Genomic DNA, 55042 nt, shown 5'->3' with positions numbered 1-55042 from the left:
ATGGCCGCCGCCCGCAGTGAAGACCCGCGCCTCTTGGAGATGGGCGCGGTGTTCATGGCGATGCGCGACACGCCGGCAATCGGGATGGAGCGGCGCCTCACCTCTGCGGACCTGATCAAGCTCGCCTGCGAGAAGGAGACGCGCATGTTGGGTGAGGGCGACTATCGCGACAAGCCAGAGCAGACCTGGCGCCATCCTGATCTCCGGGAGGCGCTGCTCGCCGTGGCAGGCAGTAGCGGCGCCATCGACGGCCGCCGGCTCGGCAAATGGCTCAGCAGCCATAAGGGCAGGATCGTTAGCGGGGTGCGTCTGGAGAGTGAGACAGGGGGCCGAACGGCCACATGGTGGCTCTCATCTGCGGTTTGAGCGGTTTGAGCGGTTGATTTCAATCCCACGCACAGGAATTGCAGCATTTTTATATGAAGGACTTGGAAACAACCGCGCAAACCGCGCAAACCGCAAATCGGCTTTCAGAAGGAAAACGCTGACCAATGCTGACCAAGCTCCCCCTCGGCCCGACGCGCGCGGCGGTCAATGTGCGGCGCCAGCGGTTCGCCATCGCCTATGCTGGTCACGGCATCGGCAAGGACGCTGCCGTCACGGCAGGCTACTCGCCCCACACGGCGCGGGCTCAGGCGCATCGACTGCTTAAAGACCCTACGGTTATCGCGGCCATCGATCTGGAGCGTGAGGAGCGAGCGGCGCGCCTCCGGGTCGACGAGGACAGGATTACCAACGCCTATGCGGCCATCGCCTTTGGCGACACGCGCGACGTGGTGAAGTGGGATGCCGATGGCGTCGCCGTCGTCGGTGCGAGCGCTGACCTGAGCGACGATGCGGCCTTGTTGGTCCAAAGCGTCACGGTGAAAGAGCGCTTCGGCAAGGACGGCGCTCGAACCGTCACCACTGAGGTAAAACTTGCCGATCGGATGGGAGCCTTGGCCGCGCTCGCGCGCATCAGGGGCATGAACAAGGACAAGCTCGATGTCACTGGCATCGACGGCTTCGCCGCGAAGCTGCGCGAGCGCGTGGCCGCATGCAGGGAAAGGATGCGGTCTTGACCTGGCTTGGCGACATAGGTGCGGCGTTGAGCCTGGTCGGGTATGTGGCGATCGTCGTCTCGTTTCGGCGGCGTAGGCGATGATCGCGCCAGCCCTGTGCGGCCGGCCCGCAACCGATGATGCGTTCGCCGCTGAGATCGGCTGGCACAAGCTGCGGGCCTCGCCGGAGGTGACGCTCCGACTTGCCACGGATGCCGACTGTATCGCCTTGGCTGCGACCTTGCGCGCCGTCGACGTTGCGCAGATCGCGGCGACTGGCGAGGCCACGCCTCTTGAAGCGATGCGCCGGTCGCTGGCGGGCAGTAGCCATGCTGTGACCGCGCTCACCTCGGACGGCCGCGTGATCTGCATATTTGGGGTGGGAGGTGCAGGCTTCCTATCTCTTGCCGCGTGCCCTTGGCTGTTCGGCTCCGATTTGATCGACGCGAGGTGGCGGCTGTTTGCGCGCCTATCTCGGAAGTATCTCGTTGCGATGCTCGATCTCTATCCTTGGCTGTCGGGCTACGTCGCGGCGCAGCACTGGTCAGCTATCCGGTGGCTTGAGTGGCTGGGCTTCCATGTCGGACGCGCTCAACCCATCGGTCGCAACGGCAAAACGCTACGTCCCTTCAACTTAAGGAAATAAACCATGTCCGCTATCACCACCGCGACCGTTCTCGCTGGCGTGTCCCTCGCTGCCACCGCCGCCGGCACGGCCATGTCTGCCATGGCGGCGTCCCGGCAGGCGCAAGCGCAATCCGACGCAGCCAACTATCAAGCCCAGGTGGCGCGCAATAATCAGAAGATCGCGGACTGGAAGGCCGCCGACGATCTCGCCCGCGGGCGGGTGGCGGAGGACCAACGCCGCATGAAGACCGCGCTCCAGATTGCGACCCAGCGCGCCGCCATGGCCGGCAACGGTAGCGACGTGAACAGCGGTTCGGCTATCGACATCGTGGGCGACACGGCGGCGGCCGGTGAGTTCGACGCCCTCACGATCCGCAACAATGCGGAGCGCGCGGCTTACGGCGACAAGGTCCAGGCCGGCAACTTCGGCGCCGACGCCACGCTCAAGCAACAGCAGGTGGCATACGCCGACGGCATGGCGGGGCTCGGCGTCGGCGCGAACCTCCTGGCCGGCGCGTCGACGGTGGCCGACAAGTGGGCGGCCTATAAGGATAAGATTATGAAGTGACGACGCGGGCCGCTGCAGGTTGTACTTGACGCCGCGACTCCCGTGCCGGCCTGATGCACGGCAGAGTGGGGGGAGAAATGAAAACCATCTTTGTAGGCTCAGCGCGCTTTTTGGCGCGCGAGTGGAAAGCGGTCACCATGATCGCGCTTGCGCTTTACGTGGCAGTTCCGTTGGTGGAATTTCTGGAGAAGGACAGCCACAGCTTGGACGTATCGGTTTCGACGAACATCTACCATCCGCTTCGGTTTGACGGTGTAGTTAGGGTCGGACGATGAATCGGACATGGCTCGCCGCTTTGTCGTTGTTCGCTTTTTCTTTTCCTGCCTTGGCCCAGACCGTGACTGACGGCGACACGATCAAGCTCGACGGCAAGACGTACCGTCTTTTGGGCATCGACGCACTGGAGACGCATCAAGCCCGTGGCGATGGGTGGCGCGGCGGCGAGGTCGCAACGGCCTACCTGCGCGGACTGATGCGCGGGCGCGCGATCACTTGCACACCCAAGGTGAAAGATCGCTACGGCCGCACGGTTGCCGTCTGCTATTCCGATGGGCGCGACTTAGGGGCCGATATGGTCAGTGCCGGAATGGCTTACGCGTTCGTTCGCTACAGTCGAGACTATGTCGAGCAGGAGGCTTCAGCCCTGGCCGCCGGGCTCAGCGTACACGGCCATCGATGTGGTACGCCATGGGAGTGGCGTGCGCGACGGCGGGGCGACGAATGAAGAAGCCTCGCAAGCGCCCCAAGCCGCTTCCGTCGCGGGAGGTCTTTCGACGCGTCAAACGGATGGTGAAGCTGGTCGATCGTGAGGTGAGAGTCGGGTTGGAAGTCCGAGCTTCTCTTGAAGCGGCAAACACCATAATCCGCTCGCAACCCGGCATCTACTACGACGCTGCAAGCTGCGTAAGCTCGATACAAGGTAGCCAAGCGATGTTTCTTTCGCTGGCACTGGCCAAGCTATTTGAATTGCCGCATCGCTCCCGCGGGGAGACGCATGCGCGCCGGTATAACCGGAGCGACGTTGCATCCATCCCCTTGCTTGTCCGGTTGCTCAAGCAAGAGCGCACCCGACAGCATTTGGTGCGGAAGGCCCGGCGCTGGACGCCGATGCTGAAGCACTCCGGAGACAAGAACGCTAAGGACTGCGGCGACGCCATTGCCGCGGCAATCGGCGCGTATGATGCCTTCCGCAAAAGCAAGGCCGGGCGGTCGGCAATGCGCCGCCTGCAGTTATTCCGCAACAAGCTCTTGGCTCATCTGCTCGTGACTCCGCCACTCCGCGTAAGGTCGACCTACGGAGAACTGTTCCGGTTGATGGACCTAGCCCGTGAGGTGGTCGCGCCCGCGAGACTCGCGATCGATGGAATGAACCTCGACCTCCCAACCTATGAGAAAGAGCGCGTCCGGGTCGCGAATGTGTTCTGGCGCCCGGCGCTAAAGGCAGCGATGTCGAAGGAAGCGCAATGACGCGCACAAAGTACCAGCGCTCGCCGCGGCGCACGGGGCCGCCGCACCGTTCGATCTGGCGCCAATAGAGGCATCGCTTGCTCTCAACAATGCGACGGCCGGTGGAGTGGAAGGGCAAGCCATACGGGCAAGGCGCGCCAGTGAGTTCAACCTGAGGAGGATAGCATGCCGGATATCAAGATGGAGCTTCGCGACGTTGTGCGTGCAGGGATGCTGCGTGGGATGACGGCGCCCGTTGATCTGGAGCGCGCCGAACAAGCGGGCATCACTTTGGCCGGTCTCACCTGTGTAAGATTCGTCGGGTCGGAGAATGGGTTTACATTTGATTTGCGAGTGATAGTCGACGTTGGAGATCGAAGCGTTGAAGAGACCATTGAAGCGGTCCGCCAGCGGGTAACGATGTCAAAGATACGAGTAGAGTAGAAACCCCGGCCGGGTTGAACAGGTAGCCGCTCGCCTTCAACCAACGAAGGCGCTAGGAGTCGCGTCCGCGGCACGTGGGGCGCCGCTGTCGTCAACCCGGTGGAGGAGAGCCGCCGCGCCTTGGGAGCGCGCGCATATGCCTACGCCGATGAAGAGCAGCAACAACCTGCACGCGATCTACGTCTACGGCCAGCCGCTCGGCGTCGAGTGCAAGGGCTGCGGCCGTCGCGCGCTCGACTTCGCTGATCGCGATCTCGACGGCTTCAGGGCAGACATGCGCGAACTGCGCACCCTGCGCTTTGTCTGCTCGAAATGCGGTTCGCGGGAGTGGGCCGGCTGGCTGTTCATCAACGCGACAGAGCGCGACGCTTGGATCGAGGGACTGATCGTGTCGCCGGTCGACCGAAGCCGTCCGGCTTTTTGACCTCCGGCGGCATCAGCGCTTGCGAGGCCTCGGCGCCTTCGGTTCCGGTGCGGCCTGCCAGTTCACGCCCTCCATGGTCTTGAGGACCGCCTTGGCCGCCGCTGGCGTAGCATCACGCTCGCCCAGCCAAGTCGACCAAGCATTGTCTTCCAAAATCGCCGGCATGCGCGGGTCCGTCTCCAATGACTTGACCGTGCGGCGTATCAACTCGTTCGCCGGCGCCGTCACCATGATGCACGCCAGCATCGGCGCCGGCAGGTCGGGAATCTCGAACCGCTGCCAGACGAAGGCGAAGCCGCGCGGTTGGCCGTCGCGCGGGTCGATCGTCCATTGCCGGGTCTCGGTCCGGCCGAATGGCTTAGTGATCTCCTCGCCTTCGTTGAACGTGCGGAATACGACAATGCCGCGCTGCCCACCGGAGAAGGGCTTCCGAAACGGGTCCTTCGCCTCGATAGTCTCCGCGCGCCCGTGGATCGGCCTCGGCCGCCGCCAGTCTCTCGGATCAGGAAAGCCCCAGCGCATCTTGACCACTCGCCGTTGGGCCGCCTCAGCGTCCCAGACGATAACCGGCAGCGGTCCGCCGACACGAAAGGTGACGATCTCGTCGTTGCTACCTTCGCCGGGCCCATCGCCACCGCCGCCTTCGGTAAGCGGCTGCGAGAACGCGACGACCTCAGCCCAAGATGCCAGTGCCGTGAACTTGCCGCACATGGCGGTACGGTAACATGGCCATTAGGGCCTGGGCGGCCGGTGGCTTCAGCGTGGTCCCCGCGGTCGTGGTCGTGCCCCTTCCCAGTCGTTCCGCGCGGCGCCTGGTGCGAAACGAAAAGGGCCTTCGGGGTTACCCAGAAGGTTACCCGAAGGCCCATTAAACTCCGCAGGTACTGGACTCTTTACATCTTGCCCTGGTAGATGCCGATGATCTTGTCGAGCATGTCGAGCGCTTCGGCGCGCGGCCGCTGGAAGGTGTTGCGGCCGATGATCGAGCCGTTGGCGCCGCCGTCGCGCAGGGCCCTGATCTCGGCGAACAGGCCCTCGAGATCCTTCGCCTCGCCGCCCGAGAAGACGACGATGCGGCGGCCGTTGAACGACGCCTGCATGACGTGGGCGATCCGCTTGTCGAGCGTCGAGATGTCGATCTTGGCCTTCTCGTAGGCGGCCTTGGCCTCGGGCTGCCACAGCACGTCGGAGGGCGGCTTGACCTTGATGACGTGGGCGCCGAGCAGGGCGGCCATGTGGGCGGCGTAGCAGCACACGTCCATCGCCGTCTCGCCGGCCTTGTCGAGCTTGCCGCCGCGCGGATAGGACCACATCACGACGGCGAGGCCGACCGACTTGGCCTCGAGCGCCAGCTCGCGGATCTCCTCCATCATCTCGTACTGGTCTTCCGAGCCCGGATAGATCGTGAAGCCGATCGCCGAGCAGCCCAGCCGCAGCGCGTCGTCGACCGAGGCGGTGACCGCCTGGTCCTTGTTGGTCGAGAGGCTGTTGGCCGAGTTGAGCTTGAGGATGGTCGGGATCGCCCCGGCGAAGGTGTCGGCGCCGGCCTCGAGCGGGCCCAGAGGGGCGGCGTAGGCGTTCAGCCCGGCGTCGATCGCGAGCTGGTAGTGGTAGTGCGGATCGTAGGCGTCGGGGTTCGGCGCGAACGAGCGGTCGGGGCCGTGCTCGAAGCCCTGGTCGACCGGCAGGATCACCATCTTGCCCGAGCCGCCCAGCTTGCCGTGCATCAGGATGCGGGCGAGGTTGGCCTTGGTGCCGGGACAATCGCTCTCGTAGTTGTCGAGGATCTTCTTGACGGTGCGGCTGATCTTCACGGCATGTCTCCCTTCCGGCGTCCGGTGATAGCGGCGGCCGGCGCTCCATTCAAGCCCCGCGCAGCGGAACGCTCCTGATGACGCGTCACGAAATTGCCTCCGCCGAGCGGGCGGGATAGTGCAGTCGGCCATGATCCAGCATCCCGTCCTGGTGCGGCTCGCCGAGCGCCTGCCGTTCTTCTACGGCTGGGTCATCATCGCCGTCGCCTTCATGACGATGGCGCTCAGCGTCTCCGCCCGCACCGCGTTCTCTCTGATGTTCCCGCCGATCGTCGACGAGTTCGGCTGGGACCGCGGTCTGGCCGCCAGCGCCTTCTCGTTCGGCTTCCTGGTCTCGGCGGCGATCAGCCCGGTGCTCGGCCGGCTGGTCGATCGCCGGGGCCCGCGCTTCGTGATCGAGATCGGCACGCTGATCGCCGCCGCGGGCCTCGCCGGCGCGACGCTGATCGCCAGCCCCTGGCAGCTCTACGCCACGCTCGGCCTGCTGGTCGGCATCGGCGCCAACTGCATGAGCTACTCGGTGCATTCGCAGTTCCTGCCGAACTGGTTCGTCGCCAACCGCGCGCTGGCGATCGGCATCGCCTTCTCGGGTGTCGGCGTCGGCGCGATCCTGATCCTGCCCTGGCTGCAGGCGCTGATCCTGCACGAGGGCTGGCGCACGGCGTGCTGGAAGCTCGGGCTGATCGCGCTGGTCGTGCTGGTGCCGATCAACCTGCTGGTCGCCAAGAGCCCGGAGAGCCTCGGCCTGCTGCCCGACGGCGAGCGCACCGTGCCGGGCGGGGCGGCGAAGAAGCGCCCGTCGAACGTCGTCGACACCCAGTGGGCGGCGACCGACTGGACGGTGCCGCGCGCCATCCGCACCGGCCGCTTCTGGTGGCTGGCGGTGAGCTTCTTCGCCGGCGGCTGGATCTGGTACTCCGTCCAGATCCACCAGACCAAGTACCTGGTCGAGATCGGCTTCGACCCGATGCTCGCGGCGTGGTCGCTCGGCGTCGTGGCGATGGCGGGCATCCCCGGCCAGATCGTGCTCGGCGCCTTGAGCGACCGGGTCGGCCGCGAGATCGTCTGGATGATGAGTTGCGCGGGCTACGCGATCTGCTACGGGGCGCTGTTGCTGCTGGCCGGGACGCCGTCGCAGCCGCTGCTCTGGACGATGGTGCTGAGCCAGGGGCTGCTGGGCTATGCGATCGCCGCGGTGATGGGGCCGATCGTCGCCGAGATCTTCGAGGGCCCGCGCTTCGGCTCGATCTTCAGCCTGCTGATGGTGGCGCTGATCGGCGGCGGCGCGGTCGGGCCGTTCGTCACCGGCCTGCTGCACGACTGGACCGGCACCTACACCGCAGCCTTCGCGCTCGGCATCGCCTTCAGCGTCGTCTGCGCCGTCACCGTGTGGATCGCCGCGCCGCGCAAGGTCCGCGTGGTCGCCGGCAGTCTCCGCTAGCCCGCAATGGCCTCCCACGGCCGACGCGGGCTGCGCCGTCTTCTGCTCGGCAGCCAGACCTCCGAGGTCCTTGTCAGCAGTGCGGTTCCCGTTCTGGTGGTCAAATAATGCCGATGTTCCGGATCGGCAATTGACGATCCGGCGGTCGGATCCTACGATTCCCGATGCACTGCGACGACCGATGGAGGTCCGAGATGGTGCAGCACAGGCTTCCCTTCGAGAATCGCTGGACCACTGGCGATCGGGCTTGGCACTGGCATTGCCAGCTCGAACGCATCGGCATCGACACCGTGCGCACGATGTATGCCGACCATGAGTGCCATCATCCCGCAGACCAGTTGGTGGTGGCCGATGTGCCGCCGCAATTCGTGCGCGACTGGCTCGCCTTCCATGATCGCCACGCGGCGCGCCGGCAGATGCTGTGGCGATCCGCCGTGATCGTGCTGGTCGCCGTCGGTGCGGGCGCGTCGCTGTACTCGGCCCTTTGGTAGAACGCGCTGCCGCTTGCGCTGGTCTTTCGCTGGGGGCGCGCCACGGAAGGGGCGCGTCATGCTCTTCCGGACCGCGAGCGTCCCGCTCGCTCATGCTCATGAGCGCGCCAGAGGCGCGCGGTCCATAAGAGCATGAGAAGACGCGCCCCTTCCGTAGCGCGCCCCCAGCAGAAGACCCCGGCCCAGACCGTCCCATCATCGGGACGGGCCGGATGCCGATGGCATCGGCATCCGAAGGGTGCCGGTCCCGGAATTTCGGAGACCCCCGGACGCCATCCCGACGTTTTTCATTAGTACACTTGACGTTCATCATAAGTAACCTATATAGGCGAACAGATGACGAACGCAAGTCTTTCCATCCTCAGCGCCGCCGAGCTGCTGGCGGTCGACCTCGCGCCGCGCCGCGACCTGCTGGCGCCGCTGCTGGCGAGCGACGGCGCCGCGCTGGTCTACGGCCCGGCCGGCATCGGCAAGAGCTTCTTTGCCCTGTCGCTCGCCTGGGCGGTGGCGAGCGGCGGCAGCTTCCTCGGCTGGAAGAGCCCGCGGCCGCATCGCGTGCTCTATGTCGACGGCGAGATGGGCGCCGCCACTTTGCGCGAGCGGCTGGCGCTGTTCGGCCCCGCGCCGGCCGGCCTCGCGATCTCGGCGCACGGTCTCAGCAGCGGCCCGCTGCTCGACCTCTCGGAGAATGCCGGCCTGCTGCGCCTGATGCGCGCGTGGGACGGGCCCGAGCTGCTGGTGCTCGACACGCTCTCCAGCCTGGTCGGCCTGCGCCGCGGCGATGCCGAGCACTGGGACCGGGTGCAGCGCTTCCTGCTGCACCAGCGCAAGCACGGGCGCGCCGTCCTGCTGGTGCACCACGCCAACAAGGAGGGCGCCATGCGCGGCAGCACGCGCCGCGAGGACGTGCTCGACCTGGTGCTGGCGCTGCGCCGTCCCGACGCCGGGCCGCCGGCGGGCAGCGCCCGCTTCGAGATCCATTTCGAGAAGGTCCGCCGCGTCGGCGCGCCGCTGGTGCCGATCGTCGCCGCGCTCGAAACCGATGCCGACGGCCGCGCGCAGTGGCGCTGGGCTCCGGCCGACGGCGCCCGCCTCGAGCGCGCGGCGGCGCTGCTCAACCGCGGCCTCAGCGCGCGCGAGGTCTGGGAGGCGCTGGGCATTTCCCGCACCACGCTGTTCCGCCTCAAGGCCGAGGCGCGCGCCCGCGGACTGTTGAACGAAGGAAGCACGCCATGACCGCCAGCACGCAACGCCGGAGCGAGCCGGAGGTCTTCGACCTTCCCGACACGGTCGACCTCGCGGCGGTGAATGCCGCCGAGATCGAGATCATCCGGCTCGCCGCCCAGCGCCGCATGACGCCGCTGCAGGCGCTGCGCTTCAGCCGACTGCTCGACCATCGCCGGCGGGCGATCGCCGACCGCGACCTCGAGGAGCAGATGGAGAAGCTCGAGCGCGACACCAACGGTGGCAACCCGTGATCTGGAAGCCGCGCATCAAAGCGCGCCTCGGCCGCGTGAAGGCGCGTCGTGCGGTGCGCCCGCCCGCGACCGCGGCATCGAGCCCCCACGAGGGCCTGCTGCAGGCCGCGCAAAGCGGGCAGTTCGAGGCTCTGGTCCGCGAGGCGCGGCCGGTAGAGCCGGTCGCGATGGTGACCCCGGAGGAACGCGAGGCCGAGTTGCGCGCCTCGGGGCAATGGCCGGCGGAGAAGCGCGAGCCCTCGGCCGCGCCGTCGTCCGAGTCCGAAGCGCCGCCCGAGCCGCCGCCCGAGTTGACGCCGAACGAGCAGTACATCGCCGAGCACTGCCACTGGCGTCGCCGCGGGCTGAACGACTATCGCGAGCGCCATCGGCCCGGCCGCTGCCTCACCGAATACGACGTCCTGGCCGACGCCGACGAGGGCTACGACTTCGGCGACGGAGACGACGACGAATGGTGACCTCTTCCACCTCCCCCGTCAGACGGGGGAGGCAGGGAGGGGGAGGGCCGCACGACGTACGCGTGGCTTTCCCCCTCCTCGATCCTCCCCCGTCTGACGGGGGAGGAGGAAAGCCATGACCGAGACCGACCTCCTGCGCGCCTGGAAGCGCGACCCGCTGCGCTTCGTGCGCGAGGTGTTCGGCGTGACGCCCGATCCGTGGCAGGATGAGGTGCTGGCGGCGTTCCCGCGCAACCAGCGGCTGGCGATGAAGGCCTGCAAGGGGCCGGGCAAGACGGCGGTGCTGGCCTGGCTCGCCTGGAACTTCCTCGCCGTCAACGAGGACGCCAAGGTCGCCGCCACCAGCGTCAGCGCCGACAATCTGGCCGACAATCTGTGGACCGAGATGGCGAAGTGGCGGGCGAAGTCGCCGCTGCTCAGCGCCGGCTTCACCTGGACGAAGAACCGCATCTTCAACAACCGCCGGCGCGAGACCTGGTGGATGAGCGCGCGGTCGTGGGCCAAGGCGGCCGATCCGGCGAGCCTCGGCCAGGCGCTGGCCGGCCTGCACAGCGACTACATCCTGTTCCTGCTCGACGAATCGGGCGGCATCCCCGACGCGGTGATGGTGGCCGCGGAAGCGGCGCTCTCCTCCTGCGTCGAGGGCCACATCGTGCAGGCCGGCAACCCGACCCATCTCGAAGGCCCGCTCCATCGTGCCTGCACCGGCGAGCGCCGGTTTTGGCACCTGGTCGAGATCACCGCCGATCCCGACGACCCGAAGCGCTCGACCCGCGTCTCGGCCGACTGGGCGCGCCAGCAGATCGAGAAGTACGGCCGCGACAATCCGTGGGTGCTGGTCAACGTGTTCGGCCGCTTCCCGCCGCATTCGCTCGACACCCTGATCGGCCCCGACGAATGCGCGGAGGCGACCAAGCGCGCCTGGAGCGCCGACGACATCGCGACGGCGCCGCGCGTGCTCGGCGTCGACGTGGCGCGGTTCGGCGACGATGCGTCGGTGATCTTCCCGCGTCAGGGACTGGTCGCCTTCCCGCCGATGAAGCACCGCCACATCGACGGCACGCAGGGCGCCGGGCTGGTGGCGCGCAAGTGGGCTGACTGGCAGGCCGACGCCTGCTTCATCGACGACACCGGCGGCTTCGGCTCGAGCTGGATCGACAACCTGCGGCGGCTCGGCCGCGAGCCGATCGGCATCGCCTTCTCCGGCCGCGCCTCGGAGCCGCGCTACGACAACAAGCGGACGGAGATGTACTTCCAAGTGGTCGACTGGATCCGCCGCGGCGGCGCCCTGCCACCCGGCCCGGCGAGCCTGGAGCTGATCGCGGCGCTCAGTCGGACGACCTACAGCTTTCGCGGCGACCGCCTGCTGCTGGAGCCGAAGGACCAGGTGAAGGCGCGGCTGGGGTACTCGCCGGACGATGCCGATGCGTTCGCGCTGACGTTTGCGCAGCCGGTGGCGATGCGGGAGCGGTTCTACGATCGGACGGAGGAGGGGCTGGCGCTGCGCAGGCGATCGCGGCAGGGACGGTGCATCACGGAGTATGATCCGCTGGAGGGATGGTAGCTGTCCATAGTGCGATTACAGACAGTCCACTCCGTGCCGTCGCTAGAGCAAGAAATCATCGGCCACTTTCTCCGTAAGGCTCGAAAATAACGGTATTGGGAGTGGGCAAGTGCTCCTTGTCCATGCGGTCTAAGTCTTCCTTCGCCGATGCCCTAGCCTCCGCGTAGCCACGCTTGGCCAAGCGCGACAGTTCGTCGTCGGAATATGGGGTCGCGAAATTGGAGGAGGAGAACAGAGCCTCTATCGACGCGCTCACTGAAAAGCTAACGAACGATTTCGCTCGCACTTTGGCGAGGTTCTTCCTCATTCCGGAAATCACGCTGTCCGCGGCGTGTTTCGGCATGCCGGATCGGAGGAGCTTTGTTCGGATCGACTCAAACTGCCCAACTGCGATGTCCACCTCGTCACCAAGCCATTCACGCCTGACTTTCAGATACTCCTCCTGTGTTCTAGCCATTTCGTGCGGCTTTGGCCCCTTCATCAGAACATCCTTTAGAGCTTCCCAGTACGATCGACGCCCTTTGTCATGTTCGTCTGTATCGAACACGTTCATTGCGAAGTGTCCCTGGGGCGGCGAGCTTGCAATGGTAACGTGGATGTCAATCTCATCCACCACCTTTGCCTTTTCATTCGACTGTGCAGACGCTTGACCATCCACTCCAGCACCTAGCCATAGCATCAACGCCACGCCGAGCAGTTTGCTGTTCATGCTTCCTCCGCAATCTATTGGTGAAATTGTAGCAGGAAGTACAGCTACGGTGGAAGGGCATTGGCAACAACGACTAGGCAAGTGGGAGGATTGCAGGCCGACGCCTGGCTTCATCGATGACACCGGCGGCTTCGGCTCGAGCTGGATCGACAACCTGCGACGGCTCGGCCGCGATCCGATCGGCATCGTTTTCTCCGGCCGCTCCGCCGACCCGCGCTACGACAACAAGCGGACGGAGATGTATTTCGAGGCGGCCGACTGGATCCGCCGCGGCGGCGCCCTGCCGCCGGCCCGGCCAGCCAGGAGCTGATCGCGGCGCCCAGCCGGACGACCTACAGCTTTCGCGGCGACCGGCTGCTGCTGGAGCCGAAGGACCAGGTGAAGGCGCGGCTGGGGTATTCGCCGGACGATGCGGATGCGTTCGTACTGGCGGGCGATTGACTTCCCATTCGGGAGAGAGGCCGCACCCGCCGCGCGCCTTCCAGGAGGCGCGACCTGGGTGAAGCAGTGCGGGGTTCCCGGGGTTCGTCTCCCATAGAAGACATTTTTCCCTTGCGCATCTGTCGCCTATGGACTACATAAGCTCGACATGATCGAGGTTCGCTACTCGGCGGAGTTCGGCAAGTGGCTCAATCGTCTGCGGGACGCGAATGCCCATGCCAGGATCGTGCAGCGCATTCGCCGGCTGGAACGAGGCAACCGCGGCGACGTCAAGTCGGTCGGCGGTGGTTTGCACGAGCTGCGAATAGATTACGGACCGGGCTATCGGGTCTATTTCGTTCATGAAGGCTCGGCTGTCGTGATCCTGCTGTGCGGAGGCGACAAGGACACCCAGGACCAGGGACATCAAGCGAGCGCGGGATCTGGCCGGAAAATAGGAACGCATACGATGGAAACCACACGTTTTGATGCATCCGAACTGCTCGACACGCCAGCGCGTCGCGCCGCCTATCTCAGCGCAGCGTTCGAGACCGGTGACCCGGAAGAGATACGGGATGCGCTTGGCATCGTCGCTCGCGCGCGCGGTCTGGCTGAAGTCGCGCGCGAGGCGAATCTCAGTCGGACCAGCCTTTACAGAACTCTGAGCGGAAAGGGCAACCCGGAGTTCGGTACCGTCGTGCGCGTGCTTGCTTCTCTGGGCATTCGCCTGACGGCAACGCCCGCGGTCCAGCCACGCAAATCCACCCGTCGACCTGGCGCGACGAAGAGGACGACGGCACGCAAACCGCACGCTCGCAAGAAAGCAGAGGCGGCACGCGCTTAGGGGCGCGGGCACCGAGGTCTTTTCTGCACCGTGCGGCGCCCGCGCTTCGGTCGCTCAGCGCTTTTGCCGACTGCATCGGCAAAACGCATAGCTCCCTGCAGCGCTACACGCCGCCAGGCGCTCCGACGGAGCGCCTTATTCGTTCAACCCCTTGCCCGGATACGGGTGCGTCTTCACCCAATGGTTCGCGATGTCGACCCGTCGGGTGATCCACACGCCCGGCTGCTGCTGCAGGTAGTCGAGCAGGCGCCACAGGCCGGCGGTGCGGCCGGGATGGCCGATCAGGCGCATGTGCATGCCGACCGACATCATCTTCGGGCTCGTCGCGCCCTCCTTGTAGAGGACGTCGAAGGCGTCCTTGACCAGGCTGAACCACTGGTCGGCGTGGCTCATGGTGACGGCGTATTTGCCGTCGTTGTTGGTCAGCGAGTAGGGGATCACGAGGTGCGGCTTGCCGGCGACGGTCTGCCAGAACGGCAGCTCGTCGCCGTAGTAGTCGCTGTCGTAGGTGAAGCCGCCGTGCTCGACCAGCAGGCGGCGGGTGTTGACGCCCGGTCCATAGCGGCAATACCAGCCGGCCGGCGACTGGCCGACGGTCTGCTGGAACGACGTCACCGCCCGGGCGATGTGGTCGCGCTCCTCGGCCTCGCTCAGCGTGAAATGCTTCACCCAGCGCCAGCCGTGGCTGCAGACGTCGAAGCCGGAGTTGCGGATCGCCTCGGCGGCCGGCCTGTTGCGCTCGAGCGCCAGCGCGCAGCCGAACACCGTCATCGGCAGGCCGCGCTCCTGGAAGGCGCGCATCAGGCGCCAGAAGCCGACGCGGCTGCCGTACTCGAACATGCTCTCGCCGGCGAGGTCGCGGCCGTTCAGGCCGACCGCCGAGCTGGTCGATTCGGTGAGACCGGTCTCGGTGTAGCCCTCGCCGTCCTGCATCGAGGGCTCGGAGCCCTCCTCGTAGTTCATCACGAAGTTCACCGCGACCCGCGCGCCGTCGGGCCACCTGGGATCGGGCGTGCGCTCGCCGTAGCCCACGAAGTCGCGGTTGGGTTGCCAATGCTGCGAACTCATGTCGGTCTCCTTACCAGCTCGGCGCCCATCTGGCGGGCGATTTCGGCGATCTTGCCATTCATTGGCTCCATCGAGATCGTCTTCACCCCGGCGCGCAGGCAGGCCAGCGCATAGCCCGCCGCGTCGCCGCAATCGACGACCAGGGTGAAGGCGACGTCGGGAAATTCCTGGCGGGCACGCTCTTGCAGCGCCGCGAGATAGCCCGCGCCGTAGAAGGCGGCGGCGTCCTCGGGCGTGACCAGCGTCGGCGACGATCCGTCGGCGCGGGCGGCGCGCAACGCCGCCTCGGTCGTTCGCCAGTCGCGCACCAGGATGGGGGGAGGCATGGCCACACGATATCCGTCGCCCCGAGCGAAGCCGAGGGGCCTGTTCTTCCGCGGGTCAAGAGGAGATCCCTCCACTTCGCTTCGCTCCGGTCGGGACGACGGCTATTCCGGCCAGGCTCAGGGAATCTTGATGGTGAAGGCCGGCACGGGCACGAACTCCTCGTCCTGGGTGCCGGCGCGCCACATGAACACGGCGAAGCGGCCCGGCCGGTCGAGCGTGGTCAGGCCGTGATGCCAGGTGTTGGGCCTGTAGGTGACGCCCTGCTTGCCGTTGGCGATGAAGGCGCGCGCCTCGGCCATGTCCGGCCCGCCCGTGGCGGCGTGCGGCGCCACCACGATCAGCCAGCGCGCGACGTCGACCGGCACGAAGGTCTGCGACGAGAATTCGTGCCGCTCCATCAGCTCCGACTTCAGCGGCCGGTCGGGTGTCGGCACGCGGAAGCTCATCGACAGGCTGGGCCGGGCCTGCGGCCGCAGGTTGCCGAGCGCGTCCTCGTAGTAGGTGCGGCCGGCTTCCTGCGGCACGTCGATGACGTCGCCGAACGGCGCGAAGGCGTCTTTGGTCAGCGGCTGTGGGACGAGTTCCATGGCGGCAGCATACGCCAAAATGCAAAGGGCGAGCCACGCGGGCTCGCCCTCTGAAATTCCTTCCCATTCAAATGGGGAGGAACTCGAAGATCAGCCGAGCTTGCCCATCGCGACGGCGGTGTCGGCCATGCGGTTGGAGAAGCCCCACTCGTTGTCGTACCAGCTCATGACGCGCACCAGCGTGCCGTCCATGACCTTGGTCTGGTCCATGTGGAAGGTCGACGAGTGCGGATCGTGGTTGAAGTCGATCGAGACGTTCGGCGCGTCGGTCCAGCCGAGGATGCCCTTGAGCTGGTTGGCGGCGGCGAGCTTCACGGCCTTGTTGATCTCGTCCTTGTCCGTCTTCTTCTTGGCGACGAACTTGAAGTCGATCACCGAGACGTTCGGCGTCGGCACGCGGATCGACACGCCGTCGAGCTTGCCGTTGAGCTCCGGCAACACCAGGCCGACCGCCTTGGCGGCGCCGGTCGAGGTCGGGATCATCGACATCGCCGCGGCGCGGCCGCGGTAGAGATCCTTGTGCATGGTGTCGAGCGTCGGCTGGTCGCCGGTGTAGGCGTGGATCGTCGTCATGAAGCCCTTGTCGATGCCGACCGCGTCGTTCAGCACCTTGGCGACCGGCGCCAGGCAGTTGGTCGTGCACGAGGCGTTCGAGACGATCAGGTGGTCCTTGGTCAGCTTGTCGTGGTTGACGCCGTAGACGACCGTGAGATCGGCGTTGTCGGCCGGGGCGGACACCAGCACGCGCCTGGCGCCGGCATCGAGATGGGCCGAGGCCGCCTTCTTCGAGGTGAAGAAGCCGGTGCATTCGAGCACGATCTCGGCGCCCATCGCCTTGTGCGGCAGCTTCGAGGGATCGCGCTCGGCGGTGACCTTCATCTTGCCGCGGCCGACATCGATGGTGTCGCCGTCGACCTTGACCTCGTGCGGGAAGCGGCCGTGCACGCTGTCGAAGCGCAGCAGGTGGGCGTTGGTCTCGACCGGGCCGAGATCGTTGATCGCCACCACCTCGATGTCCTTGCGGCCCGACTCCAGGATGGCGCGCAGCACGTTGCGGCCGATGCGCCCGAAGCCGTTGATTGCAACCCGTACAGCCATGTTCTCCTCCGTTACTGGCTCAGCCGCTACGCCGTCAGCCGTTTGGCCGCTGCGGCGATCGCCTCGGCCGTGATGCCGAAATGCTTGTAGAGGTCCGCGGCCTTGCCCGACGCGCCGAAACCCGTCATCCCCACGAACGCGCCCTTGGCGCCCAGCCAGCGCTCCCAGCCGAAGCCGCCGGCCGCCTCGCAGGCTACACGAACGGTACCGTCGCCGCCCATGACCTCGTTGCGATAAGCGTCGCTCTGCGCGGCGAACAGCTCCCACGACGGCATCGACACCACTGCGGCCTGCAAGCCTTCTTTCGCCAGGAGGTCGCGCGCGCCCAGCGCCAACTGCACCTCCGAGCCCGAGGCGATCAGGCGCATCGGGTTGGCCGCCTCGCCGGCCAGGATGTAGGCGCCGCGGGCGCTGAGGTTGCTGTCGCCGGCATGGCGGACGGTCGGCAGGTTCTGGCGGGTGAGGGCGAGGATCGTCGGGCCCTTGCGCGTCTCGAGCGCGATCTGCCAGCACTCGGCGGTCTCGATGGCGTCGGCCGGGCGCAGCACGTGCATGTTGGGGATGGCGCGCAGCGCCGCGAGGTGCTCGACCGGCTGATGGGTCGGGCCGTCCTCGCCGAGGCCGATCGAATCGTGGGTCATCACATAGATCACCCGCACGCCCATCAGCGCCGACAGGCGGATCGCGCCGCGGGCGTAGTCGGTGAAGACCAGGAAGGTGCCGCCGTAGGGGATGACACCGCCATGCAGCGCGAGGCCGTTCATCGCCGCCGACATCGCATGCTCGCGGATGCCGTAATGGACGTAGCGACCGGCCGGGTCGGCCGCGCTCTGGTTCTTGAGCGTCGCGGTCTTGGTGTTGTTCGAGCCGGTCAGATCGGCCGACCCACCCATCGTTTCGGGCAACACGGGGTTGATGACCTCGAGCACCTCCTGGCTGGACTTGCGGGTCGCCCACGAGGGCTTCTCGCTCGCCGTCTTCTGCTTGAAGGCGCGGATCGCCTCGTCGACGGCGGGCGGGAGGTCGCCCTTCTGGCCTCTATCGAACTCGGCACGATCTGATTCGGCCATCGCGGCGTGGCGCTTGATCCACTTGCGGCGCTGCGACTTGCCCTTGGCGCCTATTTTGCGCCAGGCGGTAAATATGGGCTCGGGAATCTCGAACGGCGGCGCGGTCCAGCCGAGCTTCTGGCGGGCGCCCGCGACCTCGTCCTTGCCGAGCGGCGAGCCGTGCGTCGCCGCGGTGCCCGCCTTGGTCGGCGCGCCGTAGCCGATGATGGTCTTGCAGGCGATCATCGACGGCTTGTCGGTGACGTTGCGCGCCTTGCGGATGGCGCGGGTGACGGCGTCCTGGTCGAGGCCGTCGACCTCTTGCACATGCCAGCCGGCCGCCAGGAAGCGCTTTTTGTGATCCTCGGAAGTGGAGAGCGAGGTCGGGCCGTCGATCGAGATGCCGTTGTTGTCGAACAGCACGATCAGCCGGCCGAGGCCGAGATGGCCGGCCAGCGTCACCGCTTCCTGGCCGATGCCTTCCATCAGGCAGCCGTCGCCGACGACGCAATAGGTGAAGTGGTCGACGACGTCGGCGCCGAAGCGGGTGCGGAGATGCCGCTCGGCCATCGCGAAGCCCACCGAATCGGCGATGCCCTGGCCGAGCGGGCCGGTCGTGGTCTCGATGCCGCTGGCATGGCCGTACTCGGGATGGCCGGCGGTCCTGCTGCCGAGCTGGCGGAAATGCTTGATCTCCTCCAGCGTCATGTCGGCGTAGCCGGTGAGATAGAGCAGCGAATAAAGAAGCATCGAGCCGTGGCCGGCCGACAGGACGAAGCGGTCGCGGTCGGGCCAGTGCGGATCGGTCGGATCGAACTTCAGGAACTTCGAGAACAGCACCGTCGCGGCGTCGGCCATGCCCATCGGCATGCCGGGATGGCCCGAGTCCGCCTGCTGCACGGCGTCCATGGAGAGAGCCCTGATGGCGTTCGCCAGGTCGCGGGGAGCAACGGATGGTTCGGTCATTTTGTGTGCGGGGTGCCGTGGGTTTCAGGGTGGCCGGAACATGGCGGCGAGGCTAGGACGCGTCAATGCCAAGATGTCGTGGGCTCGAACGCTCCACAGGCGCCAAATGTTGACCGCTTCCGTACGCTGCACTTATCTTTTGCCGATGGAGCAAACGCAGGCGGGTGGGCATATGCGGCGCGTGGACACCGCGCTCAGCCGGCTCGAGTCGATCATCGAGGAGCGTTTGCGCATCGAGCGGGCGCGCGGCGAGGAGTTGGCCGCGCGACTCGCGCGGCTGGAACAGCAGCACGAGGAGCTGAAGAAGGTCGCGACCGACGTCGAAGGACGGCTGGAGCGGGCAATGGAATATATCCGCTCGCTTCTCGCCGCAGATCAGCAGTAGTCTTCAAGTCCCCCTCGAACGCCGGAAAAATCTGGCGCAATAAGCAAAAGGAGTAGCGGCCATGCCGCAGGTGTCGATCAACATCGCCAGCCGAACCTATGAGCTCGCCTGTGGCGAAGGCGAGGAACCGCGGGTCCAGGAACTCGCCTGTTACGTCGATTCGAAGGTGAACGAGCTGCGCATGCAGCTTCCGCCCGGCACCGCCGAGGTCAAGCTGCTGTTGTTCGCGGCGTTGCTGCTGGCCGACGAGGGCCGCGAAGCGCGCGGCCTCGCCAAGCAGGCCGAGACGGCGCGCGCCTCGGCGGCCGACAGCGCCGATTCGCTCGCGACCGCCTTCGAGGAGCTGATCACCTCGCGCGTCGACAAGATGTCGAAGAAGGTCTCGGGCGCCGCCTGACGTTGTCAAGATCGACGTAAAGATCGCAAAGCAACCGAAAACACTTCGGCGGCCGTCATTGCGACGGCCTCCGGGGCCCCCTACATTGGCGGTGGGGCGGATTTCTGCGCGGTGCGTGGTTCGCTTAAAACCCCGGGGCCAATAAGAACTCCTGGGAGCTGTTCCTGGTCTTGACCGTGGTCTTGGCTACACGGCGCCCACCTGCTTTTGCAGGCCTTGGAGGTTCTACGATCCACGGCCCATCGTGGAGCCGCCCCACCTTCTTCCCCGGTGCCGATGAGCCTGCCCCGTTGAGCGTAGTCGACGAGAAACGCATCCTGCGCGGCACCATGCTGGCCTGGCGCGGCAGCCTCTCCGACGAGGAGCGCCGGGCGGCCGCCATGGGGCTGGTCGAGATGTGGCGGCTCGAGCGGCCGGTGCAGACGCCGGCCGCCATGTCGGGGGCCGTCGTCTCCGGCTTCTGGCCGATGGCCGAGGAGCTCGACATCCGTCCGCTGATGATCGAGTTGCACAACCAGGGCTGCCAACTCTGCCTGCCCGTCGTGGTGGCCAAGCAGCAGCCGCTGGTCTTCCGTGCCTGGCGGCCGGGCGATCCGCTGGAGCAGGGCGTGTTCGGCACCCTGCATCCGTTACCCCGGCGGGAGGTGCTGGAGCCCGATGCGCTGATCGTGCCGCTGCTGGCGGTCGACGAGGAGGGCTGGCGGCTGGGCTATGGCGGCGGCTTCTACGACCGCACGATCGACGGCCTGCGCGCCAGGAAGAACATCACCGCCGTGGGGGTAGGGTTCAACGCCCAGCTCATACCCGAAGTTCCGCACGGTCCGGGCGATCAAAGGCTCGATTGGTTGTTGACCGACAAGCGGGCTTGCGCCTTTGTCTGAGCCATGAAGGTCCTGTTTTGCGGCGACATCGTCGGGCGGTCCGGCCGCGAGGCCGTGACGAGGAACATCCCGCGATTGCGCGCCGAGCTCGGCCTCGACTTCGTCATCGTCAACGGCGAGAACGCAGCCGCGGGCTTCGGCATCACCGCCAAGATCTGCGCCGAGCTGCACAATGCCGGGGTCGACTGCATCACCACCGGCAATCACGTCTGGGACCAGCGCGAGATCATCGGCTACATCGCACAGGACAAGCGCCTGCTGCGGCCCATCAACTTCCCGCCGGGCACGCCGGGCTGGGGCGCCAACCAGTTCACGACGCCGCGCGGCCAGACCATCGTGGTGATGAACGTGATGTGCCGACTGTTCATGGAGCCGCTCGACGATCCGTTCCGCGCCGTCGACGCCGAGCTCGCCAAGTACGTGCTCGGCCGCTCGGCCACCTGCATCCTTGTCGACGTCCACGGCGAGGCGACCAGCGAGAAGCAGTCGATGGGCCATCACTGCGACGGCCGCGTCTCGGCGGTGCTGGGCACGCACAGCCACATCCCGACCGCCGACTGCTGGGTGCTGCCCGGCGGCACCGCCTATCAGACCGACGTCGGCATGTGCGGCGACTACGATTCGGTGATCGGCATGAAGAAGGAGGGCGCCGTCCAGCGCTTCATCAAGAAGGTGCCGGGCGAGCGGCTCACCCCGGCCGAGGGCGAGGGCACTTTGTGCGCGGCCCTGGTCGAGACCGACGACAAGACCGGGCTGGCCAAGGCCGTCCGGCCCATCCGGATTGGCGGGCGACTTCCGCCTGCCGGCTGATTTTCAGCATCTTGTAGCTCACAGGGACCGGCCGTACCTATTACGGGTGTACTGAAGACGGTCATTGACGACCTGGGGAAAAACCGGCATCGTCTTGATGTTAAACGGTTTTTCGCCGATCGGCGACTGTCTTCAGGTTAGAGGGGGCGTCGGAATCTAGGTTCCGACGTTTTTTAGCGGGGGCTTCGGCCCCCGCCTTTTTTTGTGCCGCACGCCTCGGCCACCGTTCTCTAACAGTCCCAAAACCTACGAGAAGTGGTATAGGCGCCCAAACACTTCACTCAATCTGGTTGTCAGGGCGATGGCTGGCCATTCCCAGTTCAAGAACATCATGCATCGCAAGGGCCGGCAGGACGCGGCCAAGGCGAAGGTCTTCACCAAGCTGATCCGCGAGATCACCACCGCGGCGCGCTTGGGCTCGCCCGATCCCGGCGCCAACCCGCGATTGCGCGCGGCGATGATCGCGGCGCGCGAAGCCAACATGACGCGCGATACGATCGATCGCGCGATCAAGCGCGGCGCCGGCGGCGAGGCCGATGCGAACTACGACGAGGTCCGCTACGAGGGTTACGGCCCGGGCGGCGTCGCGGTGATCGTCGAGGCGCTGACCAACAACCGCAATCGCACCGCCGGCGAGGTGCGCTCGATCTTTACAAAGCATGGCGGCAATCTTGGCGAGACCAACTCGGTCTCCTTCATGTTCGATCGCATGGGCGAGTTCCGCTATCCGCTCAAGGCCGGCTCGGCCGACGCCGTCCTGGAGAAGGCGATCGACGCCGGCGCCGAGGACGTGGTGAGCGGCGAGGGCGAAGAGGGCGCGCACGAGATCTACAGCGCCCAGGACAGCTTCAACTCGGTGCGCGAGGCGCTGGAGAAGTCGTTGGGCCAGCCCGCCTCGGCCAAGCTGATGTGGCGGCCCAAGACCACCACCGCCGTGGAGGGCGAGACCGCCCAGACGCTGATCGACATGATCGCCGCGCTCGACGACAACGACGACGTCCAGAACGTCTACGCCAATTTCGAATTGTCGGACGACGCTCTGGCGAAGTTCGCGGCCTGACCGTGCGGTTGATCGGCCTCGATCCCGGTCTGCGGCTGACCGGCTGGGGCGTGATCGACGTCGACGGCAACCGTCTGCGCCACGTCGCGCACGGGGTGATCAAGGTGTCGATCGAGGGCTCGCTGGCAGCGCGCCTGCACGAGCTGTTCGACGGCATCGCCGCGGTGGTCGCTGAGCAGCAGCCGCTGGAAGCCGCGGTCGAGGAGACTTTCGTCAACGTCAATCCCGGTTCGACCCTGAAGCTCGGCCAGGCGCGCGGCGTGGTGATGCTGGCGCCGGCGCGCGCCGGCCTGCCGGTGTTCGAGTACGCCGCCAACCTGGTGAAGAAGTCGGTGGTGGGATCGGGCCATGCCGACAAGCGCCAGATCGCCATGATGGTCGGCCGCCTGCTGCCGGGCGTCGAGGCGGCGGCCGATGCCGCCGACGCGCTTGCCGTTGCGATCTGCCATGCCCACCACCGCGCCACCGCCAAGCGGGTGGAGGCGGCGCTTTGATCGCCAAGCTCAAAGGGGTGGTCGAATCGGTCGATGACGGCGGTGCCGTTATCGACGTGAACGGCGTCGGCTATCTGGTGTCGGCCTCGTCACGGACCCTGCGCGATCTGGTGGTCGGCCAGCCGGCGACGGTGCTGGTCGAGACCATCGTCCGCGAGGATGCGATCGCGCTGTATGGCTTCCTCGAGACCGCTGAGCGCGACTGGTTCCGCATCCTGACGACGGTGCAGGGCGTCGGCGCCCGGGTGGCGCTGTCGATCCTCTCGACTTTGTCGCCCGACGAGATCGCCCGCGCGATCGCCGCCGGCGACAAGGCAAGCCTCAGCCGTCCCGCCGGCGTCGGGCCCAAGCTGGCCGCGCGCCTGGCGACCGAACTGAAGGACAAGGCTGCCGCCTTCGGCGTCGCGCCGGCGTCGGCACGGGCTGCTGCCGCCGCTCCCGTGAGCGGCGGCTCGATCAACGAGGATGCCGTCTCGGCGCTGGTCAATCTCGGCTATCGCCGGGTCGAGGCCTTCGGCGCCGTCGCGCGGGTGACGCAGCGGCTGGGTGACGGCGCCCAGCTCGATGCGGTGATCCGCGCCGGCCTGCAGGAGCTGGCGCGATGACGCCGTCGGATCGCCTGGTCGCCGGCAAGCGGGCGGAGGAGGACGCGGCCGAGCTGGCGCTGCGGCCGCAGACGCTCGACGACTTCATCGGCCAGAAGCAGGTTCGCGAGAACCTCAAGATCTTCATCGCCGCCGCCCGGTCGCGCGGCGAGGCGCTCGACCATGTGCTGTTCCACGGGCCGCCCGGTCTCGGCAAGACGACCCTGGCGCAGATCGTGGCGCGCGAGATGGGCGTGGGCTTCCGCGCGACCTCGGGGCCGGTGATCCAGAAGGCCGGCGACCTCGCCGCCCAGCTCACCAATCTACAGCCCAAGGACGTGCTGTTCATCGACGAGATCCATCGCCTGAACCCGGCGATCGAGGAGATCCTCTATCCGGCGATGGAGGACTTCCAGCTCGACCTGATGATCGGCGAGGGCCCGGCGGCGCGCTCGGTGCGCATCGAGCTGCCGCCCTTCACCCTGGTCGGTGCCACCACCCGCTCCGGCCTGATGACGCGGCCGTTGCGCGAGCGCTTCGGCATCCCGCTGCGCATGGTGTTCTACGAGCCGGCCGAGCTCGAGACGATCGTCCATCGCGCCGCCCGCGTGCTGAAGATGCAGATGGCGCCCGACGGCGGCGCCGAGATCGCCAAGCGCTCGCGCGGCACGCCGCGAGTCGCCAACCGGCTGCTGCGGCGCGTGCGCGACTTCACCGATGTGAGCGGCAACGCCGTCGTCGATGCCAAGGCGGCGGATGCGGCGTTGACCCGGCTGGAGGTCGACACGCGCGGCCTCGATGCCATGGACCGCAGCTACCTTGCCTGCATCGCCGAGAACTATGGCGGCGGCCCGGTCGGCGTGGAGACCCTGGCGGCAGCGCTCAGCGAGCAGCGCGACGTCATCGAGGACGTGATCGAGCCGTACCTGATGCAGCTCGGCCTCTTGATGCGCACGCCGCGCGGGCGGCTCCTGTCCGAGGGCGGCTACCGTCATCTCGGCAAGACGATCCCGAAGGAACAGAAACAGCAGCTCGATTTGCTGGCGGGCGGGCAGGACGAGGCGTGACGCCCGCTGCCGAGGGGCCAACCACGGGCCGCATCGAAGGCGGCCGCCACATCCTGCCGTTAAGGATCTATTACGAGGACACCGACGCCCAGGGCATCGTCTATTACGCCAACTGGCTGCGGTTTCTGGAGCGCGGCCGCACCGAGCTCTTGCGCATGATCGGCCTGGAGCACAGCGCGCTGCGGGCCGCGAGCGGCATCCATTGGGTCGTGCGCCGCTGCACCATCGACTATCTCAGGCCCGCGCGGCTGGACGAGACGATCGACATCGTCACCGGTTGTGGGGAAATGCGCGGCGCCTCGCTCGATATGATCCAGGAGGCGCGCCGCGGCGAGGAGCTGCTGGTTCGCGCCGAGCTGCTGGTCGCCTGCATAAGCGCGAGCGGCCGGCCGGCGCGGCTACCGTTGCAGGCGCGCAACGCCCTGAAAGAAGTTGCCATTGCGCGTGAGTCGCCCCGGTCACGCCATATTCGGATATAAGGCTCTAACCTTGGAGATATAAATAATGGACGCCTTCGCGCAGGTCGCCAATACCCCCCTTGGCGGCAATGCTCCCCCGATCGACATGTCGGTCTATGGCCTGTTCATGCAGGCCGACTGGGTCGTAAAAGCGGTGATGATCGCCTTGCTGCTGGCCTCGTTCTGGTCGTGGGCGATCATCTTCGAAAAAATGATCAGGCTGCGGGCCCTGAAGAAGAGTGCGCAGGTTTTCGAGGATACCTTCTGGTCCGGCGTGTCGCTGGAGGATCTTTATGACCGGGTCGGTGCGAAACCGGACGATCCGATGTCGAGCATCTTCTCTGCCGCCATGCGCGAATGGCGCCGCTCGGTCTCCAAGGGCCTCGCGGCGACCGCCACGGCACGCTCGGCCCTTCGCCAGCGCATCGAGCAGGTGATGAGCGTCACCATTCAGCGCGAGATGGAGGCGATCGAGAAACGGCTGGGCTTCCTCGCCACGGTTGGCGCCAACGCAACCTTCGTCGGCCTGTTCGGCACGGTGTGGGGCATCATGAATTCGTTCGGCCACATCGCGGTGTCGAAGAACACCTCGCTGGCGGTCGTGGCGCCCGGCATCTCCGAGGCGCTGTTCGCCACCGCGATCGGCCTGGTCGCGGCGATCCCGGCGGCCGGCGCCTACAACATCCTGTCGGGCCAGGTGGCGCGCTACGCGGTGCAGCTCGAGGCCTTCGCCGGTGAGTTCATCACCATCCTGTCGCGCCAGCTCGAGGAGCAGGGCTGATGGCCGGCATCATTCCGGCGGCCGGCGGGGGCGGCGGCGGCCGCTTCCGGCGCCGTCGCTTCACCCCGATCGCCGACATCAACGTCACGCCGCTGGTCGACGTCATGCTGGTGTTGCTGGTCATCTTCATGATCACCGCGCCGCTGCTTCAGGTCGGCGTGCCGGTCGACCTGCCCAAGACCAGCGCCCAGCAGGTCGGCGGCAAGGACGAGCCGTTGATCGTGTCGGTGAATTCCAAGGACGAGGTGTTCCTCGGCGAGACCAAGTACGAGCTGGCCGAGCTCAGCGCCAAGCTCAAGGCGGTCTACGGCGAGAAGCCCGACCAGCGCGTCTTCATCCGCGGCGACAAGGCGATCAACTACGGCCGCATGATGGAAGTCATGGGCGTGATCATCGATTCGGGCTTCCGCCAGCTCGGCCTGCTCGGCGAGCAGGCGGGCTCGGGCGCACCGGCGCCTGCGGGCGCCCCGGCCGGCGGCGGCAAGCCTGCGACTCCAGCACCGACGCCGCGACGGTAAGCGATGGCGCTTCGCCATGCCTCCAGCGTCGAGATGCGCACGCCGGCAATCCTGTCGGCCGGCGTGCATGTCTTTGCGCTGGTGGCGGCGATCGTGAACTTCAACTTCTTCCAGAAGCCGCCGATGGAGCCCGAGCCGATCATGCTCGACTTCGTGGCGATCGACCAGAAGGCGGCGGCGCCCAAGGCCGGCAACCCGCCGCCGCAGCCCAAGGACGCCAAGATCGCCGAGGAGACGACCAAGGCGCCGCCGCCCAAGACCATGGATCCGGTGCCGTCGCCCGAGCCGCCCAAGGTCGAGACGGCCGAGCTCAAGCCGAAAGCGCCCGCCGAGGTCGAGAAGCCCAAGCCCGAGCCGCCCAAGCCGACCGAGGACGTGATCGCGCTCAAGCCCAAGGAGCCCGATCCGCCCAAGGAAGAGAAGAAGATCGAGCCGCCCAAGCCCGAGCCGCCCAAGCCGCCCGAGGTGAAGAAGGTCGAGCCGCCCAAGCCGCCGCCCAAGCCGCCCGAGCCGCCGAAGAAGCCCAACGTCGATGCGCTGGTCGACAGCATCCTGAAGAACCAGGATTCCAAGTCCAAGATCCAGACGCCCGAGCAGCAGCCCAAGCCGCCGAAGGAGATCACGCGCCAGGCCCCGGCGGCGCCCAACCTCGCGGCCGTCGTGACGGCGAGCGAGATCGAGGGCGTGCGCTCGAAGATCCGGCCCTGCTGGAATCCCACGCCCGGCGCCCGTGAGCAGCCGATCGTGACCATGACGGTGCAGATGAACCAGGACGGCACGCCGGTGAAGGCGGACATCCAGGACACCGGCCGCTATCACAACGACCCGGTGTTCCGCTCGGCCGCCGACGCCGCGTACCGCGCGGTGATGAATCCGCGTTGCCAGCCCTGGCCCTTGCCGACCGACCGCTACAACGGCTGGCGGACCATCACCTTCAACTTCGATCCCCGCGAGTTCTGACGACCAATGAAGAGGTTCCACATGATGATCCCCCGACATCTGCGGACGGTGCTGTGCGCGGTCGCGCTCGCCACAATGATCGCGCCCGTCGCGCAGGCGCAGCTCACGATCGATATCAATCGACCCAACTTCGAGCCGGTCCCGATCGCCATCGTCGACTTCCAGGGCGATCCGATGGGCGGCCAGATCGCCGGTGTGATCCGCAACAACCTGCAGAATTCCGGGCTGTTCCGCTCGATCGCGCCGGGCTCGTTCATCGAGCCGAACCTCGGCGCCAATGCCCAGCCGCGCTTCCCCGACTGGCGCAACATCGGCGCCACCGGCCTGGTGGTCGGCTCGGCGACCAATGTCGGCGGCCAGATCAAGGTCGACTTCCGGCTGTGGGACGTGGTCGGCAGCAAGCAGTTGACCGGCTTGAGCTTCACCAGCCAACCGAGCAACTGGCGCAGGCTGGGCCACATCATCTCCGACGCCATCTACAAGGCGGTGACGGGTGAGGAGGGCTATTTCGATACCCGCGTCGCCTACGTCTCGGAGACCGGCCCGCTGAACAACCGCACCAAGCGGATCGCCATCATGGACCAGGACGGCGCGAACAACCGCTACATCACCGACGGCGCCACCATCGCGCTGACGCCGCGCTTCTCGCCGACGCTGCAGGAGATCGTCTACATGGCGTACGGCGACACCAAGGGCAGCCCGCCGCGGGTTTACCTGCAGAACGTCGATTCCAACCGCAAGGAGCTCCTGGGCAACTTCCCTGGCATGAGCTTTGCCCCGCGCTTCTCGCCCGATGGCTCGAAGGTGGCGATGAGCTTGTCACAGGATGGTCGCACCAACCTCTACGAGATGGACGTGCGCGGCCGCGGCCAGCGCCGGCTGACCAGTTCGCCGGCAATCGACACCTCGCCCTCGTATTCCAATGACGGAACGCAAATTGTTTTCAACTCCGACCGCGGCGGTAGCCAGCAGCTCTATGTCATGGGCGCCGGCGGCGGCGGCGAGCGGAGAATCAGCTTCGGGGAAGGCCGCTACGCGACGCCCGTCTGGTCGCCGCGTGGCGACTATATCGCCTTCACCAAGATCACCGGTGGCAGCTTCGGCATCGGTGTCATGAAGCCGGATGGCAGCGGCGAGCGCATGCTCGCCAGCGGCTTCCTGGTTGAGGGCCCGACCTGGGCCCCCAATGGTCGGGTCCTGATGTACTTCACGCAGCAGCCCAATTCGGGCGGGCGGGCAGGCTCGGTGGCCCTGCATTCGGTGGACATCACCGGTCGCTTCGACCGGGTGGTGCCGACACCGACAGACGCGTCGGATCCGGCGTGGTCACCCTTGATTCCTCAATAGTGCGGGATATTATCCCCGCGCGACGGCCCGAGCGTTATTTTCGCTCGGGTCGCTTGTTGTCTGGGCGTTCTGGATGGGATTTAGAGGAGCGTGGCACGCAAAGGGCCGCGTTGGAGAACTGAGATGCGAATGATCAAAGCCATTGCTGCTTTCGCGGCCCTCGCGATTGTGGCCGCCTGCAGCAGCGAGCAAGCGCCGCCGCCGGCCAACGCGCAGGTTACGCCCGGCTCGATCGCCGACTTCAAGCAGAACGTGGGCGACCGTGTCTATTTCGACACCGACATGTCGAGCATCCGCGAGGATGGCCGCGCCACGCTCGCCAAGCAGGCCGAGTGGCTGAAGAAGTACACCAATTATCCGATCCTCATCGAAGGCAAGTGCGACGAGCGCGGCACGCGCGAGTACAACCTCGCCCTCGGCGAGCGTCGCGCCAACGCCGTGCGCCAGTACCTGGTCGCCCAGGGCGTGCCGGCCGACCGCGTCAAGACCATCAGCTACGGCAAGGAGCGTCCCGAGGTCGTGGGCTCCGACGAGGGCGCCTGGGCGCGCAACCGCGTCGGTATCACCGCCCTTCAGTAAGGCCCTGCCTGAATGAACGGGAACGCCGGCCCTCGGGGGCCGGCGTTTTCGTTTGTCGGGTCCGTCTTCGTGCCTGAAAATGGCCCGTATCAATGAGACAATGGCTGCCATGAAGCGATTCTATTCCTGGGTCCATTCGGGGGCGCTCGCCGCTGCCCTGCTTGCGCTGCCGTCGGCCGCCTCCGCCCAGCGCGGCGATTCGGTCTACATCGAGGACCGGATGAACCAGCTGCAGCAGACCATCACCATGCTGACCGGCCAGCTCGAGCAGCTGCAGTACAAGAACCAGCAGCTGCAGCAGCAGCTCGAGAAGATGCAGACCGATCACGAGTTCCGGCTCGACCAGCTCGAGGGCAAGAAGGGCGGCGCGCCGCGGGCGCCCAGCGTCCCGCCGCCGCCGACCGGACCGAACACGGCCGCCGCGCCGCCCGCGTCAGGCGCGCAGGGCGAGCAGCTCTATCACGATGCCTTCAAGCTCCTGCAGGACGGCGACTACGCCGGCGCCGAGAAGTCGTTCAGGACCTTCGTGCAACGCAACCCGCAGCATCCGCTGGCCGGCAACGCGCAGTACTGGCTGGGCGAGACCTATTACGCGCGGCGCGACTACCAGAACGCGATGATCTCCTTCGCCGAGGGCTACAAGGTGTACAAGACGAGCCCCAAGGGTCCGGACAACCTGCTGAAGCTCGGCATCACGCTCGGCGTGCTGAACAAGAAGCAGGAGGCCTGCGCGGTGTTCGTGCGTTTCGCCCAGGACTATCCGCGCGCCACCGATCTGCAGAAGCGGCGGGCCGACCAGGAGCGGCACCGGGCCGGCTGTGGCTGACGCCGTCGAGGCTCCTGAGTTCGCAGCACTGCTGGCGCCTTTCGCGCCGTTCGAGGCGCAGCCCGCGCTCGCGGTCGCCGTCTCGGGCGGCCGCGATTCCCTGGCTCTCGCGCTGCTGGCGCACGAATGGGCGCTCGCGCGCAGGGGTCGCGTGCTGGCGCTGATCGTCGATCATGGGCTGCGGCGCGAATCGGCGGACGAGGCCCGTACCACGCGCGAGCGTCTCGCCGGTCGCGGCATCGAGTCCGAGATCCTGCTCTGGGCGGGCGACAAGCCGGCGACGCGCATCCAGCAGGCCGCGCGCGAGGCGCGCTACCGGCTGCTGTTCGCGGCCTGCCGGCGTCACGGCATCCTGCATCTGATGACGGCGCACCACGCCGACGACCAGGACGAGACCGTGGCGATGCGCGCCGCCCGCGAGAGCGGCCCCGACGGCCTTGCCGGCATGGCGGCCGTCGTCGAGCATCGCGATCTGCGCCTGCTGCGCCCGCTGCTCGGCGTGCCGCGCCGCCGCCTGACGGCGACCATAGAGGCGCGCGGCGTCGACTGGATCGACGACCCGTCGAACCAGGATCGCCGCTTCGAGCGCGTCCGCGTCCGCCAGGATGGGGCCGCCGCCGGCGCCGCGCGGGACGCCGGCCGAGCGGTGCGGGACCGCACGCTTGCTGAAACCGCACTGGGCGCCCTCGAGGTTGGTCCGGAGGGCGTGGCCCTGGATCACGTTGTCGTGTCGGTCATGCGCAAGGAAATTACCGAGCGGCTGCTGAGCCGGATCGTCCAGGCGGTGGGCGGGCTGGACTATCCGCCGCGCCGGGAGCGGCTAAGCCGCGCGGCGGCACGGCTTTCGCAAGGAGCCCGCCTGGGCAAGTCGGGAAAAGGCCAAGATTTCACACTATCCGGCTGCAAGCTGATGCTTCGACGCGACTCTGCCACCCGGCGGCTGAGGTGGATTGTCCGGCCCGAAAATGGCAGGACACGTGATAACAAACCGGGCCAGCCCCTCGTTCCGGCTGCATTTTTCGCTTGCGGCGCTTCAGCCGCGACCCATTTAGATTGAAACCTTTCCAAACGGACAGAAACTGTGAACCCGTTCAATCGTAACGCCGCTCTGTGGATCGTCATCGTCCTGCTGCTGGCGCTGCTCTACAGCGTCTTCCAGGGGGGCGCGACCCGGACGGCCGGCAACACGATCCCCTATTCGGAGTTCATCCGGTCGGTCGAGCAGCGGCAGGTCCAGGACGTCCGCATCTCCGGCAACAGCATCACCGGCACCTACCGCGAGCCGCGCAACGGCGTGCAGAAGTTCTCGACCTATGCACCGTCGACGCCGCCGGACGAGCAGCTGATGCCGATGCTGATCAAGAACGTCGACCGCGTCGATGCCGGGCCGGCGGAAGAGGGCGTCAACATCGGCTCGATCTTCGTGAGCTGGCTGCCGGTCCTGGTGCTGGTCGGCGTCTACATCTTCTTCCTCCGCCAGATGCAGAGCGGCACCGGCCGCGCCATGGGCTTCGGCAAGTCGCGGGCGCGCCTGCTGACCGAGAAGCACGGCCGCGTCACCTTCGAGGACGTCGCCGGCATCGACGAGGCCAAGGCCGAGCTCGAGGAGATCGTCGACTTCCTGAAGGACCCGCAGAAGTTCCAGCGGCTGGGCGGCAAGATCCCCAAGGGCTGCTTGCTGGTCGGCCCGCCGGGCACCGGCAAGACGCTGCTGGCGCGCGCGATCGCCGGCGAGGCGAACGTGCCGTTCTTCACCATCTCGGGCTCCGACTTCGTCGAGATGTTCGTCGGCGTCGGCGCCAGCCGCGTGCGCGACATGTTCGAGCAGGCCAAGAAGAACGCGCCCTGCATCGTGTTCATCGACGAGATCGACGCGGTCGGCCGCCATCGCGGCGCCGGCCTCGGCGGCGGCAACGACGAGCGCGAGCAGACGCTGAACCAGTTGCTGGTCGAGATGGACGGCTTCGAGTCCAACGAGGGCGTCATCCTGATCGCCGCCACCAACCGTCCCGACGTGCTCGATCCCGCGCTGCTGCGGCCGGGCCGCTTCGACCGCCAGGTCGTGGTGCCGAACCCCGACATCGGCGGCCGCGAGAAGATCCTCAAGGTCCACATGCGCAAGGTGCCGCTGGCGCCGGACGTCGACCCGCGCGTGCTGGCGCGCGGCACGCCGGGCTTCTCGGGCGCCGATCTCGCCAACCTGGTCAACGAGGCCGCGCTGCGCGCCGCGCGCGTCGGCAAGCGCCTCGTCACCATGGCCGACTTCGAGTACGCCAAGGACAAGGTGCTGATGGGCACCGAGCGCCGCTCGATGGCGATGACCGACGAGGAGAAGAAGCTCACGGCCTACCACGAGGCGGGCCATGCCCTGGTGGCGCTGCACGTCCCCAAGAGCGATCCGCTGCACAAGGTCACGATCATCCCGCGCGGCCGGGCGCTCGGCATCACCATGCAGCTCCCCGAGCGCGACCATCTCAGCCACACCAAGCTGTTCCTCGAATCGCGGCTCGCCATCCTGTTCGGCGGCCGCATCGCCGAGGAGATCATCTTCGGACCGGAAAACGTGACGACGGGTGCCGCGAGCGACATCGGCGTCGCGACCCAGATGGCGCGCGGCATGATCACGGCCTACGGCATGTCCGACAAGCTCGGCCGCGTGCGCTACCAGGCCAACGAGCAGGAAGTGTTCCTCGGCCATGCCGTCACCCAGACGCAGAACGTCTCCGAGGCGACCGCCCAGATCATCGACCAGGAGGTCCGCCGCCTGATCGAGGAGGCCGAGGGCAAGGCCAAGCACATCCTGACCGAGCACCTCGACGACCTGCACGCCATCGCCAAGGCGCTGCTCGAGTACGAGACGCTCTCCAACGACGAGATCGGCCAGGTGCTGCGCGGCGAGAAGATCGTGCGCGACGACACCGGCGGCGCCGGCTCGGGCCCCGATCGTCGCCGCCGCGCCTCGGTGCCGACCAGCAGCGGCGAGAACCCGGGCGCCTCGCCGGGCGCCAACCCCGAGCCGCAGCCGGGCGTTTGATCCACAGTTTCGGCGGCCTCGCTCTCGATCGCCCTCGGGTGATGGCGATCGTGAACGTGACGCCGGATTCCTTTTCCGACGGCGGCGAACGCCTCGACACGACGCAGGCCATCGACGATGGCCTGCGTTTCGTTTTGGAGGGCGCCGACATCGTCGATGTCGGCGGCGAGTCGACACGGCCGGGCTCCCAGGCCACGCCGGCCAGCGAGGAGCTGCGCCGCGTCCTGCCGGTCGTCGAGGCGCTGGCCAAGCGCGACGTCGTCGTCTCGGTCGACACCCGCCGCGCCGAGGTCGCGCGCGCCTGCCTCGAGGCCGGGGCGAAGATCGTCAACGACGTGTCGGCCCTGCGCGACGATGCCGACCTGCTGCCGCTGCTGGTGCGCCGCCGCGCGCCGGTGGTGCTGATGCATCGCCGCGGCAAGTCCGAGACCATGTACGAGGGGCCGGCCTATCGCGACGTGGTCGAGGACGTCCGCGACTTCCTGGTCGAGCGCGGCCAGGTGGCCGAGGCGGCCGGCATCGCCCACGACGACATCGCGATCGATCCCGGCATCGGCTTCGGCAAGACGCCGGCGGAGAACCTGGCGCTGATCGAGGGCGCCCAGCGGCTGGCGGCCTCCGGCTACCCGGTGCTGATCGGCTCCTCGCGCAAGGGCTTCATCGGCCGGCTGACCGGCATCAAGGAACCCGGCAAGCGCGATCCGGCCTCGGTCTGGCTGGCGGTCGAGGCGGCGCGGCTGGGCGCTTCCATCCTGCGGGTGCATGACGTGGCCGGCACCCGGCAGGCCCTCGCGGTCTGGGCGGCAATGCGATAAAACCCGCGGCGATGACACGCTCTCTGTTCGGCACCGACGGGGTGAGGGGCCGCGCGAACGCGAGCCCGATGACGGCCGAGATCGCCATGCGCATCGGCATGGCCGCGGGCCAGGTCTTCGTCCGCGGCGGCCATCGCCATCGCGCCGTGGTCGGCAAGGACACGCGGCTCTCGGGCTATATGATCGAGCAGGCGCTGACCGCGGGCTTCCTGTCGGTCGGCATGGACGTGCTGCTGTTGGGCCCGCTGCCGACGCCGGCGGTCGGCTTCCTGACGCGCTCGATGCGCGCCGACGTCGGCGTGATGATCTCCGCCTCGCACAATCCCTACGAGGACAACGGCATCAAGCTGTTCGGGCCGGACGGCTTCAAGCTCTCCGACGCGGTCGAGATGCAGATCGAGCGCCTGGTCGAGACCCATGCCGAGATCCCGCTGGCGGCCTCGGCCGCGATCGGCCGCGCCAAGCGCCTCGACGATGCCGAGGGCCGCTACATCGAGGCGGTCAAGGCCTCGGTCGCGCGCCGGCTCGACCTCAGCGGCCTCAAGATCGTCGTCGATTGCGCCAACGGCGCCGCCTACAAGGTCGCGCCGACCGTGCTGTGGGAGCTCGGTGCCGAGGTGATCCCGGTCGGCATCAAGCCGGACGGCTTCAATATCAACGGCAATTGCGGTTCGACCCATCCCGGCGTGCTGCAGGAGCAGGTCGTCATGCACAACGCCGACCTCGGCATCGCGCTCGATGGCGACGCCGACCGGGTGGTGCTGGTCTGCGAGAAGGGCGAGCTGATCGACGGCGACCAGCTCATGGCGACCATCGCCGACCTCTGGAAGAAGGACGGCCGGCTCGCCGGCAACGGCCTGGTGGCGACGGTGATGTCGAACCTCGGGCTCGAGCGCTATGTCGGCGCGCGCGGGCTGTCGCTGGTGCGCACCCAGGTCGGCGATCGCTACGTGCTCGAGCGCATGCGGGCCGACGGCTTCAATCTCGGCGGCGAGCAGTCCGGCCACATCATCATGATCGACCACGCCACCACCGGCGACGGGCTGATGGCGGCGCTGCAGGCGCTGGCGGTGCTGCGCCGGGCGAGCAAGCCCGCGAGCGAGACCTTCCGCGCCTTCGAGCCGGTGCCGCAGCTCCTGAAGAACGTTCGGGTCGGCGACGCCGACGCGGCGCTCACCGCGGCCTCGGTGGTCGCGGCGATAAAGGCGGCGGAGAAGGAGCTCGGCAAGCGCGGCCGCATCCTGGTGCGCAAGTCGGGCACCGAGCCGCTGATCCGCGTCATGGCCGAGGGCGACGATTCGGAGCTGGTGCGCCACGTCGTCGACCGCATCATCGAGGCGATCCCGCGGGCCGCGGCATGACCATGAAGGGCCGGGTGCTGATCGTCGCCGGCTCCGATTCCGGCGGCGGCGCCGGCATCCAGGCCGACATCAAGGCGGTGACCGCGATGGGCGGCTTCGCCGCGACCGCGATCACCGCTCTGACGGCGCAGAACACCCAGGGCGTTCACGGCGTGGTGCCGGTCGAGCCCGCCTTCATCGCCCAGCAGATCGAGGTCGTGCTGACCGACATCGGCGCCGATGCGCTCAAGACCGGCATGCTGCACAGCGCCGAGGTGATCGACGCCGTCGTCGCCGCGCTGAAGAAGCACGCGCCGGGCGCGCCGCTGGTGGTCGATCCGGTGATGGTGGCCAAGGGCGGCCATCGCCTGCTGCTCAACGAGGCCGAGACCGCGCTGCGCGACCGGCTGCTGCCGATGGCGGCGCTGCTGACGCCCAATCTGCCGGAGGCCGAGGTGCTGGCGGGCTTCCCGGTGCGGGTCGAGGCCGACATGAAGCGCGCCGCCGACAAGCTGCTGGCGCTGGGCGCCAAGGCGGTGCTGATGAAGGGCGGCCATCTCGAAGGCGACCGGGTCATCGACCTGCTCGTGCACGACGGCAAGGTCGAGCGCTTCGAGGAGGCGCGCATCCAGAGCCGCAGCACCCATGGCACCGGCTGTACGCTCGCGTCGGCGATCGCCGCCGGCCTGGCCCAGAAGATGAGCCTGCGCGATGCCGTTACCCGCGCCCGCGCCTATGTGCGCGAGGCCATCGCCAGCGCGCCCGGCTACGGCCGCGGCCACGGCCCGCTCAACCACGCGGTGACGGTCCGATGAGTGTCGAGGAGGACATCGCCGACGTGCTGCTTGCCAAGGCGGAGGCGATCGTGCATCGCGCCGCCGGCAGGCTCGACCCCCTGATCCATCCCGATTTCGTCTACGTCAACGCCGCCGGCCGGAGCTTCGACAAGGCGGGCTACATCGACGCCTACTGCACGTCGGGCAAGATCGTGTTCGCCGAGCAGCGGATCAGCGAGCTCTCGGTGCAGGCGTTTCCCGGCGTCGCGGTGGCGACCTTCGTCGCCCACGACCGCTTCGTGATCGACGGCGAGACGGTCGACACGACCTACCAGTCGATGTGCGTCTTCACCGGCGGCCAGGACGGCTGGCAATGGGTCGCCGGCCAGACCCGGACGGCGGGTTAGCTCCTTCCGGACCGCGGACCTCCAGGTCCGCGGTCCGGAAGAGTCAGGCACCGAAGCGTTCGAGGCGCTCGAGCACGGCCGGGATCCTGTCGTCGCTGACATTGGCGAAGGCGATGCGTACGAAGCGCTCCTGGCCGGCGCCGAACATGTCGCCGGGAATCGTCAGCAGGTTCTCCTCGTCGGCCAGCCGCTTGGACACCACGGCCGAGCGCTCGCCGGCGAACGGGTGCTCGACGTAGGCGAAGTAGGCGCCGATGCTGACCAGCCGCCAGCGGTTGGAGCGGGCGAGGCCGTTGCCCAGCAGGTCGGCGCGCGCCTTCAGGCCCTCGGTGTTCTTGCGCGCCCACGGCAGCAGCTTGCGCAGGCCGTACAGCGCCGCCTCCTGGCCGAGCCGCGGCGGGCAGATCGAGACGCAGTCCATCGCCTTCTCGATCTCGGCCATCAGCGGGGCGCCCGCGGTGACGCCGCCGACCCGGTAGCCGGTCAGCGCGAACACCTTGGAGAAGCTGTAGAGATGCACCAGCGTGCCGCGCCAGTCCGGCCGGTCGAACAGGTCGTGCGGCCGCGTGCCCTCGGGCAGGAAGTCCTTGTAGGTCTCGTCAAGCAGCAGGGCGATACCGTGCGTCTGCGTCAGCTCGAAGAAGGCATGGATGGTCGCCGCCGGATACACGGCGCCGGTCGGATTGTTCGGCGAGATCAGGACGATGGCGCGCGTCCGGGGCGTGATCAGCTTCTCCGCGTCGCGCGCGTCGGGGACCGCGCCGGAGCCCGGCCGGAAGTCCAGTGACACCGGCGTCACGCCCTGCATGCGCAGCCACATGTCGTGATTGAAGTAGTGCGGCCGCGGCAAAATCACCTCGTCGCCCGCCTTGGCGATGCTCATCAGGGCGAGGCAGAAGGCCTGGTTGCAGCCCGAGGTGATGCCGACCTCGTCCGGCCGGATCGCCGCTCCGTAGAAGCCGGAGAGGTGCGCGGCGTACGCCTCGCGCAGGGCCGGCAGGCCGAGGATCGGCGTGTAGCCGTGCATCGCCGGGTCGAGCAGCCGCTCGCCGAGATGCTGGCGCAGCTCCATCGCCGGCGGATAACCGGGCACCGCCTGGCTGAGGTCGATCAGCGGCCGGTCGGCGGGAAAGGTTCGTCCGAGCACCCAGCGTTTGGTCTCACCGATCGGTGAGGGCTCGACGGCAGCCAGCCAGGGATTGGCGACGGGGACATCACGCATCGGTACACGGGCTCGATTTCACAGCAATTTTCGGGATGGTCGGCCGCACCATCCTGTCAGCCGCCTCGACTGTCAACGAACGATGCCCATCAATCGAAAATGCATTGCTTGCCCCGAACCTTATGCATAGCATCCATTACAAGGCCTAATCGAAGGGCCAAAAAGTTCGCGGCTAACGCGAGCGGGTGTGTCAGTCGGTCAACCGGCCGGCGAATGTGGAGGAAATACGCATGGTTTCGAGGAAAGTTTCGCGTCGGCGTTTCATGGCCAATACGGCTGCCCTGTCGGCGGTCGGCGTCGCAGCCCCGTTCGTGCGCGGCGCCTATGCCGCAGGCAAGCTCTCTGTCGGCTTCTGGGATCACTGGGTGCCGAACGCCAACGGCGCGACCGAGAAGCTGATCAAGGAGTGGGGCGAGAAGGAAAAAGTCGACGTCCAGATCGACTTCATCACCTCCCAGGGCAACAAGCTGCTGCTCACCACCGCCGCCGAGGGGCAGGCCAAGTCGGGCCACGACATCCTGGCGCAGAACACCTTCCTGCCGGCGCGCAATGCCGAGCTCCTGGTCCCGATGAACGACGTGATGGACCAGCTCATCAAGGACAACGGCAAGGTCAACGCCACGGTCGAGTATCTCGGCAAGGTCGGCGGCAAGTGGCTGGGCGTGCCCGCCACGGTCGGCAGCCAGATCAAGGGCCCGTGCTCGCGCATCGACCTCCTGAAGAAGCACGCCGGGATCGACATCCAGGCGATGTATCCGGCCGGCGAAGCGCCCAAGGCCGACAACTGGACCTTCGACACCTTCCTCAAGGCGGCGGAAGCCTGTCACAAGGGCGGCAATCCGTTCGGCATCGGCCTCGGCACGACGTCGGACAACGTCGACACGATCGGCGCGGTGTTCCACGCCTTCGGCGCCGTCATGGTCAACGAGAAGGGCGACATCGTCATCAAGAACGACCAGGTCCGCCAGGCGCTCGACTTCTACAAGAAGCTGATGGCCTTCCTGCCGCCCGACGTGGCGGCATGGGACGACGCCTCGAACAACAAGTTCCTGGTCTCCGGCCAGGCGTCGATGATCATGAACCCGCCGTCGGCCTGGGCGGTCGCCAAGCGCGACGCACCGCAGGTCGCCGAGCAGTGCTGGACGCACGGCTTCCCGGCCGGTCCGAAGGGCCGCTACGCGCCGTTCCTGCCGTTCTTCTGGTGCACCTGGAACTTCAGCAAGAACCAGTCGGCGGCCAAGAGCCTGCTGCTCTATCTCTCGCAGTCCTCGTCGGCCGAGAAGATGGTGGCGGCGTCGGGCGGCTACGACCTGCCGTCGTTCGAGAAGCTCACCACCTTCAAGACCTGGGCCGAGGAAGGCCCGCCGAAGGGCACGCTCTACCACTACCCGAATCCGCACAACCACCAGATCCTCTCGGTCGCGGCGGCGCCGGCGCCGCACAAGATCGCGGAGCAGATCTACAACCAGGGTATCCAGACCCAGATGGCGGTTCGCTACTTCAAGGGCGAGCCGCTCGAGAAGACCCTGGACTGGGCCTCGGGCGAAATCGAAGGGTTCATGCGTAACTAGTCACCAAGAGAACATAGGACGCCGGCCGGTAAAGCCGGCGTCCTTCTCTTATCAAGCTCTTATCAAGCATAAGCATACGCCCCGAACGCACGGAGCAACTTATGGCCGACATTGTCGCCTCCAGCGCCGCCGCCAGAGCAAGCGGGCGCACCAGCCTGCACAAGGTGATGCAGCGCAAATCGACCATCGCCTTCCTGATGGCGCTGCCGTTGATCCTGATGATCTTCATCCTGGTGGCCTATCCCGCCGGTTACGCGATCTGGCTGTCGATGCTGAACAAGTCGATGACCAAGTTCGTCGGCTTCGGCAACTTCGACTTCCTGTTCAAGCGCGCGACCTTCTGGGAGATCGTGCTGCAGAGCTGCATCTTCGCGATCACCGCGGTGATCTTCAAAGCGATCATCGGCTTCGTGGTGGCGCACTTCGTCAACAACATCCCGACCAAAGGCCAGCGCAAGTGGCGCGGCATGCTGCTGGTGCCGTGGGTCATCCCGGCCGCCATGAGCACGCTCAGCTGGCTGTGGCTGTTCGACCCGAGCTACTCGGCGTTCAACTGGATCTTCGTGCATCTCGGCCTGCCCAAGATCTCGTGGCTGGGCGAAGCCGGCTGGGCGCGCTTCTCGGTGATCCTGGTCAACGTCTGGATCGGTGCGCCGTTCTTCCTGATCATGTACCTGGCGGCGCTGAAGTCGGTGCCCGAGCAGCTCTACGAGGCGGCGTCGATCGACGGCGCCACCTGGTGGCAGCGCATCTGGTTCGTGACCCTGCCGATGATGCGCAACATCATCGCCATCACCATCCTGTTCTCGACCATCGTCACCTTCGCTAACTTCGACATCGTCCGCGTGCTGACCGCCGGCGGGCCGCTGACCGCGACCCACGTCTTCGCCACCTGGGCGTTCAAGGTCGGCATCGAGAGCGGCGACATCCCGCTCGGCGCGACCGTGTCGCTGTTCATGGTGCCGATCCTGGCCGTCGCCGCGACCTTCATCCTGCGCGACATCTCCAAGCGGGGGAGCGAAGTCTGATGGCCAACGCCGCAGTCGCAACTGCCGGGGCGGTGCGCCCCCTCCGCTACGGCAGCATCAGCCGGGACAGGAAGTGGGCGCTTCGCTGGTCCTACTTCTTCCTGACGCTGTTCGCGATCTTCTTCCTGATGCCGCCGTTCTACATGCTGATCACCTCCCTGAAGCCCAAGGAGGAGATCGCGGCCATCACCAACCCGTGGTGGGTCTATGCGCCGACGCTCGACAACTTCATCGAGCTGCTGACGCAGAACGCCTACATGACGTTCTTCCGCAACTCGGCGATCGTCTCGGTCTGCGTCGTCATCGTCACCATGCTGATCAGCGTGATCGCCGCCTTCTCGCTGGCCCGCATGAAGTTCTGGGGCTCGGCGACGCTGGCGACCGGCGTGTTCCTGACCTACCTGATCCCGGACACGCTGCTGTTCATCCCGCTGTTCAAGATGATGTCGTGGGTGCGCGACACCACCGGCATCGAGCTGGTGAACCACTGGTGGACGATGATCATCCTCTACCCGACGCTCACCGTGCCGTTCTGCACCTGGATCATGATCGGCTACTTCGCGTCGATCCCCAAGGAGCTCGACGAGGCGGCGCTGATCGACGGCGCGACCTGGATGCAGACCCTGACCAGGATCTTCATCCCGGTGGCGCTGCCCGGCATCATCGCGGCGACGATCTTCTGCTTCACCGTGTCGTGGGCGCAGTTCCTCTATCCGCTCGCCTTCACGACATCGACCACCGAGCTCGTCCTGCCGGTCGGCATCGTCACGACGCTGATCAAGGGCGACGTCTTCAACTGGGGCCAGATCATGGCCGGCGCGCTGCTGGGAGCAGCGCCGCCGCTCATCATCTACGCCTTCCTCATGGACTACTACATCGCGGGTCTCACCGCGGGTGCCACCAAGGGCTAAGGAACAGGGACAATGGCTCAAGTTTCGCTGCGTAAGGTCATCAAGAAGTACGACGAGGTCCTCGCCGTTCGCGGCGTCGATCTCGACATCGCCGACAAGGAGTTCATCGTGCTGGTCGGGCCCTCGGGCTGTGGCAAGAGCACGACGCTCCGCATGATCGCCGGCCTCGAGGAGATCTCGGGCGGCGACATCGCGATCGGCGGCGATGTCGTCAACGACGTGCCGCCCAAGGACCGCGACATCGCGATGGTGTTCCAGAACTACGCGCTCTACCCGCACATGAACGTCTACGAGAACATGTCGTTCGGCCTGAAGCTCAAGAAGACGCCCAAGCAGGAGATCGACCAGCGGGTCAGGGCGGCGGCCGGCATCCTCGACATCACCGAGCTGCTGGACCGCAAGCCCAAGCAGCTCTCGGGCGGCCAGCGTCAGCGCGTCGCCATGGGCCGCGCCATCGTGCGCGATCCCAAGGTGTTCCTGTTCGACGAGCCCTTGTCCAACCTCGACGCCAAGTTGCGCGTGCAGATGCGCACCGAGATCAAGAAGGTGCACCAGAAGGTGCGCACCACGACGGTGTACGTGACCCACGACCAGGTCGAGGCGATGACGCTCGCCGACCGCGTGGTGGTGATGAATGCCGGCTTGATCGAGCAGGTCGGCACGCCCAACGACCTCTACCATTCGCCGGCCACCAAGTTCGTGGCGGGCTTCATCGGCTCGCCGGCGATGAACTTCATCCCCTGCCAGCTCGAGCAGGCGGCGGGCGCGCTCCGGGTGCGGCTCTCCGACAAGCTCTCGTTCCCGGTGCCGGACGGGCGCACCGCGCGCTATACGTCCAATGTCGGCAAGCCCAACCTGATTCTCGGCCTGCGGCCGGAGCACATCGCCGAGACGCGGCCGCACATCGAGCCCAACCAGCACGATTTCGACCAGGTCATCGAGGTGGTCGAGCCGATGGGCATGGAGACGCTGGTCTACTTCACCCTCGCCGGCGCCGAGGTCTGCGGCCGGGTCAATCCCAACGCCGGCGCGACCGCAGAGCGGTCGATGAAGCTCAGGGCCGATCTCAGCAACATGCACCTGATCGACGACACGACCGGCAAGGTGCTGTAGGAATCAAACCCTCCCCATTCAGATGGGGAGGTGTCGCGGTAATCCGCGACGGAGGGGTCATGAGCCGCGAATCGTGATGTGGCTCCTGACCCCTCCGTCGGCGTAAGGCGCCGACACCTCCCCATCTGAATGGGGAGGGTTGTTCCTTTTGAGGGGGAGTTAATCGATGGCTGCGTTGACGGGCAAGGTCGCCTGGGTGACCGGTGCTGGCTCGGGTATCGGTCAGGCGGCGGCGGTCGCGCTCGCCAGGGAAGGCGCCACGGTCGTGCTGACCGGCCGCCGCAAGGAGCCGCTGCAGGAGACCGCGGCCGCGATCAAGAAGGCGGGCGGCAAGGCCGAGGTGAAGCCGGGCGACCTGATGAAGGCGTCGTCGGTCAACAAGATCGCCAAGGACATCGAGAAGAAGTACGGCCGCTGCGACATCCTGGTGAACAACGCCGGCCTCAACATCCTCGACCGTACCTGGGCCAAGCTCACCGCCGCCGGGGCCGAGCAGGTGATCGACGGCAACCTGTCGAGCGCCTTCTACTGCTCGAGCGCGGTGATGCCGATGATGCGCAAGCGCAAGGATGGCGTGCTGATCCACACCTCGTCGATGGCCGGCCGCAATCCCAGCCCGCTGTCGGGCGCCGCCTACTCGGCGGCCAAGCACGGCGTGGTGGCGATGAGCCACGTCATCAACATGGAGGAATGCGTCAACGGCATCCGCTCCTGCGTCGTCTGCCCGGGCGAGGTGGCGACCCCGATCCTCGACAAGCGGCCGATCCCGGTCAGCAAGCAGGAACGCGCGCGCATGGCCCAGTCGGAGGATGTCGGCGACCTGATCCGCTATATTGCCTGCGCGCCGGCGCATGTCTGCATTAACGAGGTCTGGATCACCCCGACCTGGAACCGCGGCTACGTCGCCAATCTCGCCCGCACGACGAAGAAGTAAATTATCTGTCGTCCTGAGCGCAGCGAAGGACCTAGCAGATCGACCAACGACTCTGTTGAAGCGCTAGGTCCTTCGCTGCGCTCAGGACGACAGAAGGGCGCGATGAGGAGTTTTGCATGACCGTCACCTCGAGGCGGAGGTGCTCGAGTCCTTCGTCGCGGACATTTTTGTCTCGGCCGGCTGCTCGAAAGAGGAAGGCGGCCGCGTCGGCCGCTACCTGGTGAGCGCCAATCTCTCGGGCCACGACAGTCACGGCGTCGTGCGCGTGCCGCGCTACGCGACGCAGAAGAAGAACGGCACCGTCGTCGCCGACGTCACCGTCGAGGTGGTGGTCGACACGCCGGTGATCGCCGTGGTCGACGGCAAGTACGGCTTCGGCCAGACGGTGACGCCGCAGGCCGTCCGCATCGGCATCGACAAGTGCCGGAAGAACGGCCTCTCAGCCGTGACCCTGCGCAATGCGGGCCATGTCGGCCGGGTCGGCGACTGGGCCGAGATGGCGGCGGCCGAGGGCCTGGTGTCGATCCACTTCGTCAACGCCTCGGGCAGCGTGCTGGTGGCGCCGTATGGCGGCGTCGACCGCCGCTTCTCGACCGCGCCGTACTGCGTCGGCATCCCGCGGCCGGGACAGGACCCGCTGGTGCTCGACTTCGCGACCTCGATCGTCGCCGAGGGCAAGGTGCTGGTGGCGAGCCAGGGCGGCAAGAAGGTGCCGGAGGGCGCGCTGATCGGCCCCGACGGCCAGCCGAGCGCCGATCCGCACCTGCTCTACGGCGACTACACGCCGACCGGCCCGCGCAACCATGCGCAGGGCACCGGGGCGATCCGCGCCTTCGGCGATCACAAGGGCTCGGGCCTGGCCTTCATGTGCGAGATGCTGGGCGGCTCGTTCTCGGGCAACGGCGCGACCGATCCCAGGCGCGGCAAGTTCGCCAACGGCATGCTGTCCTTTTACGTCGACCCCAAAGTGTTCGATCCGGACGGATTTTTTCCCAAGGACGTCGCCAAATACGTGGACTTCGTGAAGAGCTCGCGGCCGGCAACGGCGGGCGCCGAGATCCTGGTGCCGGGCGAGCCCGAGGCGCGCATGCGCCGCCAGCGGCTGGCCGAGGGCGTGCCGCTGCCGGACGACACCTGGGCTGCGATCGTCGAGACCGCCCGCTCGGTCGGGCTCGACGAGCGGCGCATCCAGAGGGCGACGTCGCCGTAAACTGATTGCAGTCTCTCGTCCGCCGCGTCCGGGGCGTCCGCGGGCGTCCGGCTTGGGGGGTGGGGGCCGGATTCCCGGATTCTTGAGAAAACCCTTATGGAATCGGCATCGGAGGTGTCCGGCCGCCGGCCGGATTCCGGGGATCAGTCCCGCGGCGCGCGCTGCAGGCGGTCGAACGGGCCCATCACCGGGTCGGTGAAGGCGGGCCTGGCGACGTAGTCGCGCAGCAGCATGGCGCGCAGCGCGGCGAGCTGCGGGCGGCTGGCGATCATGCCGGAATCCTGCTCGAGCTGGTCCTGGCTGACATGGGCCAGCCGCACCAGCAGCACGTCGTAGCCGAGCTCCAACGCGCGGTCGATCTGGCGGCGCAGGTCGGCGGTCTGCTGCTCGTCGGTCCAGTCGTGGTGGCGCAGCAACTGGCCGATGAAGCCGATCCACTTGAACTTCGGCTTGGCTTGCGGCGGCGGTCCGAGCCCGTCGACCCCGGGCTCCTCTATGCCCCAGTAGAGCGAGCCGTAGGGCATCATCCAGTCGAAGTCGTGGACCACGAATACCGTGCGGGTGGGATCGACACGGCGCTCGAGCTCGGCGAAGGCCTGCTGCCAGCGGGTGTCGAGGCCGCGCAGCGGGCTGAGACTCCAGACGTTGTAGGCGAGCAGCAGGACGGCGATGGAGCCCATCGCCGCCAGGCCCGATCGCCGGCGCGCCGCGATTGCCTCCAGGACGAACAGCCAGGCCAGCGTCAGCCAGGGCATGACGTTGATCTGCATCTGCGCGTCCTGCGGCTGGGAATAGAGGTTGAAGACCTCGCCGGCGACGAAGGCGACCGCGAACACCGCCACCACCGAGCGCACCATCGGCTCGTTGCGGCGCGGCCGCAGCATCAGCAGCGCCGCGCCGCCCAGCAGCGCGATCAGCACCAGCGCCAGGTAGCGCCAGAGGTCCCAGCCGACCACCGGCAGCCAGGTCGCCGCGGTGCCGAGCAGGTAGGCGGCGATGCCGTCGCGCATGTAGGCGAGCTTGGCCCAGGTGAAGCCGGCCCACGCCGAATGCACCGCCTTGCCGGTCCAGATCAGCTCGAACGGCCCGACCGCACCGTTGTGGCCGTGCCACAGTCCGGCGACGACCGCCGCCGTAGCGACGATGCCGCCGAGCAGCAGGGCGATCATGCGCAGGCGGCTCGCCCAGCCGCCCGGCGCGAGACAGAGCGCCGCCAGCAGCCCGGGCAGGGCAGGGAACATCAGCCGCCATTCCATCAGCCAGCCGAGGCTGAACAGGACCGCGACGCCCAGCACGCGCCGGGGCGTCGGCTGCGCGAACCACACGCCGGCCAGCGCCATCGCCGCCAGCATGACGGTGTAGCTCGGCATGATGTCCTCGTTGGTGATGGCGAGCATCAGCACGTAGCTGCAGGCGAGATGGAACAGCGCGGTGGCGAGCGCGATCGCGCGGCTGCCGCTCAAGCTGAGCGCCAGCCGCCAGACGACGCACAGGCAGAGCGCGGCGCTGGCGGCGTTGAGGATGGTGAGCTGGCGGCGCGGGTCGCCGGCGAACACGCCGAGCCCGTCGAGCAGCCGGCACAGCGTGCCGTAGACCGGATAGAACAGGTAGTTCGCGGGATAGAGCGGCGCGCTCGCCGGGTCGCGGATCCACGGGCGCAGCTCGGCGGTCTTGAACACGCCGTTGCCGGTGAGATTGCCCTGCGCGTTGTCGAACCACAGGATGACGAGGACCAGCAGGACGAAGCCGCCGACCGCGAGGAGCGCGAGATCCGTCCCCAGGGCCCGTCGGTGCGGCGCCCGTCGGTGCGGCGATCGTGCGCCCAAGGCAACGTCTCCGGGGTGCAAGTGCATGCCTCGGGCTATTGTAGGGTCGGGGGGCGGCCAAGGCGAGCGCGTGGGGTGGGGGAATCCGTTTTCCGCTTTGGCCGGGCGCGGCAAACCGCAATAGTGCGCCCATGGGACTGAAACAACGCCTCGGCGCGGCGCTGCACGGTGCGCTCGGGGCCACGCTCGCCTCGAAGCACTTCCCGCTGACGCGCTACGTGCCTTACGGCCTCTCCTGGCTCTACGACCTGCAGCGCTTCCTCGGCACCCGCTCGCTCGGCGCGGTGTTCGATGTCGGCGCCAACACCGGCCAGACGCTGAAGGCGCTGCTGCGCTACGCGTCCGATGCCGAGATCCACTCGTTCGAGCCGACCGACGGTGCGTTCGCGACCCTGCAGGCGAAGTACGGCACGCGCGCCAATGTCCGGCTGCACAAGCTGGCGCTCGGCAGCCGCGCCGAGACGCTCCAACTGCAGGTGCGCGCCGATTCGGAGCTGAACACGCTGGTCGCCGCGGCCGCGGGCGGGGACGGGCACACGCAGACGACCGAGGTCGCGACGGTCGACGACATCGTCGCGGCCAACGGCATCAGCCATCTCGACCTGCTCAAGCTCGACGTGCAGGGCTGGGAGATGGAGGTGGTGCGCGGTGCGGCCCGGCTGATCGCCGACCACAATCTCCTGTTCGTGCTGGCCGAGATGACCTTCCGCTCGGACCAGCGGGAGATGCAGCAGTTCACCGAGCTGCACGATCATCTCGAGGCGCGGGGCTTCGTGCTGTCGGGGCTCTACGAGCTGTTGCGCTATGGCCCGCGCAGGGAGTTCGTGCTGTTCGCCAACGTGCTTTACCTGCATCCGCAGGCGCGGCTCAAGTGGACCGACATGTCGAAAGAATGGCACGACTGGATGGCGATCCAGGATCCAAAGGCGGGCCACTGACTACTGCCGGTCGGCGCGGACGACGAAGCCGGTGTCGCTGCGGATGACCGACAGGCGCGCCTCCTCGAGCCCCGTCAGGCCGGACTCCTCGACGGCCGCCGCCAGGTCGTCCTCGGCCGCGTTGGGCGTGTGCTCGTACCACAGCAGCACGGGGCAGGGGCCGGGCGTCGCATGCGCCGTGCCGTTCCGGCCGATGTAGCCCACTGAGTAGCCGTGGCGCTCGGCGAGCAGCCGGTAAGCGCGCTCGAAGACGGGATCCTCGCGGCGCGCGGTGCGGGTCCCGGCGGCCGGCCCGAGCGCCCAGCCGCTGACCGCATAGATCCTGGTCGTCGGGCAGCCGGCAACGATGCTGGCGATCGCGCGCGCGTCCTCGTTCCACAGCGGCTTGATGCCCGAGTGGACCAGCGGGCCGACCGCAGCCGCCATCGACACCAGCGCCATCAGGCCGAACAGCCGCGGGGTCCGCACCAGGCGCGCAGCCGGCACGGCCATCAGCGCGCTGACCAGCACGGGAACCGCGCACAGGTAGCGCTCGACCACGATCGGCTTGAAAGCATGGCCGGCGAGGATGAGGGCGACGCCCACGACCAGCGCGCCGCCGACCATGGCGAGGAAGCGCCGCTCGGCGGCATTGCGCCCGGCCGGGCCGAGGCGCAGCCCCGCGAAGGCCAGCGGATTGTGGGCGATCGCGACCAGCGCCAGCGAGGCCGGGACGCCCAGCGCCTGCAGGCCCGGCAGGTTGATCCAGCTATGGTCGAACTCGGCCGCCCAGTTGGGGAACTGCAGCAGCACCATCGCGGCGATCAGCCCGCTCGCCAGCGCCGTCGTCGCCAGCATCAGGTGCGCCCATCGCCGCAGGCCGCGGCGATGGGCCGAAAGCGCGATCGCGCCGGCCAGCAGGCCGCCGAACAGCCCGCCGATATAGTGCAGCCCGATCGACGCCGCCGTCGCCATCGCGGCGATCGCGGCCATCTCGGCGTCGCGGCGCAGGTCGAGATCGGCCCTGGCCCAGGCGACATGGCGGGCGACCAGCACCAGGATCGTCATTGCCGCGATCTGCCAGAAGTAGGAGCGGTAGGTGGCGAAGGCCTCGATCGCCGGGGGCAGCGACAGCACGAGCAGCAGGAGAGCTGCGGTGAAACCGGCCGGCCCGGGCATCCGCCGCGCCAGGCGGCGCGCCGCCAGCAGCATCAGCCCGGCGGCCAGCAGGTTCGACACCAGGCGTCCCGCGGCGATCGAGTCGATGCCGAGCGCGGCCAGCAGGGTCGCCCAGGCATTGAACAGAGGCGGATGAGCATCGCGCAGCCAGCCGTCCTGGATCAGGGCAAGCAGGCCGTGGCGGCTGTCCGACAGCTCGAGCGTCCAGAACTCGTCGAGCCATGGCCCCCGCAGGGCCGCATTGACCACGGCGGCGCCCAGGATCACGCCGATGCCGGCGACGGCGATTGTACGAGGGCGGACGATCTCGCGCGATCGGCGCGCCCCAGGGGGCGTCTCCGGGAAGGCGCGTACGTCGAGGGTTGGGTCGCTCAGGGCCGCTCGCTTGGCCGGTGCCTCCGGTCCGGCGCATTAACGGCGGCGCCCGAGCAAGGGTTGCGGCGTGCGACGCCTTGACTTTAGTCAAGGCCTGATACGAAGCCCGCTGGCAACTATCGGGCCATGCGGCGGGGAATGAGCCTCGCCGTTCTCTGACGGCGCCGCCATACGCGGGCCCTTCTGTCGCTGCCCAAGGGGGTATTCACGATGCACTCAACTCGTCGCGCAACGTTGCGGTTGCTGGGCGGCGGCGCGCTCGCCGCCGGCGGCCTGCCTGCCCTGTCGATGACCGCGGCCGCCCAGTCGGACGATCTGGTGGTCACCAACAACTACCAGAACCACAAGCGCGGGACGATCAACAGCCTGCATCCCGAGCGCCGCGTCCTCAACGTCGTCTGGGAGGACCTCGGCCGCGTCAAGATGCGGGCCGCCGACCTGGTGACCAACTACAGCACGCTCAAGGAAGGCCAGATCGTCGACTGCAACTGGTTCGACTATGTCGACTTCCTGATCGCCAAGAAGACGCCGGAATCGGAGGCGAAGGCCAAGGCGATGATGGCCAAGGGCGCGCGGTTGACCGGCATCCCGGGCATGCAGGAGCCGATCCGCATGTGGAGCATGTCGGGCATGGTGACCCGGGTCGAGCCGGCGAGCGGCAGCCTGTTCATCGTCAACGCCTCGAACGGCCGGCCGGAAGATCCGTCGCCCGACAGCGGCGAAGTCATCGCGCTGCCGCAGATCCAGTCGGCCGCCGGCCGCCAGGCGCTCGCCGCACTGAAGCCGGGCGACCAGGTCATCACCGTCTGGACCCACCAGACCGCGATCACCGTCACGATCATCCGCTAGGCCGGCAAGGCCACCGCTCCGGGACGCAGGTCCCGGAGCGGCTCCGGCGTGCAGCGACGGGCGGCATGAACCAGACGAGGACCTAAGCGCAAAGCTTCGGCTGCGGGGTTCGAGCCCACCGCGGGTACCTTTTCGGTGCAGCCGCAGCCCGCATGAAAGCGCCATCGATGATATCGAATGTCGCACTCCTCCCGGAGTGAGGGGCTTCCCAAATACCTGTCGCGTGCTCATGATGCGGCCGATCAGCCCCTTTGCCGAGAAGCCGCTGGCCCCGTAGTTCAGTCGAGCGGGAGGTGCTGCATGACTCGACCTCATCCGATCGTCTTTCTCGTCGACGTGGATAACACGCTGGTCGACAACGACGGGATCCAGCAGGACCTCAAGGACCATCTCGAGCGAACCTACGGCGCTGCCGCGCGCGATCGCTATTGGACGATCCTGGAAGGTCTGATGCAGGAGCTGGGCTATCGCGACTATATCGGCGCCCTCCAGCGCTTCCGCGTCGAGCACCCGCGCGAGATCGAGCTGCTGGCGATGTCGTCCTTCCTCGTCGACTACCCGTTCGCCGACCGGCTCTACCCGAACGCGCTGCGCGTGTTGCAGTGGCTGCGCAGCCTCGGCCCGACCGTGATTCTGTCCGACGGCGATGTCGTCTTCCAGCCGCGCAAGGTCGAGCGTGCCGGCCTCGCCAGGGTCGCCGACGGCGACGTGCTGATCTACATCCACAAGGAAGAGGTGCTGGACGACGTCGAGCGGCGCTTCCCGGCCGAGCACTACGTTCTCGTGGACGACAAGCTGCGCATCCTCGATGTCGTCAAGCGGGTCTGGGGACAGCGCGTGACGACGGTATTCCCGCGCCAGGGCCAGTATGCGCACGACGCCAAGGTGATCGATGCGCTGCCGCCGGCGGACCTGACGGTCGAGCGCATCGGCGACCTGCTCGACCATGATCTGGCGCGGCTCGGCATGGCGCCCCGTACCCTTGCCTCCAGCCCGAAGGTGAGACCATGAAACCGACCCGGAAGCTGCGCGACCTCGGCCAGAGCCTGTGGCTCGACAACATCACCCGCGAGCTGCTGAACGGCGGCACGCTGAAAAACTACATCGACGATCTGTCGGTGACGGGGCTGACCTCGAACCCGACGATCTTCGACACGGCGATCAAGAACAGCGCCATGTACGACCAGGACATTGCCCAGGGTGCGTCCTCGGCCAAATCCGGCGAGGACCTGTTCTTCTCCCTGGCGCTGGCCGACCTGACCCGTGCCGCCGAGCTGTTCCAGCCCGTGTTCGATCGGACGGACGGCGTCGATGGCTGGGTGTCGCTCGAGGTTTCGCCTCTGCTGGCGCGCGACACCAAGAGCACCTTGGCGGCGGCCATCGACCTCCATCGCCGCGCCGGCAAGCCCAACCTCTTCATCAAGATTCCCGGTACGGCGGAAGGGCTGCCCGCTATCGAGGAGGCGATCTTCGCGGGCGTGCCGGTCAACGTCACGCTGCTGTTCTCCCGCGAGCAGTACGTCGCGGCGGCCGAAGCCTACCTGCGCGGCGTCGAGCGCCGCATCGCCGTGGGCTTTAATCCCGCCGTCGCGTCGGTGGCCTCGCTGTTCGTCAGCCGCTGGGATGTCGCGGTCGCCGGCAAGGTCCCGGCCGAGCTCACCAACCGCCTCGGGATCGCGATCGGTCAGCGCAGCTTCAAGGCCTATCGCGAGCTGCTCGCCGCGCCGCGCTTCCAGCGTGCCGCCAACAGCGGCGCCCGCGCCCAGCGCCTGCTGTGGGCCAGCACCGGCACCAAGGATCCGAAAGCCTCCGACGCCCTCTATGTGAAGGCGCTGGCCGCGCCCTTCACCGTCAACACCATGCCGGAAGGGACCCTCAAGGCCTTCGCCGATCACGGTGAGGTCGACCGGGTGCTCGAGCCGGATGGCGGCGACTGTGAGGCGGTTCTGGCCGGCTTCGCCAAGGCGGGTATCGACATTGACGCGCTGGCGGCCCGGCTGCAGGACGAGGGGGCCTCGTCGTTCGTGAAGTCGTGGAACGATCTGATGACCCGCATCGATTCCAAGCGCGTCGCGATCCGCAAGGCGAGCTGAAACTGTCTGCAAGGGAACGATCGATGAGCGTACCGGCTTTGCACCTGCGCCCGGCGTGGGCGTTGCTGAAGAGGCACCATCAGAAGGTCAGGCGTCTTCATCTTCGGCAGCTCTTCGCCAAGGATGGCAAGCGCGGGGAAAGGCTCGTGGTCGAGGCCGCCGGCATCTACTTCGACTATTCCAAGAACCGGATCACCGACGAAACCATGGAGTTGCTGCTCCAGCTCGCCCGGGAGTCGGGTTTGCAGGATCGCATCGACGCCATGTTCCGCGGCGACAGGATCAACACCTCGGAGAAGCGCGCGGTGCTGCACGTCGCCCTGCGCGCGCCGCGCGGCGCCTCCATCCTCTTTGACGGCCAGAACGTGGTGCCCGAGGTGCACGCCGTTCTGGACAAGATGGCGGAATTCTCTCAGCGGGTACGCAGCGGCGCCTGGAAGGGCCACACCGGCAAGCGCATCCGCAGCGTGGTCAACATCGGCATCGGCGGATCGGATCTCGGTCCGGTCATGGCCTACGAGGCGCTCAAGCACTACGCCGAGCGGTCGATGACCTTCCGCTTCGTCTCCAATGTCGACGCCACGGACTTCGCCGAAGCGGTGCACGGCCTCGACCCCGAGGAGACGTTGTTCATCGTCTCCTCCAAGACCTTCACCACGCTGGAGACGATGACCAACGCGCATACCGCACGGGACTGGCTGTTGTCCGGCCTCAAAGGCGACTCCGCCGCCATCGCCAAGCATTTCGTCGCCGTTTCGACCAACGCCCAGGAAGTGGCGAAGTTCGGCATCGATACCGCCAACATGTTCGGCTTCTGGGACTGGGTCGGCGGCCGCTATTCCATGGATTCGGCGATCGGGCTGTCGACCATGCTCGCGATCGGGCCGGACAATTTCGCCGCCATGCTCGAGGGCTTCCACGAGATCGACGAGCATTTCCGCACCGCGCCGTTCGAGCGCAACCTGCCGGTGCTGATGGCGCTGCTGGCCGTCTGGTACAACAATTTCTTCGGTGCCCAGACCGTCGCGGTGCTGCCCTACGAGCAGTATCTCAAGCGCTTTCCCGCCTATCTCCAGCAGCTCACCATGGAGAGCAACGGCAAGCACGTGACCGCCGACGGCGCGGACGTGAACTACGACACGGGGCCGATCTACTGGGGCGAGCCGGGCGCCAACGGCCAGCATTCCTTCTATCAGCTGATCCATCAGGGGACGCGGCTCATCCCCTGCGATTTCATCGCCTTCGCGCGGACCGCCAATCCGCTGGGCAGGCATCAGGACATGCTGCTGGCCAATGTCTTCGCCCAGACGGAGGCGCTGGCTTTCGGCAAGACGGAAAAACAGGTCAAGGCGGAGGGCACGCCCGACTGGCTCCTGCCGCACCGGCTGTTCGAGGGCAACCGGCCGTCGAACACGCTGCTGCTGGAGGCCCTGACGCCGGCCGCGCTCGGCAAGCTGGTGGCGCTCTACGAGCACAGCGTCTTCGTCCAGGGCACGATCTGGCAGATCGATTCCTTCGACCAATGGGGCGTGGAGCTGGGCAAGGCGCTCGCCCAGAGGATCATCCCGGAGCTCGAGAGCGCGGCGGATCCCGAGCTCGAGCATGACAGCTCGACCAATGCGCTGATCCGACGCTATCGCAAGCTCAAGAGATCCGGCCCATGACGCCGCGCGTCTTCTCGTTGGAGATGCTCGGCCGCGCGTGAAGGCCGCAAGTGAAGGATGTGGAACCCATGCAGGACCATCCCACTGCACCTCGGGACGCGGCGAAGAAGGCCGAGACGGCCGCCGTCGCACAGCCTTGCGCCATGGTGATCTTCGGCGCGGGTGGCGACCTGACCAAGCGCCTGGTCGTGCCGGCCCTCTACAATCTGGTGACGGCCCAGCGGCTGCCCGACGGATTCCGGCTGATCGGCGTCGACCGCAGCCTGGGCACCGTGGAGGAATGGCGCGACAGCCTCAGCAGCATGATGAACGAGTTCGTCACCAAGGGGGGCGGCGAGTTCGAAGCCGATCATATCGACCAGACCGCCTGGCGTTGGCTGACCGACCGGACGACCTATGTGAAAGGCGACCTCACCGATCCGCAAGCCTATCGCCAGCTCAAGGAGCATCTCGCGCGCCTCGACAAGACGGCCAGCAACCATCTTTTCTATCTCGCCGTCCCGGACCGCTTCTTCGGGACCATCGTGGCCGCCCTCGGCGAGGTGGACATGGTGACGGAACCGGACGGGCAATGGCGGCGCGTCGTCATCGAGAAGCCGTTCGGGCACGACCTGCCGTCCGCCAAGGCGCTCAATGCCGAGATCCTGAAGACACTGCAGGAACACCAGATCTATCGAATGGATCACTTTCTCGGCAAGGAGACGGTGCAGAACATCATGGCGCTGCGGTTCGCCAACGGCCTGTTCGAGCCGCTGTGGAATCGCCAGCACATCGACCACGTCCAGATCACCGTTGCGGAGACGGTTGGCGTCGAGCGGCGGGGCAAGTTCTACGAGGTCACCGGCGCGCTGCGCGACATGGTGCCCAATCACCTGTTCCAGCTGCTGTCGCTGACGGCCATGGAGCCGCCGATCTCCTTCGATGCCGAGGCGGTTCGCGACAAGAAGGCGGAGGCGATCCAGGCCATCCGTCCGATGACGCCGCGGCGGGCGATGAAGGACGCCGTGCGCGGCCAGTACGATGTCGGCACCGTGCTGGGCAAGCAGGTTCAGGCCTATCGCCACGAACCCGACGTGTCCCCACAGTCGAACACCGAGACCTACATCGCCTGGAAGCTGCAGATCGACAATTGGCGTTGGGCCGGGGTGCCGTTCTATTTGCGCACCGGCAAGTACCTGAAGCGGCGCTGGACCGAAATCGCCATCCGCTTCCACCAGGCGCCCTACACGCTCTTTCGTGGCACCCATGTCGAGCGGATGAATCCCAATTGGATGATCCTGCGCATCCAGCCCGACGAAGGCATCGCACTCCAGTTCGCGGCCAAGCGGCCCGGCCCCACGGTAACGCTGGACAATGTCCGCATGGACTTCGCCTACGAGTCCTATTTCGCGGCGGCACCCAATACCGGCTACGAAACGCTGCTCTACGACTGCATGATCGGCGACGCGACGCTGTTCCAGCGCGCCGACAATATCGAGGCCGGCTGGCGGGCAGTGCAGCCGCTCCTCGACCTGTGGGTGAGCAGCGCTCCTCAGCATTTCCCGAACTACGCCGCGGGTAGCGACGGCCCGGCGGCGGCCGACGCGTTGCTGGCACGCGACGGCCGGGCTTGGCGCCCGCTCGAATAGCCGACACCCGCGGAGGTCCCGATGGTAGAGAAGCGAAAGATCTCCCTGGTGCTGGCGGACGTGGACGGCACGCTCGTCAACGAAGAGAAAGCGCTGACCAAACGCGCGCAGGCCGCCGTGCAGAGCCTGCACCGCGCCGG

General features: G+C 67.2%; 62 protein-coding genes, 1 other RNA gene and 1 pseudogene (2 of these 64 cut by a window edge). 53 read left to right on the top strand and 11 right to left on the bottom strand.

Translation table 11 applies throughout. The annotated features are described in order from the left end of the window. The 9 genes from J0J01_RS19945 to J0J01_RS19905 all read left to right on the top strand — a co-directional run. Positions 1–366, top strand: the final stretch of a protein-coding gene (locus J0J01_RS19945; protein ID WP_296383773.1) for a bifunctional DNA primase/polymerase. Its footprint begins 2229 nt before the window's first position; only the last 366 of its 2595 coding nucleotides appear in the window; its start codon lies off the left edge, out of view; it ends in the stop codon at positions 364–366. A 125-nt stretch (positions 367–491) separates the two neighbouring features. After that, on the top strand, positions 492–1061 hold the full coding sequence (locus tag J0J01_RS19940; RefSeq protein WP_296383771.1) for a terminase small subunit: 570 nt from the start codon (positions 492–494) through the stop codon (positions 1059–1061). A 79-nt stretch (positions 1062–1140) separates the two neighbouring features. Next, on the top strand, positions 1141–1686 hold the full coding sequence (locus J0J01_RS19935) for a hypothetical protein (protein WP_296383769.1): 546 nt from the start codon (positions 1141–1143) through the stop codon (positions 1684–1686). A gap of 3 nt (positions 1687–1689) precedes the next feature. Further along, the gene (locus J0J01_RS19930) at positions 1690–2235 is read left to right on the top strand and encodes a hypothetical protein (protein ID WP_296383767.1); all 546 of its coding nucleotides are present in this window, start codon (positions 1690–1692) and stop codon (positions 2233–2235) included. A 77-nt stretch (positions 2236–2312) separates the two neighbouring features. After that, positions 2313–2510 carry a hypothetical protein gene (locus J0J01_RS19925; protein WP_296383765.1) on the top strand — a complete coding sequence of 66 codons (198 nt, stop codon included), beginning with the start codon at positions 2313–2315 and terminating at the stop codon, positions 2508–2510. Beyond that, positions 2507–2959: a thermonuclease family protein gene (locus J0J01_RS19920; protein ID WP_296383763.1), complete on the top strand. Its 453-nt coding sequence runs from the start codon at positions 2507–2509 to the stop codon at positions 2957–2959. Before J0J01_RS19925 ends, J0J01_RS19920 begins: the two co-directional genes overlap by 4 nt. Beyond that, complete coding sequence (locus J0J01_RS19915) at positions 2956–3702, top strand: hypothetical protein (protein ID WP_296383761.1); 747 nt, start codon at positions 2956–2958, stop codon at positions 3700–3702. Before J0J01_RS19920 ends, J0J01_RS19915 begins: the two co-directional genes overlap by 4 nt. A 165-nt stretch (positions 3703–3867) precedes the next feature. Beyond that, on the top strand, positions 3868–4125 hold the full coding sequence (locus J0J01_RS19910; protein WP_296383759.1) for a hypothetical protein: 258 nt from the start codon (positions 3868–3870) through the stop codon (positions 4123–4125). A gap of 148 nt (positions 4126–4273) precedes the next feature. Beyond that, complete coding sequence (locus J0J01_RS19905; RefSeq protein WP_296383757.1) at positions 4274–4549, top strand: hypothetical protein; 276 nt, start codon at positions 4274–4276, stop codon at positions 4547–4549. A 12-nt stretch (positions 4550–4561) separates the two neighbouring features. Here the strand turns inward: J0J01_RS19905 and J0J01_RS19900 are convergent, their stop codons facing one another. Both J0J01_RS19900 and J0J01_RS19895 read right to left on the bottom strand, forming a co-directional pair. Further along, positions 4562–5260, bottom strand: coding sequence for an SOS response-associated peptidase family protein (locus J0J01_RS19900; RefSeq protein ID WP_296383755.1), 699 nt, complete (start codon positions 5258–5260; stop codon positions 4562–4564). A 182-nt stretch (positions 5261–5442) separates the two neighbouring features. Next, positions 5443–6363, bottom strand: a complete 921-nt coding sequence (locus tag J0J01_RS19895) for a class I fructose-bisphosphate aldolase (protein ID WP_296383754.1) — start codon at positions 6361–6363, stop codon at positions 5443–5445. 130 nt (positions 6364–6493) lie between these two features. Between J0J01_RS19895 and J0J01_RS19890 the strand changes: the two genes are divergently transcribed. From J0J01_RS19890 to J0J01_RS19860, 7 genes and pseudogenes are all read left to right on the top strand, one after another. Next, complete coding sequence (locus J0J01_RS19890) at positions 6494–7804, top strand: MFS transporter (protein ID WP_296383752.1); 1311 nt, start codon at positions 6494–6496, stop codon at positions 7802–7804. A gap of 6 nt (positions 7805–7810) precedes the next feature. Beyond that, positions 7811–7912, top strand: a pseudogene (locus J0J01_RS19885) (universal stress protein); the annotation flags it as partial. An 86-nt stretch (positions 7913–7998) separates the two neighbouring features. Continuing rightward, the gene (locus J0J01_RS19880) at positions 7999–8295 is read left to right on the top strand and encodes a hypothetical protein (RefSeq protein ID WP_296383751.1); all 297 of its coding nucleotides are present in this window, start codon (positions 7999–8001) and stop codon (positions 8293–8295) included. A gap of 336 nt (positions 8296–8631) precedes the next feature. Beyond that, complete coding sequence (locus J0J01_RS19875; protein ID WP_296383749.1) at positions 8632–9531, top strand: AAA family ATPase; 900 nt, start codon at positions 8632–8634, stop codon at positions 9529–9531. After that, positions 9528–9773: a hypothetical protein gene (locus J0J01_RS19870; RefSeq protein WP_296383747.1), complete on the top strand. Its 246-nt coding sequence runs from the start codon at positions 9528–9530 to the stop codon at positions 9771–9773. Before J0J01_RS19875 ends, J0J01_RS19870 begins: the two co-directional genes overlap by 4 nt. Beyond that, positions 9770–10231 (top strand): hypothetical protein, encoded by a 462-nt coding sequence (locus J0J01_RS19865; protein ID WP_296383745.1) that lies wholly within the window; start codon positions 9770–9772, stop codon positions 10229–10231. The genes J0J01_RS19870 and J0J01_RS19865 overlap by 4 nt, the downstream gene beginning before the upstream one ends. A 115-nt stretch (positions 10232–10346) precedes the next feature. Then, complete coding sequence (locus tag J0J01_RS19860) at positions 10347–11795, top strand: hypothetical protein (RefSeq protein WP_296383744.1); 1449 nt, start codon at positions 10347–10349, stop codon at positions 11793–11795. Positions 11796–11850: 55 nt separating this feature from the next. Here the strand turns inward: J0J01_RS19860 and J0J01_RS19855 are convergent, their stop codons facing one another. Beyond that, positions 11851–12504 (bottom strand): hypothetical protein, encoded by a 654-nt coding sequence (locus J0J01_RS19855; RefSeq protein WP_296383741.1) that lies wholly within the window; start codon positions 12502–12504, stop codon positions 11851–11853. A 49-nt stretch (positions 12505–12553) separates the two neighbouring features. Between J0J01_RS19855 and J0J01_RS19850 the strand changes: the two genes are divergently transcribed. Continuing rightward, a complete protein-coding gene (locus tag J0J01_RS19850) occupies positions 12554–12814 on the top strand; it encodes a hypothetical protein (RefSeq protein WP_296383739.1) in 261 nt (86 codons plus the stop codon). A 279-nt stretch (positions 12815–13093) separates the two neighbouring features. Next, complete coding sequence (locus tag J0J01_RS19845) at positions 13094–13768, top strand: type II toxin-antitoxin system RelE/ParE family toxin (RefSeq protein ID WP_296383737.1); 675 nt, start codon at positions 13094–13096, stop codon at positions 13766–13768. Positions 13769–13903: 135 nt separating this feature from the next. Here J0J01_RS19845 and J0J01_RS19840 read toward each other — a convergent pair whose 3' ends face one another. The 5 genes from J0J01_RS19840 to tkt all read right to left on the bottom strand — a co-directional run bounded on the left by J0J01_RS19840 (position 13904) and on the right by tkt (position 18863). Further along, positions 13904–14836: a polysaccharide deacetylase family protein gene (locus J0J01_RS19840; protein WP_296383735.1), complete on the bottom strand. Its 933-nt coding sequence runs from the start codon at positions 14834–14836 to the stop codon at positions 13904–13906. Beyond that, entirely contained in the window at positions 14833–15162 is a 330-nt protein-coding gene (locus J0J01_RS19835; protein WP_296383733.1) for a hypothetical protein, read from the bottom strand. Before J0J01_RS19835 ends, J0J01_RS19840 begins: the two co-directional genes overlap by 4 nt. Before the next feature lie 117 nt (positions 15163–15279). Further along, on the bottom strand, positions 15280–15750 hold the full coding sequence (locus J0J01_RS19830) for an ureidoglycolate lyase (protein WP_296383731.1): 471 nt from the start codon (positions 15748–15750) through the stop codon (positions 15280–15282). 90 nt (positions 15751–15840) lie between these two features. Then, positions 15841–16848, bottom strand: a complete 1008-nt coding sequence (gene gap, locus J0J01_RS19825) for a type I glyceraldehyde-3-phosphate dehydrogenase (RefSeq protein WP_296383729.1) — start codon at positions 16846–16848, stop codon at positions 15841–15843. A gap of 26 nt (positions 16849–16874) precedes the next feature. Beyond that, positions 16875–18863, bottom strand: coding sequence for a transketolase (tkt, locus tag J0J01_RS19820; RefSeq protein ID WP_296383727.1), 1989 nt, complete (start codon positions 18861–18863; stop codon positions 16875–16877). A gap of 145 nt (positions 18864–19008) precedes the next feature. Between tkt and J0J01_RS19815 the strand changes: the two genes are divergently transcribed. The 22 genes from J0J01_RS19815 to J0J01_RS19710 all read left to right on the top strand — a co-directional run bounded on the left by J0J01_RS19815 (position 19009) and on the right by J0J01_RS19710 (position 36382). Continuing rightward, positions 19009–19248 (top strand): hypothetical protein, encoded by a 240-nt coding sequence (locus J0J01_RS19815; RefSeq protein ID WP_296383724.1) that lies wholly within the window; start codon positions 19009–19011, stop codon positions 19246–19248. Between the two features lie 61 nt (positions 19249–19309). Beyond that, positions 19310–19645, top strand: a complete 336-nt coding sequence (locus J0J01_RS19810) for a cell division protein ZapA (RefSeq protein ID WP_296383723.1) — start codon at positions 19310–19312, stop codon at positions 19643–19645. Between the two features lie 98 nt (positions 19646–19743). After that, positions 19744–19900, top strand: a non-coding RNA gene (gene ssrS, locus J0J01_RS19805) — 6S RNA. A gap of 35 nt (positions 19901–19935) precedes the next feature. Beyond that, positions 19936–20526, top strand: coding sequence for a 5-formyltetrahydrofolate cyclo-ligase (locus J0J01_RS19800; RefSeq protein ID WP_296383720.1), 591 nt, complete (start codon positions 19936–19938; stop codon positions 20524–20526). 3 nt (positions 20527–20529) lie between these two features. Next, positions 20530–21336, top strand: coding sequence for a TIGR00282 family metallophosphoesterase (locus J0J01_RS19795; RefSeq protein ID WP_296383718.1), 807 nt, complete (start codon positions 20530–20532; stop codon positions 21334–21336). Between the two features lie 301 nt (positions 21337–21637). Then, complete coding sequence (locus J0J01_RS19790) at positions 21638–22396, top strand: YebC/PmpR family DNA-binding transcriptional regulator (protein WP_296383716.1); 759 nt, start codon at positions 21638–21640, stop codon at positions 22394–22396. Beyond that, a complete protein-coding gene (gene ruvC / locus J0J01_RS19785) occupies positions 22393–22890 on the top strand; it encodes a crossover junction endodeoxyribonuclease RuvC (RefSeq protein WP_296383793.1) in 498 nt (165 codons plus the stop codon). The genes J0J01_RS19790 and ruvC overlap by 4 nt, the downstream gene beginning before the upstream one ends. Next, positions 22887–23495 carry a Holliday junction branch migration protein RuvA gene (gene ruvA / locus J0J01_RS19780; RefSeq protein ID WP_296383714.1) on the top strand — a complete coding sequence of 203 codons (609 nt, stop codon included), beginning with the start codon at positions 22887–22889 and terminating at the stop codon, positions 23493–23495. Before ruvC ends, ruvA begins: the two co-directional genes overlap by 4 nt. Then, the gene (ruvB, locus tag J0J01_RS19775; protein ID WP_296383712.1) at positions 23492–24541 is read left to right on the top strand and encodes a Holliday junction branch migration DNA helicase RuvB; all 1050 of its coding nucleotides are present in this window, start codon (positions 23492–23494) and stop codon (positions 24539–24541) included. The genes ruvA and ruvB overlap by 4 nt, the downstream gene beginning before the upstream one ends. Further along, the gene (gene ybgC / locus J0J01_RS19770) at positions 24538–25020 is read left to right on the top strand and encodes a tol-pal system-associated acyl-CoA thioesterase (RefSeq protein ID WP_296383710.1); all 483 of its coding nucleotides are present in this window, start codon (positions 24538–24540) and stop codon (positions 25018–25020) included. Before ruvB ends, ybgC begins: the two co-directional genes overlap by 4 nt. 25 nt (positions 25021–25045) lie before the next feature. Further along, positions 25046–25780, top strand: a complete 735-nt coding sequence (gene tolQ, locus J0J01_RS19765) for a protein TolQ (protein WP_296383708.1) — start codon at positions 25046–25048, stop codon at positions 25778–25780. Beyond that, positions 25780–26298: a protein TolR gene (gene tolR / locus J0J01_RS19760; protein WP_296383706.1), complete on the top strand. Its 519-nt coding sequence runs from the start codon at positions 25780–25782 to the stop codon at positions 26296–26298. Before tolQ ends, tolR begins: the two co-directional genes overlap by 1 nt. 3 nt (positions 26299–26301) lie before the next feature. Further along, a complete protein-coding gene (locus J0J01_RS19755) occupies positions 26302–27258 on the top strand; it encodes a cell envelope integrity protein TolA (RefSeq protein ID WP_296383704.1) in 957 nt (318 codons plus the stop codon). Between the two features lie 21 nt (positions 27259–27279). Then, positions 27280–28605 (top strand): Tol-Pal system beta propeller repeat protein TolB, encoded by a 1326-nt coding sequence (tolB, locus tag J0J01_RS19750; RefSeq protein WP_296383703.1) that lies wholly within the window; start codon positions 27280–27282, stop codon positions 28603–28605. A 129-nt stretch (positions 28606–28734) separates the two neighbouring features. After that, positions 28735–29184 (top strand): peptidoglycan-associated lipoprotein Pal, encoded by a 450-nt coding sequence (pal, locus tag J0J01_RS19745; RefSeq protein ID WP_296383701.1) that lies wholly within the window; start codon positions 28735–28737, stop codon positions 29182–29184. Positions 29185–29293: 109 nt separating this feature from the next. Then, positions 29294–30010: a tol-pal system protein YbgF gene (gene ybgF / locus J0J01_RS19740; protein ID WP_296383699.1), complete on the top strand. Its 717-nt coding sequence runs from the start codon at positions 29294–29296 to the stop codon at positions 30008–30010. Further along, complete coding sequence (gene tilS / locus J0J01_RS19735) at positions 30003–31067, top strand: tRNA lysidine(34) synthetase TilS (RefSeq protein ID WP_296383697.1); 1065 nt, start codon at positions 30003–30005, stop codon at positions 31065–31067. The genes ybgF and tilS overlap by 8 nt, the downstream gene beginning before the upstream one ends. Positions 31068–31091: 24 nt before the next feature. Next, positions 31092–33044: an ATP-dependent zinc metalloprotease FtsH gene (ftsH, locus tag J0J01_RS19730; RefSeq protein ID WP_296383695.1), complete on the top strand. Its 1953-nt coding sequence runs from the start codon at positions 31092–31094 to the stop codon at positions 33042–33044. Positions 33045–33085: 41 nt separating this feature from the next. Further along, the gene (gene folP / locus J0J01_RS19725) at positions 33086–33859 is read left to right on the top strand and encodes a dihydropteroate synthase (RefSeq protein ID WP_296383693.1); all 774 of its coding nucleotides are present in this window, start codon (positions 33086–33088) and stop codon (positions 33857–33859) included. Between the two features lie 11 nt (positions 33860–33870). Further along, a complete protein-coding gene (glmM, locus tag J0J01_RS19720) occupies positions 33871–35220 on the top strand; it encodes a phosphoglucosamine mutase (RefSeq protein WP_296383691.1) in 1350 nt (449 codons plus the stop codon). Beyond that, on the top strand, positions 35217–36014 hold the full coding sequence (thiD, locus tag J0J01_RS19715; RefSeq protein WP_296383689.1) for a bifunctional hydroxymethylpyrimidine kinase/phosphomethylpyrimidine kinase: 798 nt from the start codon (positions 35217–35219) through the stop codon (positions 36012–36014). Before glmM ends, thiD begins: the two co-directional genes overlap by 4 nt. Next, the gene (locus J0J01_RS19710) at positions 36011–36382 is read left to right on the top strand and encodes a nuclear transport factor 2 family protein (RefSeq protein WP_296383687.1); all 372 of its coding nucleotides are present in this window, start codon (positions 36011–36013) and stop codon (positions 36380–36382) included. The genes thiD and J0J01_RS19710 overlap by 4 nt, the downstream gene beginning before the upstream one ends. Positions 36383–36425: 43 nt before the next feature. Here J0J01_RS19710 and J0J01_RS19705 read toward each other — a convergent pair whose 3' ends face one another. Then, positions 36426–37604 carry an aminotransferase gene (locus J0J01_RS19705; protein ID WP_296383685.1) on the bottom strand — a complete coding sequence of 393 codons (1179 nt, stop codon included), beginning with the start codon at positions 37602–37604 and terminating at the stop codon, positions 36426–36428. A 230-nt stretch (positions 37605–37834) separates the two neighbouring features. Here J0J01_RS19705 and J0J01_RS19700 point away from each other — a divergent pair, with 230 nt between their 5' ends. From J0J01_RS19700 to J0J01_RS19675, 6 genes are all read left to right on the top strand, one after another. Continuing rightward, the gene (locus J0J01_RS19700; protein WP_296383683.1) at positions 37835–39175 is read left to right on the top strand and encodes an extracellular solute-binding protein; all 1341 of its coding nucleotides are present in this window, start codon (positions 37835–37837) and stop codon (positions 39173–39175) included. Between the two features lie 101 nt (positions 39176–39276). Then, positions 39277–40203: a sugar ABC transporter permease gene (locus tag J0J01_RS19695; RefSeq protein WP_296383681.1), complete on the top strand. Its 927-nt coding sequence runs from the start codon at positions 39277–39279 to the stop codon at positions 40201–40203. After that, positions 40203–41114 (top strand): carbohydrate ABC transporter permease, encoded by a 912-nt coding sequence (locus J0J01_RS19690; protein WP_296383679.1) that lies wholly within the window; start codon positions 40203–40205, stop codon positions 41112–41114. The genes J0J01_RS19695 and J0J01_RS19690 overlap by 1 nt, the downstream gene beginning before the upstream one ends. Positions 41115–41126: 12 nt before the next feature. Next, positions 41127–42227: a sn-glycerol-3-phosphate ABC transporter ATP-binding protein UgpC gene (gene ugpC, locus J0J01_RS19685; protein ID WP_296383677.1), complete on the top strand. Its 1101-nt coding sequence runs from the start codon at positions 41127–41129 to the stop codon at positions 42225–42227. A gap of 166 nt (positions 42228–42393) precedes the next feature. Continuing rightward, a complete protein-coding gene (locus J0J01_RS19680) occupies positions 42394–43161 on the top strand; it encodes an SDR family oxidoreductase (RefSeq protein WP_296383675.1) in 768 nt (255 codons plus the stop codon). Positions 43162–43273: 112 nt separating this feature from the next. Then, the gene (locus tag J0J01_RS19675) at positions 43274–44371 is read left to right on the top strand and encodes a malate/lactate/ureidoglycolate dehydrogenase (RefSeq protein WP_296383674.1); all 1098 of its coding nucleotides are present in this window, start codon (positions 43274–43276) and stop codon (positions 44369–44371) included. A gap of 143 nt (positions 44372–44514) precedes the next feature. On the opposite strand, the gene J0J01_RS19670 is transcribed toward J0J01_RS19675, so the two are convergent. Further along, complete coding sequence (locus J0J01_RS19670; RefSeq protein WP_296383671.1) at positions 44515–46197, bottom strand: hypothetical protein; 1683 nt, start codon at positions 46195–46197, stop codon at positions 44515–44517. A 131-nt stretch (positions 46198–46328) separates the two neighbouring features. Here J0J01_RS19670 and J0J01_RS19665 point away from each other — a divergent pair, with 131 nt between their 5' ends. Next, positions 46329–47135, top strand: a complete 807-nt coding sequence (locus J0J01_RS19665) for an FkbM family methyltransferase (protein WP_296383669.1) — start codon at positions 46329–46331, stop codon at positions 47133–47135. On the opposite strand, the gene J0J01_RS19660 is transcribed toward J0J01_RS19665, so the two are convergent. After that, complete coding sequence (locus J0J01_RS19660; protein ID WP_296383667.1) at positions 47136–48560, bottom strand: hypothetical protein; 1425 nt, start codon at positions 48558–48560, stop codon at positions 47136–47138. Between the two features lie 318 nt (positions 48561–48878). On the opposite strand from J0J01_RS19660, the gene J0J01_RS19655 reads away from it, so the two are divergent. The 6 genes from J0J01_RS19655 to J0J01_RS19630 form a co-directional block, all read left to right on the top strand. Further along, complete coding sequence (locus J0J01_RS19655) at positions 48879–49517, top strand: hypothetical protein (protein ID WP_296383666.1); 639 nt, start codon at positions 48879–48881, stop codon at positions 49515–49517. A 300-nt stretch (positions 49518–49817) separates the two neighbouring features. Then, complete coding sequence (locus J0J01_RS19650; protein WP_296383664.1) at positions 49818–50528, top strand: HAD family hydrolase; 711 nt, start codon at positions 49818–49820, stop codon at positions 50526–50528. Then, the gene (gene tal / locus J0J01_RS19645) at positions 50525–51610 is read left to right on the top strand and encodes a transaldolase (RefSeq protein WP_296383661.1); all 1086 of its coding nucleotides are present in this window, start codon (positions 50525–50527) and stop codon (positions 51608–51610) included. The genes J0J01_RS19650 and tal overlap by 4 nt, the downstream gene beginning before the upstream one ends. 23 nt (positions 51611–51633) lie before the next feature. After that, entirely contained in the window at positions 51634–53274 is a 1641-nt protein-coding gene (gene pgi / locus J0J01_RS19640; RefSeq protein WP_296383659.1) for a glucose-6-phosphate isomerase, read from the top strand. Positions 53275–53342: 68 nt separating this feature from the next. After that, on the top strand, positions 53343–54902 hold the full coding sequence (gene zwf, locus J0J01_RS19635) for a glucose-6-phosphate dehydrogenase (RefSeq protein ID WP_296383657.1): 1560 nt from the start codon (positions 53343–53345) through the stop codon (positions 54900–54902). Positions 54903–54923: 21 nt separating this feature from the next. After that, positions 54924–55042, top strand: the 5' portion of a protein-coding gene (locus tag J0J01_RS19630; protein ID WP_296383654.1) for a Cof-type HAD-IIB family hydrolase. It continues 697 nt past the right edge of the window; 119 of the gene's 816 nt are visible here — the first part of the coding sequence; the start codon lies at positions 54924–54926; the stop codon falls past the right edge of the window.

Source organism: Reyranella sp., from assembly GCF_017305915.1.
Taxonomy (GTDB): domain Bacteria; phylum Pseudomonadota; class Alphaproteobacteria; order Reyranellales; family Reyranellaceae; genus Reyranella.
This window is presented reverse-complemented; position numbering and strand designations above follow the sequence as displayed.

Bases quoted from the DNA above. Each gene is read 5' to 3' on its own strand.
- J0J01_RS19655 (WP_296383666.1), top strand. From the start codon at position 48,879: ATGCACTCAACTCGTCGCGCAACGTTGCGGTTGCTGGGCGGCGGCGCG.
- J0J01_RS19695 (WP_296383681.1), top strand. From the start codon at position 39,277: ATGGCCGACATTGTCGCCTCCAGCGCCGCCGCCAGAGCAAGCGGGCGC.
- zwf (WP_296383657.1), top strand. From the start codon at position 53,343: ATGCAGGACCATCCCACTGCACCTCGGGACGCGGCGAAGAAGGCCGAG.
- J0J01_RS19810 (WP_296383723.1), top strand. From the start codon at position 19,310: ATGCCGCAGGTGTCGATCAACATCGCCAGCCGAACCTATGAGCTCGCC.
- J0J01_RS19930 (WP_296383767.1), top strand. From the start codon at position 1,690: ATGTCCGCTATCACCACCGCGACCGTTCTCGCTGGCGTGTCCCTCGCT.
- J0J01_RS19840 (WP_296383735.1), bottom strand. From the start codon at position 14,836: ATGAGTTCGCAGCATTGGCAACCCAACCGCGACTTCGTGGGCTACGGC.
- J0J01_RS19940 (WP_296383771.1), top strand. From the start codon at position 492: ATGCTGACCAAGCTCCCCCTCGGCCCGACGCGCGCGGCGGTCAATGTG.
- J0J01_RS19650 (WP_296383664.1), top strand. From the start codon at position 49,818: ATGACTCGACCTCATCCGATCGTCTTTCTCGTCGACGTGGATAACACG.
- J0J01_RS19915 (WP_296383761.1), top strand. From the start codon at position 2,956: ATGAAGAAGCCTCGCAAGCGCCCCAAGCCGCTTCCGTCGCGGGAGGTC.
- J0J01_RS19855 (WP_296383741.1), bottom strand. From the start codon at position 12,504: ATGAACAGCAAACTGCTCGGCGTGGCGTTGATGCTATGGCTAGGTGCT.
- J0J01_RS19690 (WP_296383679.1), top strand. From the start codon at position 40,203: ATGGCCAACGCCGCAGTCGCAACTGCCGGGGCGGTGCGCCCCCTCCGC.
- tolR (WP_296383706.1), top strand. From the start codon at position 25,780: ATGGCCGGCATCATTCCGGCGGCCGGCGGGGGCGGCGGCGGCCGCTTC.
- pal (WP_296383701.1), top strand. From the start codon at position 28,735: ATGATCAAAGCCATTGCTGCTTTCGCGGCCCTCGCGATTGTGGCCGCC.
- pgi (WP_296383659.1), top strand. From the start codon at position 51,634: ATGAGCGTACCGGCTTTGCACCTGCGCCCGGCGTGGGCGTTGCTGAAG.
- J0J01_RS19830 (WP_296383731.1), bottom strand. From the start codon at position 15,750: ATGGAACTCGTCCCACAGCCGCTGACCAAAGACGCCTTCGCGCCGTTC.
- J0J01_RS19680 (WP_296383675.1), top strand. From the start codon at position 42,394: ATGGCTGCGTTGACGGGCAAGGTCGCCTGGGTGACCGGTGCTGGCTCG.
- gap (WP_296383729.1), bottom strand. From the start codon at position 16,848: ATGGCTGTACGGGTTGCAATCAACGGCTTCGGGCGCATCGGCCGCAAC.
- J0J01_RS19920 (WP_296383763.1), top strand. From the start codon at position 2,507: ATGAATCGGACATGGCTCGCCGCTTTGTCGTTGTTCGCTTTTTCTTTT.
- J0J01_RS19710 (WP_296383687.1), top strand. From the start codon at position 36,011: ATGAGTGTCGAGGAGGACATCGCCGACGTGCTGCTTGCCAAGGCGGAG.
- J0J01_RS19755 (WP_296383704.1), top strand. From the start codon at position 26,302: ATGGCGCTTCGCCATGCCTCCAGCGTCGAGATGCGCACGCCGGCAATC.
- J0J01_RS19845 (WP_296383737.1), top strand. From the start codon at position 13,094: ATGATCGAGGTTCGCTACTCGGCGGAGTTCGGCAAGTGGCTCAATCGT.
- J0J01_RS19900 (WP_296383755.1), bottom strand. From the start codon at position 5,260: ATGTGCGGCAAGTTCACGGCACTGGCATCTTGGGCTGAGGTCGTCGCG.
- J0J01_RS19890 (WP_296383752.1), top strand. From the start codon at position 6,494: ATGATCCAGCATCCCGTCCTGGTGCGGCTCGCCGAGCGCCTGCCGTTC.
- tal (WP_296383661.1), top strand. From the start codon at position 50,525: ATGAAACCGACCCGGAAGCTGCGCGACCTCGGCCAGAGCCTGTGGCTC.
- tolQ (WP_296383708.1), top strand. From the start codon at position 25,046: ATGGACGCCTTCGCGCAGGTCGCCAATACCCCCCTTGGCGGCAATGCT.
- J0J01_RS19875 (WP_296383749.1), top strand. From the start codon at position 8,632: ATGACGAACGCAAGTCTTTCCATCCTCAGCGCCGCCGAGCTGCTGGCG.
- J0J01_RS19935 (WP_296383769.1), top strand. From the start codon at position 1,141: ATGATCGCGCCAGCCCTGTGCGGCCGGCCCGCAACCGATGATGCGTTC.
- ruvB (WP_296383712.1), top strand. From the start codon at position 23,492: ATGACGCCGTCGGATCGCCTGGTCGCCGGCAAGCGGGCGGAGGAGGAC.
- J0J01_RS19790 (WP_296383716.1), top strand. From the start codon at position 21,638: ATGGCTGGCCATTCCCAGTTCAAGAACATCATGCATCGCAAGGGCCGG.
- J0J01_RS19795 (WP_296383718.1), top strand. From the start codon at position 20,530: ATGAAGGTCCTGTTTTGCGGCGACATCGTCGGGCGGTCCGGCCGCGAG.
- J0J01_RS19700 (WP_296383683.1), top strand. From the start codon at position 37,835: ATGGTTTCGAGGAAAGTTTCGCGTCGGCGTTTCATGGCCAATACGGCT.
- tolB (WP_296383703.1), top strand. From the start codon at position 27,280: ATGATGATCCCCCGACATCTGCGGACGGTGCTGTGCGCGGTCGCGCTC.
- J0J01_RS19705 (WP_296383685.1), bottom strand. From the start codon at position 37,604: ATGCGTGATGTCCCCGTCGCCAATCCCTGGCTGGCTGCCGTCGAGCCC.
- J0J01_RS19870 (WP_296383747.1), top strand. From the start codon at position 9,528: ATGACCGCCAGCACGCAACGCCGGAGCGAGCCGGAGGTCTTCGACCTT.
- ugpC (WP_296383677.1), top strand. From the start codon at position 41,127: ATGGCTCAAGTTTCGCTGCGTAAGGTCATCAAGAAGTACGACGAGGTC.
- J0J01_RS19815 (WP_296383724.1), top strand. From the start codon at position 19,009: ATGGAGCAAACGCAGGCGGGTGGGCATATGCGGCGCGTGGACACCGCG.
- glmM (WP_296383691.1), top strand. From the start codon at position 33,871: ATGACACGCTCTCTGTTCGGCACCGACGGGGTGAGGGGCCGCGCGAAC.
- tkt (WP_296383727.1), bottom strand. From the start codon at position 18,863: ATGACCGAACCATCCGTTGCTCCCCGCGACCTGGCGAACGCCATCAGG.
- J0J01_RS19860 (WP_296383744.1), top strand. From the start codon at position 10,347: ATGACCGAGACCGACCTCCTGCGCGCCTGGAAGCGCGACCCGCTGCGC.
- folP (WP_296383693.1), top strand. From the start codon at position 33,086: ATGGCGATCGTGAACGTGACGCCGGATTCCTTTTCCGACGGCGGCGAA.
- J0J01_RS19665 (WP_296383669.1), top strand. From the start codon at position 46,329: ATGGGACTGAAACAACGCCTCGGCGCGGCGCTGCACGGTGCGCTCGGG.
- thiD (WP_296383689.1), top strand. From the start codon at position 35,217: ATGACCATGAAGGGCCGGGTGCTGATCGTCGCCGGCTCCGATTCCGGC.
- J0J01_RS19910 (WP_296383759.1), top strand. From the start codon at position 3,868: ATGCCGGATATCAAGATGGAGCTTCGCGACGTTGTGCGTGCAGGGATG.
- J0J01_RS19880 (WP_296383751.1), top strand. From the start codon at position 7,999: ATGGTGCAGCACAGGCTTCCCTTCGAGAATCGCTGGACCACTGGCGAT.
- J0J01_RS19925 (WP_296383765.1), top strand. From the start codon at position 2,313: ATGAAAACCATCTTTGTAGGCTCAGCGCGCTTTTTGGCGCGCGAGTGG.
- J0J01_RS19905 (WP_296383757.1), top strand. From the start codon at position 4,274: ATGAAGAGCAGCAACAACCTGCACGCGATCTACGTCTACGGCCAGCCG.
- J0J01_RS19835 (WP_296383733.1), bottom strand. From the start codon at position 15,162: ATGCCTCCCCCCATCCTGGTGCGCGACTGGCGAACGACCGAGGCGGCG.
- ybgF (WP_296383699.1), top strand. From the start codon at position 29,294: ATGAAGCGATTCTATTCCTGGGTCCATTCGGGGGCGCTCGCCGCTGCC.